The 47,727-nt window shown below is 59.1% G+C and carries 41 protein-coding genes and 2 pseudogenes; 25 read left to right on the top strand and 18 right to left on the bottom strand.

From position 1 onward, the window contains the following. The first annotated feature begins 103 nt into the window (after positions 1–103). The gene (locus tag BUB53_RS20145) at positions 104–1,213 is read left to right on the top strand and encodes a tyrosine-type recombinase/integrase (protein ID WP_175544819.1); all 1,110 of its coding nucleotides are present in this window, start codon (positions 104–106) and stop codon (positions 1,211–1,213) included. Positions 1,214–1,216: 3 nt separating this feature from the next. Here the strand turns inward: BUB53_RS20145 and BUB53_RS20140 are convergent, their stop codons facing one another. Continuing rightward, entirely contained in the window at positions 1,217–1,525 is a 309-nt protein-coding gene (locus tag BUB53_RS20140) for a type II toxin-antitoxin system RelE/ParE family toxin (protein ID WP_073037536.1), read from the bottom strand. Beyond that, entirely contained in the window at positions 1,512–1,757 is a 246-nt protein-coding gene (locus tag BUB53_RS20135; protein ID WP_073037535.1) for a type II toxin-antitoxin system ParD family antitoxin, read from the bottom strand. The genes BUB53_RS20140 and BUB53_RS20135 overlap by 14 nt, the downstream gene beginning before the upstream one ends. Positions 1,758–1,878: 121 nt before the next feature. Between BUB53_RS20135 and BUB53_RS20130 the strand changes: the two genes are divergently transcribed. Continuing rightward, a complete protein-coding gene (locus tag BUB53_RS20130) occupies positions 1,879–2,775 on the top strand; it encodes a recombinase family protein (RefSeq protein WP_073037534.1) in 897 nt (298 codons plus the stop codon). Here BUB53_RS20130 and BUB53_RS20125 read toward each other — a convergent pair. Both BUB53_RS20125 and BUB53_RS20120 read right to left on the bottom strand, forming a co-directional pair. After that, complete coding sequence (locus tag BUB53_RS20125) at positions 2,759–3,154, bottom strand: PIN domain-containing protein (RefSeq protein ID WP_073037533.1); 396 nt, start codon at positions 3,152–3,154, stop codon at positions 2,759–2,761. The two genes, BUB53_RS20130 and BUB53_RS20125, sit on opposite strands and share 17 nt — an antisense overlap. Next, a complete protein-coding gene (locus tag BUB53_RS20120; RefSeq protein ID WP_073037532.1) occupies positions 3,144–3,371 on the bottom strand; it encodes an AbrB/MazE/SpoVT family DNA-binding domain-containing protein in 228 nt (75 codons plus the stop codon). Before BUB53_RS20120 ends, BUB53_RS20125 begins: the two co-directional genes overlap by 11 nt. A gap of 314 nt (positions 3,372–3,685) precedes the next feature. Here BUB53_RS20120 and repA point away from each other — a divergent pair, with 314 nt between their 5' ends. From repA to repC, 3 genes are all read left to right on the top strand, one after another. After that, a complete protein-coding gene (gene repA / locus BUB53_RS20115; RefSeq protein WP_073037531.1) occupies positions 3,686–4,873 on the top strand; it encodes a plasmid partitioning protein RepA in 1,188 nt (395 codons plus the stop codon). Then, positions 4,870–5,886, top strand: coding sequence for a plasmid partitioning protein RepB (gene repB / locus BUB53_RS20110; RefSeq protein WP_073037530.1), 1,017 nt, complete (start codon positions 4,870–4,872; stop codon positions 5,884–5,886). Before repA ends, repB begins: the two co-directional genes overlap by 4 nt. Positions 5,887–6,063: 177 nt before the next feature. Continuing rightward, positions 6,064–7,299: a plasmid replication protein RepC gene (gene repC, locus BUB53_RS20105; protein ID WP_073037529.1), complete on the top strand. Its 1,236-nt coding sequence runs from the start codon at positions 6,064–6,066 to the stop codon at positions 7,297–7,299. Between the two features lie 131 nt (positions 7,300–7,430). Here the strand turns inward: repC and BUB53_RS20100 are convergent. The 3 genes and pseudogenes from BUB53_RS20100 to BUB53_RS20090 all read right to left on the bottom strand — a co-directional run. Then, positions 7,431–8,149, bottom strand: a pseudogene (locus BUB53_RS20100) (Fic family protein); the annotation flags it as partial. Between the two features lie 212 nt (positions 8,150–8,361). Continuing rightward, positions 8,362–8,874: an RES family NAD+ phosphorylase gene (locus BUB53_RS20095; protein WP_073037528.1), complete on the bottom strand. Its 513-nt coding sequence runs from the start codon at positions 8,872–8,874 to the stop codon at positions 8,362–8,364. After that, positions 8,874–9,224 carry an MbcA/ParS/Xre antitoxin family protein gene (locus tag BUB53_RS20090; protein ID WP_073037527.1) on the bottom strand — a complete coding sequence of 117 codons (351 nt, stop codon included), beginning with the start codon at positions 9,222–9,224 and terminating at the stop codon, positions 8,874–8,876. Before BUB53_RS20090 ends, BUB53_RS20095 begins: the two co-directional genes overlap by 1 nt. Positions 9,225–9,670: 446 nt before the next feature. On the opposite strand from BUB53_RS20090, the gene BUB53_RS20085 reads away from it, so the two are divergent. The 8 genes from BUB53_RS20085 (at position 9,671) to BUB53_RS20050 (ending at position 15,970) form a co-directional block, all read left to right on the top strand. Then, positions 9,671–10,156: a hypothetical protein gene (locus BUB53_RS20085; protein ID WP_073037518.1), complete on the top strand. Its 486-nt coding sequence runs from the start codon at positions 9,671–9,673 to the stop codon at positions 10,154–10,156. A gap of 39 nt (positions 10,157–10,195) precedes the next feature. After that, positions 10,196–11,134: an ArdC family protein gene (locus BUB53_RS20080; RefSeq protein ID WP_073037516.1), complete on the top strand. Its 939-nt coding sequence runs from the start codon at positions 10,196–10,198 to the stop codon at positions 11,132–11,134. A gap of 69 nt (positions 11,135–11,203) precedes the next feature. Continuing rightward, positions 11,204–11,593, top strand: coding sequence for a DUF3768 domain-containing protein (locus tag BUB53_RS20075; protein ID WP_073037513.1), 390 nt, complete (start codon positions 11,204–11,206; stop codon positions 11,591–11,593). 155 nt (positions 11,594–11,748) lie between these two features. Next, entirely contained in the window at positions 11,749–13,731 is a 1,983-nt protein-coding gene (locus tag BUB53_RS20070) for a ParB/RepB/Spo0J family partition protein (protein ID WP_073037510.1), read from the top strand. 72 nt (positions 13,732–13,803) lie between these two features. Then, positions 13,804–14,250, top strand: coding sequence for a hypothetical protein (locus BUB53_RS20065; RefSeq protein WP_073037508.1), 447 nt, complete (start codon positions 13,804–13,806; stop codon positions 14,248–14,250). A 1-nt stretch (position 14,251) separates the two neighbouring features. Further along, positions 14,252–14,713, top strand: coding sequence for a DUF6915 family protein (locus BUB53_RS20060; RefSeq protein ID WP_073037502.1), 462 nt, complete (start codon positions 14,252–14,254; stop codon positions 14,711–14,713). Between the two features lie 100 nt (positions 14,714–14,813). Next, on the top strand, positions 14,814–15,116 hold the full coding sequence (locus BUB53_RS20055; protein ID WP_073037500.1) for a hypothetical protein: 303 nt from the start codon (positions 14,814–14,816) through the stop codon (positions 15,114–15,116). Positions 15,117–15,241: 125 nt separating this feature from the next. Beyond that, positions 15,242–15,970: a DUF736 family protein gene (locus BUB53_RS20050; RefSeq protein ID WP_073037498.1), complete on the top strand. Its 729-nt coding sequence runs from the start codon at positions 15,242–15,244 to the stop codon at positions 15,968–15,970. A 119-nt stretch (positions 15,971–16,089) separates the two neighbouring features. Here the strand turns inward: BUB53_RS20050 and qatD are convergent, their stop codons facing one another. The 6 genes from qatD to BUB53_RS20020 all read right to left on the bottom strand — a co-directional run bounded on the left by qatD (position 16,090) and on the right by BUB53_RS20020 (position 23,236). Then, positions 16,090–16,836 carry a Qat anti-phage system TatD family nuclease QatD gene (qatD, locus tag BUB53_RS20045; RefSeq protein ID WP_073037496.1) on the bottom strand — a complete coding sequence of 249 codons (747 nt, stop codon included), beginning with the start codon at positions 16,834–16,836 and terminating at the stop codon, positions 16,090–16,092. Beyond that, positions 16,829–18,169 (bottom strand): Qat anti-phage system QueC-like protein QatC, encoded by a 1,341-nt coding sequence (qatC, locus tag BUB53_RS20040; protein WP_073037494.1) that lies wholly within the window; start codon positions 18,167–18,169, stop codon positions 16,829–16,831. The genes qatD and qatC overlap by 8 nt, the downstream gene beginning before the upstream one ends. Next, on the bottom strand, positions 18,166–19,038 hold the full coding sequence (gene qatB, locus BUB53_RS20035) for a Qat anti-phage system associated protein QatB (protein WP_073037492.1): 873 nt from the start codon (positions 19,036–19,038) through the stop codon (positions 18,166–18,168). The genes qatC and qatB overlap by 4 nt, the downstream gene beginning before the upstream one ends. Further along, positions 19,038–20,966, bottom strand: coding sequence for a Qat anti-phage system ATPase QatA (gene qatA / locus BUB53_RS20030; protein WP_073037538.1), 1,929 nt, complete (start codon positions 20,964–20,966; stop codon positions 19,038–19,040). Before qatA ends, qatB begins: the two co-directional genes overlap by 1 nt. A 141-nt stretch (positions 20,967–21,107) precedes the next feature. Further along, positions 21,108–22,013 (bottom strand): restriction endonuclease, encoded by a 906-nt coding sequence (locus BUB53_RS20025; RefSeq protein ID WP_073037537.1) that lies wholly within the window; start codon positions 22,011–22,013, stop codon positions 21,108–21,110. Next, positions 22,010–23,236, bottom strand: coding sequence for an ATP-binding protein (locus BUB53_RS20020; protein ID WP_073037490.1), 1,227 nt, complete (start codon positions 23,234–23,236; stop codon positions 22,010–22,012). Before BUB53_RS20020 ends, BUB53_RS20025 begins: the two co-directional genes overlap by 4 nt. An 800-nt stretch (positions 23,237–24,036) precedes the next feature. Between BUB53_RS20020 and BUB53_RS20015 the strand changes: the two genes are divergently transcribed. The 5 genes from BUB53_RS20015 to BUB53_RS19990 all read left to right on the top strand — a co-directional run bounded on the left by BUB53_RS20015 (position 24,037) and on the right by BUB53_RS19990 (position 31,152). Further along, the gene (locus BUB53_RS20015) at positions 24,037–24,966 is read left to right on the top strand and encodes a DUF2493 domain-containing protein (protein WP_073037489.1); all 930 of its coding nucleotides are present in this window, start codon (positions 24,037–24,039) and stop codon (positions 24,964–24,966) included. Between the two features lie 538 nt (positions 24,967–25,504). Next, complete coding sequence (locus tag BUB53_RS20005) at positions 25,505–25,711, top strand: hypothetical protein (protein ID WP_007120662.1); 207 nt, start codon at positions 25,505–25,507, stop codon at positions 25,709–25,711. A gap of 518 nt (positions 25,712–26,229) precedes the next feature. Next, positions 26,230–26,823, top strand: coding sequence for a transposase (locus tag BUB53_RS20000; protein WP_073037487.1), 594 nt, complete (start codon positions 26,230–26,232; stop codon positions 26,821–26,823). After that, positions 26,810–29,143, top strand: coding sequence for a relaxase/mobilization nuclease domain-containing protein (locus tag BUB53_RS19995; protein ID WP_073037484.1), 2,334 nt, complete (start codon positions 26,810–26,812; stop codon positions 29,141–29,143). The genes BUB53_RS20000 and BUB53_RS19995 overlap by 14 nt, the downstream gene beginning before the upstream one ends. A gap of 8 nt (positions 29,144–29,151) precedes the next feature. Next, positions 29,152–31,152 carry a type IV secretory system conjugative DNA transfer family protein gene (locus BUB53_RS19990; RefSeq protein WP_073037482.1) on the top strand — a complete coding sequence of 667 codons (2,001 nt, stop codon included), beginning with the start codon at positions 29,152–29,154 and terminating at the stop codon, positions 31,150–31,152. Between the two features lie 3 nt (positions 31,153–31,155). On the opposite strand, the gene BUB53_RS19985 is transcribed toward BUB53_RS19990, so the two are convergent. Next, on the bottom strand, positions 31,156–31,950 hold the full coding sequence (locus BUB53_RS19985; protein WP_057821955.1) for a WYL domain-containing protein: 795 nt from the start codon (positions 31,948–31,950) through the stop codon (positions 31,156–31,158). 77 nt (positions 31,951–32,027) lie between these two features. Between BUB53_RS19985 and BUB53_RS19980 the strand changes: the two genes are divergently transcribed. From BUB53_RS19980 to BUB53_RS19950, 7 genes are all read left to right on the top strand, one after another. Beyond that, positions 32,028–33,170 carry an exonuclease SbcCD subunit D gene (locus tag BUB53_RS19980; RefSeq protein ID WP_057821957.1) on the top strand — a complete coding sequence of 381 codons (1,143 nt, stop codon included), beginning with the start codon at positions 32,028–32,030 and terminating at the stop codon, positions 33,168–33,170. After that, positions 33,167–36,241, top strand: coding sequence for an AAA family ATPase (locus tag BUB53_RS19975; protein ID WP_057821959.1), 3,075 nt, complete (start codon positions 33,167–33,169; stop codon positions 36,239–36,241). The genes BUB53_RS19980 and BUB53_RS19975 overlap by 4 nt, the downstream gene beginning before the upstream one ends. A gap of 415 nt (positions 36,242–36,656) precedes the next feature. Further along, a complete protein-coding gene (locus BUB53_RS19970) occupies positions 36,657–39,185 on the top strand; it encodes a tellurite resistance TerB family protein (RefSeq protein WP_073037480.1) in 2,529 nt (842 codons plus the stop codon). After that, on the top strand, positions 39,178–40,485 hold the full coding sequence (locus BUB53_RS19965; RefSeq protein ID WP_073037478.1) for an ATP-binding protein: 1,308 nt from the start codon (positions 39,178–39,180) through the stop codon (positions 40,483–40,485). The genes BUB53_RS19970 and BUB53_RS19965 overlap by 8 nt, the downstream gene beginning before the upstream one ends. A 5-nt stretch (positions 40,486–40,490) precedes the next feature. Then, positions 40,491–42,662 (top strand): DEAD/DEAH box helicase, encoded by a 2,172-nt coding sequence (locus tag BUB53_RS19960; protein WP_057821921.1) that lies wholly within the window; start codon positions 40,491–40,493, stop codon positions 42,660–42,662. Between the two features lie 95 nt (positions 42,663–42,757). Beyond that, complete coding sequence (locus tag BUB53_RS19955; RefSeq protein WP_057821923.1) at positions 42,758–44,965, top strand: hypothetical protein; 2,208 nt, start codon at positions 42,758–42,760, stop codon at positions 44,963–44,965. A gap of 11 nt (positions 44,966–44,976) precedes the next feature. Beyond that, positions 44,977–45,669, top strand: a complete 693-nt coding sequence (locus BUB53_RS19950) for a competence protein CoiA (protein ID WP_082647578.1) — start codon at positions 44,977–44,979, stop codon at positions 45,667–45,669. Positions 45,670–45,806: 137 nt separating this feature from the next. Here BUB53_RS19950 and BUB53_RS19945 read toward each other — a convergent pair whose 3' ends face one another. The 4 genes and pseudogenes from BUB53_RS19945 to BUB53_RS19930 form a co-directional block, all read right to left on the bottom strand. After that, positions 45,807–46,883, bottom strand: coding sequence for a TrbL/VirB6 family protein (locus BUB53_RS19945; RefSeq protein WP_057821927.1), 1,077 nt, complete (start codon positions 46,881–46,883; stop codon positions 45,807–45,809). A 12-nt stretch (positions 46,884–46,895) separates the two neighbouring features. Then, positions 46,896–47,309, bottom strand: coding sequence for a hypothetical protein (locus BUB53_RS19940; RefSeq protein ID WP_057821929.1), 414 nt, complete (start codon positions 47,307–47,309; stop codon positions 46,896–46,898). Next, positions 47,306–47,500, bottom strand: a complete 195-nt coding sequence (locus BUB53_RS19935; RefSeq protein ID WP_057821931.1) for a hypothetical protein — start codon at positions 47,498–47,500, stop codon at positions 47,306–47,308. Before BUB53_RS19935 ends, BUB53_RS19940 begins: the two co-directional genes overlap by 4 nt. Beyond that, a pseudogene (locus BUB53_RS19930) lies at positions 47,497–47,727 on the bottom strand (type II secretion system protein E); the annotation flags it as partial. The pseudogene BUB53_RS19930 and the gene BUB53_RS19935, both read right to left, overlap by 4 nt.

The raw sequence follows: 47,727 nt of genomic DNA, 5'->3' as shown, positions 1-47,727 counted from the left end.
TACCCCGCCACGGCGCTTTTTACCAGATATTTCCGCACAAACCGCCGCACTTTGCAATTCACAGCTATGTCCAATAAGTTTGCCTTATCGGACATAAAACGATATGCTCAGCGGCATGGCAGAAAACATCGAGAAATCGAGCTCAGAAGCGGCAAACGTGTCTTCTTCCAACGATGACAACGAGAGAGATCGCCAGGACGGAGAGGCCTTGAGCCTCCCTTCGTCTGTGGCCGGATCCGGCGCGCTCGACCGGTTGGTCGAAACCGCTCGCGACTACGCCCGTGCCGCGGCCTCGGAGAACACGCTGAAAGCCTATGCCAAGGACTGGACGCATTTTGCGCGATGGTGCCGGATGAAGGGCGCTGAGCCGCTGCCGCCGTCGCCGGAGATGATCGGCCTGTACCTCGCGGATCTTGCGTCCGGGTCAGGCCCCTCCTCTACCCTTTCGGTCAGCACCATAGACCGCCGCCTCTCGGGTCTCGCCTGGAACTACGCGCAGCGGGGATTCACCCTCGATCGCAAGAACCGGCACATCGCCACGGTGCTGGCGGGGATCAAGCGAAAACACGCGCGACCGCCGGCGCAGAAAGAAGCCATTCTGGCCGAGGACATCCTGGCGATGGTGGCCACCCTGCCCTATGACCTGCGCGGGCTGCGAGATCGGGCGATCCTTTTGATTGGCTACGCTGGCGGCCTCAGACGCTCCGAGATCGTCAGCCTGGATGTCGGCAAGGATAACACGCCCAACAGTGGTGGTTGGATCGAAATCCTCGAGAATGGTGTGATACTGACATTGAATGCCAAAACCGGCTGGCGCGAGGTCGAGATTGGGCGCGGGTCATCCGAGCAAACCTGCCCGGTCCATGCGCTTGAACAATGGCTGCATTTCGCGAAGATCGACTTCGGGCCGGTGTTCGTGCGCACCTCCCGCGACGGCAAGAAAGCGCTCGAAGCCCGCCTTTCCGACAAACATGTGGCCCGCCTGATCAAACGCACGGTCCTGGATGCCGGCATCCGATCCGACCTGCCCGAGAAGGACCGCCTAGCGCTGTTCTCCGGTCACTCGTTGCGCGCCGGCCTCGCCAGTTCAGCGGAAGTTGATGAGCGCTACGTCCAGAAGCAGCTAGGTCACGCATCTGCCGAGATGACCCGTCGCTACCAGCGCCGTCGAGACAGGTTCAGGGTGAACCTAACCAAAGCCGCGGGATTGTGACGATCAGTCGTCAAGCAGATAGGCCGTGAGGTTCTGGTGAGCATGCAATATGCGAATGATCTCGATCCCCTGCCCCTCCGCTCGGTAGATCACCAGGTGCACGCCACTGGGATGAATGCGAACCGGGGGTGAGAACTCGTCGCGTTCCCGGGCCATTTCTGGAAAGTCGGAAAGCAGGTCGAATAACGAAAACAGGCCATCAGCATAGCGATCTGCCTGTTCGATGCCCCAGGTGTCTGCGCCGTAGTGCCAGATGTCGGACAAGTCGGTTTCAGCCGCGGGTCGAATGACCCAACCGTTATTCTCCGGCATATTTGGCGTGCATCCGAGACTTGAACGTGCTGCGATCAAGCGAGGTCGCGGGACCACCGGAGAGGCCTGCGTCGACAGCAGCCTGAATTTCAGCAATGGCCTCGCGACGGGCACGGTCGCGCCGGATCAGATCGCGAACGTAGTCGCTGGAATTCGCATATCGTCCGGTTTTTGCCTGTTCTTCGACCCAGTTTTTCATTTGGTCCGGCAACGAAATATTCATGGTGCCCATGGTGATCTCCTTATTAGTAGCATGTATGACAAAGTTTGCCAAAGTGCAAGAACGGCTCATACAAAACGGAACCAAACGGTCGTTTAGTAGCGATACCTTAAATTGCAAACGGCCCGTTTTCATGCCCCTGATAGGCTATGCGCGCGTATCCACAGAGGATCAGACCCCCCTGCCCCAGTCCGAGGCGCTGCAATCGGCGGGCTGTGCCGAGATCTTTGAAGAGCACGCCTCAGGCGGCACTCGCGCGCGACCGGTGCTTGCACGTGTGCTCGAACGTGTCCAGCGCGGCGACACGCTGGTCGTCGTGCGGATCGACCGCCTTGCGCGGTCTTTGTCGCACCTACTTGAGGTGATCGAAAGACTGGAGGGCAAGGGGGCGTTCTTCCGCTCGCTCCAGGACCCGATCGACACTGCCTCGCCCCAGGGCAAGTTCACGTTGCAGGTTCTGGGCGCTGCGGCTGAGTTCGAACGCGCCCTAATCCGCGAGCGCACCAAGGCCGGGCTTGCCTCGGCGCGCGCCAAAGGGCGCGTAGGCGGCAACCCCGGGCTTCGCACCAAAGACCCCGCCGCGCTGCGCAAGGTGCGGCTTGCGCGACAGGACGGCTACATGGAGCGCTTGAGCGAGACCGCGCAGGATTGGGTGCCCCACGTGCGCCGCTTGCGCCCCGATATGGCATGGGAAGACGTCCTGAGGATTATCAATGGCCCCCTGCCCCCAGATCGCCATTGGACACAAAGCCGACTGCTCCGCGCTGTGAAGGCCTATGTAAGAGACGGTTTCCTGCCTGCCGAGGTGCTCGGCCGCGCCGGACGCCGCGAAACCGATGATCGCCTGCCGGCTATCGTGGCGGCCATCAAAGGTTCGGACCCGGATATCACGCTACAGGCGATCTGCGACCGGTTGGAATCCATGCGTGAGCGGACTCCACGGGGACGTACAAGCTGGCAACCGTCCTCCGTCAGGATGCTGTTGGAACGGGCGCAGCGACTTGGGTTGCTGGTCAGGCAAATGGATTGACGACGCGCAACTGATCTTCGATCAGCAACCCGTCGTGCATGTCCTCAGTCCACAACGTCGTGCATCCAGCGATCAGCGCGGCCGAGACGATCATCGCGTCATAGACCGATAGCTGGTACTTCTCTGCCAGCGCGCGCCCCACTTGATGGGTTTGAACCGTAAGGTCCTCGACAGAGCACAAGGACTTGATGCCCTCGAGAAAAGCTCCGGTATCTTCCCAACTGAGCCCAGCTTTCCGTCGGCAATTTACCAAGGCTTCGTTCAGGACCTGGACGCTGACCCGGGGTCCCTGCCCCAGAATTTCCTCTGCCCTCTCAGCCTTTGCACCATCGTCGAGCAGGTAGAGCACAACATTTGTGTCTGCGAATTCAGCGCTCATGCGCGGCGTCGCGGCTCAGACGCGCGTCCTTGGGCAGTTTTCCGCGAAACCGTCTCAGTCCTTGCAGGACTTCATCGGCGCGAGGGTGGCGCCTGACAAGAATGGTCCCATCGTCCTTTATCAGGTCGATCTGATCGCCTTCCCTGAGGCCTAGTTCCCGCACAAGATCCGCGGGCAGCCGGACGGCAAGGGAGTTTCCCCATTTGGCAACTTGCATCTCGTCCTCTCAGGCATGGATAAACATCGAAGAACGTATATCCAAAACTGCCAAAAGGCAAGCTTTGGTGTGCTCAAAAGCCATGTTGGAGACCTCCGAAAAGAGTTCTGCCCTGTCCCCTTTCGTGAGATGCGGAGCGTTACACCATGCATTAGGAAGCCTAACAGCCTTGTGTTCGGTGAGGACTCGCCCACTAGATGTGGAAAAACCTTGCGCGAATCCGACTCTTGCGCCAATAGTCACGGAAACGAGGCAAAAAACGTCAATTTCCGTGAACACGCCAAAGACGCGATGTCTCGGAAGCGAGAGGGCAGATGGAAAAAACCTTTGTTCATGAGGATCTCAACGCGGTGATCCGCCAGCATTCGGAATGGCTGGCCAACCAGTTGCATTCGCAACGTGAGAGCTTGTTTCCACCCGATGCCGAGAAGACCATGCGCAAATTCACCTCTGGTGAGGCTGCGGCGCTGCTCGGCGTCAACGACTCCTACCTTCGCAAGCTCAACCTAGATGGCAAAGGGCCTTCTCCCGAGCTGACCGCCGGCAACCGTCGTCTTTACTCGGCGCAGGATATCCAAGCGCTGCGTGTGCTCCTTGAAAAAACCGCTCGCAAGCCGGGTGATTACGTTCCCGGAAGACGAAAAGGTGATCATCTTCAGGTCATCGGCGTGATGAATTTCAAGGGCGGGTCCGGAAAAACTACAACCTCTGCCCATCTCGCCCAACGACTTGCCCTGCGCGGATATCGTGTGCTGGGCATTGATCTTGACCCACAAGCTTCCTTCACCGCGCTGCACGGCGTTCAGCCGGAATTGGACCTCGAAGATGGCGGCACTCTCTACGATGCTATTCGCTATGAGGACCCGGAGCCGATCCGGTCGGTCATCCGCAAGACCTACATCCCCAATCTGGACCTGATCCCCGGAAACCTCGAACTGATGGAGTTCGAGCACGATACCCCGCGCGCGCTGGCGCAGGGCAATGCAGGACTCTTCTTCTTCCGCGTCAAGGAGGCGTTGGCCCAGGTCGATGAGGACTACGACGTGGTCGTCATTGATTGCCCACCGCAGCTAGGATTTCTGACCATGTCCGCACTGTCCGCGGCCACGGGTGTCTTGGTGACGATCCACCCGGAAATGCTCGATGTGATGTCAATGTCGCAGTTCCTTCGCATGACAGCCGACCTCATGGACGTGATCGCTGAGAGCGGCGCCGACATGTCTCATGATTGGATGCGGTATGTTTTGACCCGCTACGAGCCGCAGGATGCTCCGCAGAACCGCATCGTGGCTTTCCTGCGGACAATGTACGGCGAAGCCGTGCTGAATTCGCCCATGTTGAAGTCTACAGCCATCTCCGATGCGGGCCTGACCAAGCAGACGCTTTATGAGGTGGAACGCAGCGCGTTCACGCGTTCCACCTATGATCGAGCGATTGAGAGTCTGAATACACTGAATGACGAGATCGCCGAGCTGATCCAGAAAACTTGGGGGCGCACATGACCAGCGGCAAGAAGAAGCGCATGTCAATGCTGGACAGTCTTGCGGCGGCTGGGGCCCCCTCCCCTGCCCCGCAGGCAGGTGCTGCGACTCCGATGATGACCTCGAACCGCGCCCTTCGGTCCGCTCGCGACGCGGTCGATTCCCATCATGTTTGGGAACTGGACCCGGCGAGCATCGAAGACGGGCGCATGGCGGACCGGCTTGATCCGGCGGATGTACTGGATTTGCGCGATGCGATCGAGGCGAACGGCCAGACTGTTCCGATCCTCGTACGTCGTGCGCCGGGTGAAGATGATCGCTACCTTCTGGTCTATGGGCGACGCCGACTAGAGGCGATCCGTCAGTCCGATAAGGTTACAAAGGTTCGCGCGCTAGTCACCAACCTGGATGACAACAGCGCCCTACGTGCACAGATTTCGGAAAACATGGGGCGGCGCGATTTGTCCTTTATTGAAAAGGCCCTTTTCGCAAAGGACCTTGTGTCGTCCGGCTTCGGAAATCAATCTCAGGTTGCAGAAATTCTCACCGTCACGAAATCGTCCATATCTATGGCGATCGCGATCGCGGACATGGTCGGGCCAGATCTGGTACGCGCCATTGGCGCCGCCCATGGCATTGGCCGACCCCGATGGGAATCCCTTGGTCGGGCCATCGACGAGAATGGTCTGGACCGCGAGGACCTTATCGGGATCGCGAAAGAGGCACGTGAAAATGCCGAGACCTCCATGGTGGTGGATGACGTTGCCTCTACCGAAAACCCGTCCATTCAGGCGTTCTTTGCCGTAGAAAAGGCTGTGACCAAGGCGATTAAATCGGCCAAGTCGCCCTCCCCTGCCCCACCCTCCAGCGTCCCGCTGACGATCGGCGGCAAGCGCGGTGGCACGGTCAAACGCACGTCCAAGGGCCTATCGATCGAGTTGGCGGGCGGTGATTTCGCCGATTGGTTAGAGACGCAAGTACATGACATGATTGAAGAACTTCACGAGCGTTGGAAGCAGCGGTCGGAAGACTGAGGAAGAGCAGAAACCAACGAAGGAGGCACGAAAAGGCAAAAGAAAAGGTCCCGCAAAGCGACTACTCTACGAGACCCTAACTTGTTTCTAGCACCTTCAAGGTAGTGTCCGGAGCCATTTTCCGCAAGTCCAAAGTGATTCGCGGGCCGGGAAATTTTTGTCTTCGTGAATGATAAAATGGACTACACGCCCGTAACGCCGTTTCGGCGAACGATAGATGCTGCCATTCTGAAGCACCAGGCAGCAGCTCAAGAAGATCTGCCCCCAGCCGGCACCAACAAGTGGGAGGTTCTGAGGGAGCTCGCTGCCGCTCGAGTCGCGTTCGGCTTGTCAGATCGAGATTTAACGGTGCTTCAGGCACTGGTCAGCTTTCACCAAGCGACGATTCTCGGAGGCAACGACTGCGAGTTGATTGTACATCCGTCCAACAAGGCGATTTGCGAGCGCCTGAACGGGATGCCCTGCTCGACGATGCGGCGCCACCTCTCCAACCTTGTCCAGACTGGCTTTGTCGTCCGGCGCGATAGCCCCAATGGGAAGCGCTATGCCCGCCGCTACGGTGACGAAAAGGTTGCGTTCGGGTTCGACCTCTCTCCGCTTGTTCGACGCTTCCAGGAGGTCTGTGAGGCCGCTGAGGCCGTGCGGGCCGCAGAGGAGCGTTACAAGCGCCTACGTTCCACTGTCAGCCTCATGCGGCGTGACCTCGCGGGGCTGGTGGAGTATGGGCGCGCACTTCGTCCAGATCAGGGCGTCTGGGACCAATTTTCTGATCTTGCGGCCCTGACAGCCCGAGATCTTCGCAGAAAACTAGAAATGGAAGACCTTAGGCGCATCGAAGATGCCTTGGGGTCGGCCTTAGATCACGCTCGAAACCTTCTGGATGGCTATGAAACAGAAAATATGAGCACCAATGATGCTGTTTTTGAGCAGCACTATCATAATTCAAATAAAGACTCTTATGATCTTGAACCTTGCTTGGAAAAAGCACGGGGCGGAGGCGTTGGACGTGAAGACCGAGAAGTCGCCGATGGCCCTCTGTGTTCTGAACATGAGGCTAACTCAGCCTCAAATACTGACGATCAACTGATGCCAAACATACCGCTTGGACTAGTCCTAGCCTCTTGTCAGGAATTCAAAGCATATTCCGAGCATCCTGTGCGCCATTGGCACGATCTGGTCCGGGTGGCTGACACGGTCAGACCGATGATGGGTATTTCGCCTTCGGCCTGGGACGAAGCGAAACGCTATATGGGACCCGAAGAAGCGTCTGTTGTCATTGTTGCAATGCTTGAACGGTTTGCAGATATCCGATCACCTGGAGGCTACCTGAGAACCTTATCTTCAAAGGCGGCAATTGGGGAGTTCTCCTGTGGTCCGATGATCATGGCCTTGATGCGGCGGGATGCTGCATGATGAGTTCACAGCTGTGAACTCGGCAGAAAATTAGGATAGCTCGGGATGGTTCACAGCTGTGAACTTCTATCCAACATGGTCAGAGGGTACGCTCGCGGACATGTCCACAAACCGGATGCTTCCATTGCCACTCACGCGGGCAGGTCACCATCACCAAAAAGGTTTGGAAAGAGCCGTTCTCGATAATCCAATGGAAACGCCAACCGAACAGGCGTCTTCAGCACGATCTGCGCATCGCCTCGGTCCAGTGCGCAATGCCGAAGAACCGCCAAGATCAGGTCCGGCGCACGTTTGTCATCGATGGTATCTGCAACAAGACGACGATATCGCTGGTCCAATCCGCCGAGCTTGAACAGTCTTTTTGAGAAGGTGATCTGGTCGAGCGTTACCTTAAGAAACCATTCACTGAACGTCTTCAGTGCCGCTTCTGACAGGTTCCCCCGTTCCTCGCGGTCTCCGCGGCGAGGACTGTTGGCCAGATCCATCATCCGTTTGTACTCGCCCCGACCCGTCAACCCGCGGGCCAGTCCACGCGATACCGACCAAAGCCATGGGCGCTGATCCCGGCTGTGAGGGCCATGGCATGAGACATCAGTCTGCTGACGCGCCCGTTGCCGTCCGGGAAAGGGTGGATGTAGTTCAGCCGGTGATGTGCGGACGCGATCGCGACTTCTCGATCTTCGTCCTGGCGCTGACCTGTCCCGGAACAATGGGCTCCTGTGTGCCGTCGGGATGTTCGATGACCCGAAACTCGTCAGGCATCTCGTCGTAGAAGCTCTTATGGACCCAAGTCAGGAATTCGACGGATGTGGGGCAGGGTGCCCTTGCGATGCATCTCATCGATAGCCCTTCAGGCGCGGCATGGATGATGAGATCAGCATGCGGGACCTCTACCGGCCTCGGCAAACGCAAACAACTTGGCAATGCTCGAGCGGTCTCTCCAGATGCTTCATAACCACCGAGCCAAAGAAACGACTTGGGCGAATCCTTTTGGTCATTCCGGTTTTCTCAGACCGACCGATGTCCACCGTTTTGGACAGATCCGGCACCAAGTCTCACAACTCACATTCGTGACAGCCGCTCTTCGTCATCCACAACTTCTAAAGAACCTAAATTGTCAGTCCAGGCCCACAGGACGATGTTGAAGTCCGATGACGACGCGCCCTTCGCAAAACTCTGGATCAGAAGCCCTGCAAACCCATCCGCAATGAGGGCGCTTGCTAAATCCTGTGTCGGCACAGGTTGGCCATCGAGCATCTTCATGCGCCATGCAGGGTCGGCAAGCATCGTCGTTGAGGTGCCATACCGTTCAAGCCCGCCCTGATCGCGCGTGTCGAAAATAGGCCCAAGGTCGGCCGTGTAGGACACCAGGATCGTGGGTTGCAGGCTGCCGACCTGGTTGGCTTCACGAAGCGCGGTCGTGGGATCGAGCGAGGTGTAGAGGGCAGGGGTACCCTTAGCGTTAAGGCGCCCTCCATAGAGTTCAGCGCCTCGTCCGGAAAGAGGTTCACGCGCATAGACCGGGTTCAGGGCCCGATAGAGTGGCCCTGTGTAACGTCCATCTTTCAGAGGCATCAGGCAAACACGCCCGCATCGACCGCATCGATGTATTCCAGAACTTGCTGCGCTTTGCCTTCCTGCACCAGCTGCATGGCTGTCCGGCCATCAAAGCCGGGCAGGGGCTCTGACCGGTACCATGCATAGGCCATCAGTTCCGAGCCGAAGCGGGGTTCGACTTTGTTCAGCACCTCTACCAGTTCGCGCAAGCGGCGCTGCGTCTTGTCAGAGCCGATGCGGGCTCGCCTCTGTAACGCGTCCTTGCCCAAACCGACTGTCAATGCGATTTCCTCAGCCGAAGTGCGCAAGGCTGCGGCGATCTTGCGCGGTTCGAACTGACCAGCTTCAGCGAAGTTCGTAATGTGCATGACTTGTATTCCTACAGTGATACTGACGTTATATAGCGGCAATATCGCTGAAATTCAAGTTGTCAGGGGGTGCTGCGCCTTCGTTTCCCAAGCTAATCCGTAACGCTGTATTGCTCTGAACGTCGGATATCCGGATTTTTGGGCCTGAAAGGTCGCAGTGGGCGCGTATTGTTGCCGATCGAGAATATCAGATAAGTTATTGATAATATGCCAAAGACTGCCGCGGCCGGGCCAGAGTTGCCGATATGGCTTGCCGATCTTGGACCCCAACCGGCACTTACTGCATGAGGTCACTGGGACCCGCGGTGGTGTCGGACCCTTGGCAGTTGCCTAGGTGCAGTTGGCGGTTGGAAAGTTAAAGTGTCCTTCGGGTTTTGTGACTGACGGATGAGGGCCTTTGGGGTCCCTCAGATGGGTCCGGGCCGGGTTCCGGTCTGCCGTTCCGGATGAAGGGCATTCCCATGCAATCAGGTGTCTTGCGCGTGCTCCGCGCAACCGCAGCCTCATGGTGGCGGCATAGAGAACTGCGCCGAACTGGCCAGATGGGGCTGGCGAAGCGGCTCGAAAGCGAGACCGTCATGCGTGATCTCGGCCATCTGAAGCAGGCGGCGTTATTGCCAAACGCGCATGTGATCTGCGGGGAGGGTGGGACGTTCCTCCATCTCGGCTGGACCACAGTGTCGACTTTCGCGCCGATCGAACGATTTCCCTTGGCCGCTCTTGCGGTCGCACGAGGGACCCCGTTCATCGATATCCGACCCGTCACCGATGTCATCGCTTTCGCGAACCTGCCGCGGGTGGCGCGGGGCGGTTCGGTCGACCCTGACCTTTCAGGTGCCGGTAGGTCCGTTTCACTGACCACCTACATCGACATGGTCGAAGAGCTTGGCGCGAAGATCGCCAATGATCCGCGGCCCCGTCAGTCAACCTGACCCCCAATCTTCTCACCAACACAAGAAAGGACGCCAACCATGGCACGATCCCGCACGCCCAAATTCGATGCCTCCGAGGTCATCACCAACGAAATCATCCGCATCATCGAGCGCGGCGTCCTGCCGTGGCGCAAGCCATGGACGGCAGGCGGCAGCTCGCGCCCCCTGCGCGTGGGGGGTGAGCCCTACCAGGGGGTCAACAACTTCCTGCTGACGATGCGTACCGTGATGGCGGGCCACAGCTCGCCCTTCTGGATGACGCTGCCACAGGCCAATGCCCTGGATGCAAAGGTGCGCAAGGGCGAAAAATCCTCTGTCGTCGTTTATTACGGCCAAAGCCGGAAAGACGCCGGCGGCGAGGATGACCACGAGGAGAGCGATGATCGCCCCGAGGAGGCCCGCGTCTTCCGCTTCCAGAAGTCCTACCGCGTCTTCAATGCCTGCCAGATCGAGGGCCTGCCAGAGAGCTTCTATCCGGACCCCGAGCCAGCGCCCGAACATCCGCCGGCCGAGCCCATCCCGCATATGCAGGCGTTTTTCGAGGCCATCGACATCACGACGGTCTTCACGGGAACGGAAGCCTACTACCTGCCACCCGTGGACAAGGTCTTCATGCCCTCCATCACGCGGTTTGAGAACCCGCGGAACTTCTACGGGGTCTGGGCCCATGAGTTGGCCCATGCCACGAAAGCCCGGCATCGGCTGAACCGCGATTTCGGGCTCTCGAAGTTTGGCAACACGTCATATGCGCGCGAGGAGATCGTCGCGGAACTGACCTCGGTGTTTCTGGGTCAGACGCTCGGCTTCACGGCGCATACGCTCGAGATGAACGCGGCCTACCTCTACAACTGGCTACGGGTCCTGCGCTCGGACAAGAATGCAATCTTCAAGCACGCCGCCGATGCGCAGCGCGCTTGTGATTACCTGATCGCGCGGTCGGAGGCGGGCAGGGCAGGGGAGGGCGCTCAGGCCGCATGAGGGATTTGTGTCGGCAAAAGGGAAAGAGGGCTTTGAGAAGGGTGTTTCAACTTCTCAAAGGAGATCCCCATGTCCATGACCGTTCAACCCCAGCCAGACCGTCCGGATCCGAGTGTGATCGCGGCGCAAAACGACGCGTTCCGCAAGCTCGCCTGCCTCGGGGTGCCGCCCGCGCAGCCCATCCAGGGCCGCATGCATGTGACCCGCTCGCTCATGGAGGCCGGCGATGGCTTCATGGCCGAGGCGGTGAAGGCCACTGGTGAGTTCGACACCTTCGAGCCTGAAAATGACCCTGAGGGATGGCACGATTTCGGCGCGGTCGAGATCCGGGGCGAAACCGTGTTCTGGAAAATCGATCTCTATGAGGCGGATTCCGATTTCCGCTACGGGGCCGAGACCCCGGACAATCCCGTCACCACCATGCGTGTGCTGACCATCATGCTGGCGCGCGATTGGTAGAAGGGCAGGGGATGCCTCCCCCTGACATCTCAGACGATGAAGGCCCGCTGCCCCAAAAAGGCAAAGCGGGTCTTCTGTCGTTGTGATCCCCGAAGCCGGGGATTGGTCACGCGCGGGCGCGCGGACCACACTTCACCCACCTGGAAGGATATCCCATGACCACAAGTTTTGCCCCTCTCACCGTCGCGATCGGCGATCTGGTCCCGCATACCGCCAATGTGCGCAGCAATTCCCCGGAAACCTATGACCCCGAGAACATCGCCCATCTGAAGGCCAGCATCGCTGTGCTGGGCCTGCTCCAACCGCTCCTCGTGCAGAAGCTCGACGGCAAATACGCCGTACTCGCCGGTGGCCGCCGCCATGCGGCGCTGAAGGAGCTGGCCGCGGACAAGGCCGCCAAGGGTTTCACGGCGAAGACCAAGGTCGAGTGCCGCATCGTGCCCGAGGATTGCGACGTCACCACGGCCCTGTCGCTCGCCGAGAACATCACGCAAGCGCCGATGAATGCCATCGACGAGTTCGAGGCCTTCGCCCGGATGATGGAGGTCGACGGCCAGACGCCTGAGACCATCGCCAAGACATTCGGCACCACAGTTTCGGCCGTGAAAGGTCGGTTGCGCTACGGGCTGATCCACCCCGACATCCGCGCAGCGGCCCGGGCGAAGGTGATCACGCTCGAAACGATGAAGGCCTTTGCCCAGCACCCGAGCCAGGAGGTGCAGCGCGAGGTCTACGAGGCGCTCACCAAGGAAGACAGCTACCTGCAGGCCTATACGGTCCGCCAGGCGCTCAAGTCCCGCGGCGTGCAGGTCAGCGACGATATCGGGGCCTTCGTGCGCGAGGACTATGAGGCCCGCGGCGGAGCGATCGCGGCCGATCTGCTGGAAGAGCATTCGGTGCTGGAAGACGCCGCGCTGGTCGAGACCATCCTGCTCGAGAAGCTCGGGGCCGCTGCCGAAGAGGTCCGCGCAAAACTGGGCTTTGCCTGGGCGGATGCGATGGTCCGCTATGATTATGCGACCATGGCGGACTATGGCCGCGTCTATCCCGGCCCGATCGAGCCCGACGAGGCCGCCCAGAAGCGCATCGATGAGATCACCGCCGAGCTTGAGCAACTGCAGCTCGAGATGGAAGATGAGGAGCTCGATGACGACGCCTACAACGCTCTCTACGACTGCGTGGACGCACTGGAAGAGGAATCCCGCGACCTGCAGGAGGCCTATAGCGGCGAGGACCTCGCCCGTGCAGGCGTGATCGCATCCTGGTCGAACGGGCAAGTGTCGCTCCATGTGGGCCTCGTGCGCCCGGAGGACACTGTGAAAGAGGAGGGCGCGCGCGGCGCCTCGGCTAGCCCGACCGGGGAGGAGGCCCCGGACGCTGGCGAAATCACCTACCCGGCCTCGCTGGCTGAAGACCTCAAAACCGAGCGAGCGATGGCGCTCGGCGCGGCGATGGCGCTGCATCCCGAGGCCACGCTTGATCTGACGCTCTTCAAGCTGGTGAGCGACGTCCTGGGCACCGGCATGAGCGTCACGCAGGCGATCAAGATCGATGCCCGCAAGGAATATCGCAGCCATGCCAAGATGGACGATATCGACGCAACCTCGCTCGAGCAGGTGGCGGCGGCGCATGATGCGCTGGACCTCTCGTGGCTCGATGACACCCGGTCCCCAGCCGATCAGTTCACGGCGTTCCGCGCGCTGGAGGCAGGCAAAAAGGCCAAGCTCGTCGCCTATGCGACGGCAAGCACGACGCAGTCCTGCTTCGCGCGGGACCGGCAGCGCGACAGCCTGATGCATGCGTTCGAGATCGAGATCATGCCCGATATTCGCGCCCATTGGACGCCGAACGCGGCGCTCTTCAACCGCTTCAAGAAGGCCTGGCTCCTGAAAATCCTCGGCGAGGAACTGGGTCTGGCCCAGGAGGCGGTGACGCTGGCCTCGTCGAGTAAGAAGGAGATCGTCGCCTTCTGCGACAAGCTCTTCGCCGAGCCTTTCGCCACGCTCACGGACGCGCAGCGGGCTGCTGTCGCCGCCTGGTGCCCCCCGATGATGCAGACCGCCGGTCTCGCCTTTGATGAGGCGGAACCCACTGCGGGCACCCCGGAGCCTGACAGCGAGGTCGCGCAAGCGGCCTGAGCCATCACGCGACCCGCGCGAGGCATTTCCCGCGCGGGTCGACCCTTCCAAACTGAACAGAAAGACACCCCCATGGCTATTCTCAAGTTCTCTGCGACCGCTGTTGCGGCGCAAATCGCCCATGCGCGCGCTTGCAAAACCTTCCTGCCCAACTGGAACGGTCCGGTGGACAGGCCCGCCCTGATTCTCATCGTCGGCAATGGCGTGCATCTGCGCTCCAATGGCATCGATGGCACGACCACCCGTATCGTCACCACCGAACAGGCCGATCCCTCCTTCGCCTTCGCCGACGGCATGAACCCGTTTCGCGACACCGACTGGATGGCGCAGCGCCGTATGGCATTCCGCGATCTGACCGGCCAGTTCTACACCGACATCCTCGACGATGTGCAGGTGCTCATCGACCGGGGGCAGGGCGGCTATGGAACGCTGACCTGGGACTTGCGCAACGACAGCATCATCCTCGATCATGCGGACCGCTACGTTGAATGCGCGCACAGCTATGACGAGGGGCTTTGAGATGGCTCATCCGCTTCATCATGCTGAAAGCTCTGCCCGGAAATTCGGCGGCGTGCCGTCTGACTATCAGTCCATACACGATTGGTTCGATGCCTCTAAAGAGCACCTCGCGCTCTTTACGCACCGAGCTTTGCGCCATCACGCCCTTGGCCTGTTTGAGGCCGAACGTGTCTTCGGCCTGACCCTGACCAATAGCGCTGGTCGAGAAATCCCCGTGCGCTGGATCGGCGAGCAGCATGTGCGCGAAGACTGTCAGGGCCGTATCCCGAGCATGGCGGACTGGCTTCGACGGATACAGCCTGAGCCATGGATGGCCAATGGCCACATCGACCGGCATTCCGGCGATGAGCCCTGCGGCGACCCAAGGGTCGCCTGGGCATCTGAAGTCGCCGCCGGAAGAACGGTTCTTGGTCTGAAGGATTGGATGGCGGCGCGTGCTACGCAAGCCATGCAAGGTGCCTGACAGCTCTTGGCCGTTTGCCAAACGAATAGTGCATGGAAGCCCGGTTGGACGACCGGGCTTCCTGCGTCGTTTCCCCACCATTCTTCGTAAGGAGGTTCGCATGACACTCGATGAAATCAAGGCCGCCGTCGATGCCGGCCAGACCGTGCATTGGGCCAATACCGGCTACGTTGTCCACAAGGACCGGCTCGGTCAGTACCTCATCACCTATGTGCTTAATGATAGCTGCATCGGTCTGACCGACCGGGGCGAGCACCGGTTGAACGGAAAAGAGGCGGAGTTCTTCATCGCGCGATCGGAGGACGCCGCAGAAAATCCGGGCAGCCAATCAAGACCAGACGGGCAGGGGAGGGGCGTAGCTCCCGGAGGCGCGGGGGCATTCCCACTCGGACGGCAGCTCTGACGCTTGGGCGGGGCTGAAAGGAAAGCAAGCTTTCTGGTTTGTGATCCCAGGAGGGGTCGAGAAAGCAATCCCGGATGCGCTGGCAAGAACGTCAGGCACCGGCCAATCCAAGAAGGAACTATCCCATGTTCGCAGGAACCCTCACCCGCAACGTCGAGACCACAGCCGCCGAATACACCGGCATGATCCATTCGACGCGCTTTGACATCGCCATCCAGCTCGAGGCACGGGCCAAGATGTCCGAACGCAGCCCGGATTTTGACGTGACGGCGATCAACAAGTCGGGCCGCAAGGTCCGCATCGGCACGGCCTGGAACGAAACCGGCAATACCAGCGGCAACCCCTACATCTCGATGCAGATCGATGTCGGCCTGGGCCCGTTCCGGGTCAACGCGGTGCAAACGAAAGAGGCGCGCGCGGCCCAGAGCGGCGAATTCGAAATCATCCCGTTGGTCTCGAACGGTCTGATGAAATCCGGCTCGATCTCGGGCGAGCTGACCGCCATGGACGCCGACAACGCCTTCACCGGTTACATCGCCAACATGATGTTCGATCTGGAGTTCATGCTGATCGAGAACAGCTACAAGACCGAGGAGACCCACCCTGACTACCGGATCGAGGTCAGCTCGCCCCGGGGCACGCCGATCCGCGTTGGCTCGGCGTGGATGGCCAAAAGCAGCCGCACGGGCAATGACTACCTGTCGCTGCTGATCAACACGCCCGATGGCGACCTGCGTGTCAACGCCGTGCAGAACGAAGAACAGCGCGGCGGTCAGACCTTCTCTATCATCCCGTTCATCGACAGCGGTGAGCAGCCGCAGGACGCAGGCGCGGGGTTGTCGCTGGTCGCCTGACTACTGCAAGAGACCTGAACAACGGAGCAGCAAGGGGGAGCCGTGGTTACACGGTTCCCCTTTTTCTTCGTCGGTATGTTTGTGGGCAGCCCGACACATGACCGTCGTGAGATGTGAGCCTATTCCGCCAACAGTTCCGTGGCCGTCCGCCTAATTCTGGCCTCGACCGCTGAATCGTCCAAGTTATGCTCTTTGGCAATCAACCGAATGGCCCCGTGCACGTCGCCTGGAGCCTTATCAGACTGAAACGGGGCATCCGTTTCGGTGAGAAGTTGTTCTATAGGGATCGTTTCAAGCAAGTTGCGCCCCCGTGGAGCCAGCAGCATCTGTTCGTTGACCGAAAAATAGCAGCCTAGTTCCAACGCGTGTCTGATCTCCGCCCCCGAAGCGTTGAACCAGTGCAGAACAGGAACACATGTGCGATGCGCCCCCGTTTTCTCGATGACATCAAGCACCTGTTTAGCGGTTCGAATACTGTGAATGCTGATTACCTTCTCGCCGAGCCTTGCACAGAGCGCCATCACGCGTTCGAACACCAATTTTTGGCGTTCGAATGAAGGATAGAACCGGCGACCTGCATCCAGGCCGACTTCGCCGATATACCTGGTCGAGGGCGCGAGTTCTTCGAACAGAGAAAGCTCCGATGCTCGTTGCGCGACAAGCTGCGGGTGCATTCCAAGGGCTGCATGCACAAAGCGCCTGTTACGGGCCATCTCAGCGTTTCGGGCAAAAGCCTTGGGTGTCGTCGTCACTGCCAGAGTCAGGCATCGCGCGGCCTCGCAACGAGTATACTCCGCCTCCATGTTCTGATACAGGTCGAGGTGACAATGAAAGTCGACAGGACCGGGTCGGCTCTCATCACACATGCTTCGCCCTTACGCCCTTTAGGATCTCCGACACCTCGTCCATCCCACGCCGATAGACGTCCACGTAAGCGTCCAGATCGTCATGGTTAAGAGGGCCAGGTTTTTGCACGAGAAACCGCGCGCGGCCGGGGTTTTGTCGCAAATTTTCGGCGGCAAACATGAAGGACCTGATATTCTTCCCATCGGCCGACTTCGAGTCCAGAACACTTCCCTTCAGGTCGTCCAGGAAATACGGGGTGGTGTCCGCTTCATCCAGCCCTGCAGCGAGTGATGCGCGACGGATCAGGCAAGGAACACAACGCCCGCAATGCTGGGGCGGCGCGCTCTCGAAACGGACCTGTGCAGGGTGCGAACAAGACATCGAGGCCGGGGCCAACTCGGCCAGAAGGTCGCGATCTTTGCATTCTCTGGCCATCTCTCCCTTCGTCTTGAATCGATAGGGGTTTTCCAGCGTCACGTCGATGCCCAGAACTTTGACCAGTTCTGACATTAGTCGGATGAAATGCGGATGGGCCGTCCGTGTGCTAAGTGATCCGAGCCTATGGGCGTCCATGGGTACATTCAGCGCGATTAATCCGTTTTCGGGGATGAGCACCTTGTCTGTGGAGGCGACGGCATCGGCCGCAACCACTGCGAGGCTGTAGAAGAGGAAGGAGCGGGCCCTCTGGTTGTTGTCGCTCCCAGCTTCGGCAAAGTCCGACTTTCGGAAGCCGATATAGGCCCGGACGGATTCGAACGCGTCCGCATGGCGTTCCTTCAATACCTCGAGCAGCTGGCGCTGCGCGCTGGACGCCTCACCGTCCCAATAATGGCTGACCAGGAGCGGTCGTTGCCCCGAGGCGAGGAGATCGATCGCGCCGATGAGACTGTCCAATCCGCCCGAGAACAGGCTCACTTGCGTGAAGTCTGTGAGGTCCATCTCTTCGGGCTGCTTCGTGAAGGACTGAAATTCGTCCGGCCGGTGACGGAACGTGAAACTCCAATGATCGCCCGTCAAGAATTGCAGCATTCGGGACAGATGGTCGTGCTGGCGTCGCCAGAGCTCGGGCTTTGCCACGGGAACGCTGAGATCGATCATGCGAGTCCATCCGTCATCGGCGTACCGCTCCCGCGAGACGCCGGTGTCGGCGGCGTACACCGCGGTCGCCATGATCATGAGGTCGACTGCGGCCTCGCTCGGTGTCGCGCCCAGCTTGAAGAGCCGGTCCAGCAGCTGACCCAGTCCCCTGTCGAGATCCCCAAAATTGTCGACCATATCGATAGTGATGTCAGTTGCACCCTCTGGAGGTACGATGTCGGCGCGCCCCAAACGAACGAAGATGTTTCGTTTCATTGCATGGTCTCCAGGACGGCTCCGAGCATGTCGAAAGTATTGGCATAAACCTCGGAAATGCTTCTATCGATTTCGGATTGTGTCGGTTGGGATCCGACATCGAACCGGTTACCAAGCGCGTCCCTGACCCGTCCCTGCGTAAAATCGCGTGTGATCCGCTCGGCCTCCCGGAAGTCGGCGTCGGATGCGGATCCGTGCAACGCGTTCGTGCCGATCTCGTTCAGGACCTTGGTAACCACGCTCCGGGTGATCACATCACACAGGAATTCATCGAGTTGGTCGCGAGAAAGCTCATCGAATGCGCCTGGATCATCTTCCGCGACCTCTGCGATCGCTTCGAGCATCGCGTCACGGGCGATCGATTCATCGATCGTCCCACCATCGGGACAGATTACCTCCGCGACGGCTTCGAGGACCTCCGCGGCCGGCCGACCCGCAAGGTCTTGAAGATCAAATCGGGCGAGCGCCGCCTCGGCACCTTCGTTCGCGACGGCGCTTGCGAGCCCGGCGACACCTGACGCCACCCGAGTGGAGTGAGGCATTCGGCGTGCTGCTCCGGCACCGCCCCCCGCAGCGCTGACGTAGCCTTTCAGTGCCCGTCCGAGCGACTTGCTACCGCCACCGTTTGTAAAACGGGTGAATTGGCCGCGTGGATAGGTGAAATTGCCGTCGGGAGTTTCCACGTCGGGCGGCGTCTGCGCTGCGCTCAGCCCGTCGGCCTCACCAGGGGTCGGTTTTTCGGTCTCAGAACTATCGCTTCCGGCCTGATCAGACCCTTCATCGCCACTGCCCATGCCCGAATCGACGTCGTCGACCCAATCCGGAACGAGGCCGGACGCGGGTCCACCGTATGAGTTCGAAGTCCCCATTACCCTTTTTCCTTCCCACGGCGATTTCGTCCACCGCCCGCAGCGAGCTGGAGCGGCTTGTTCTCATCAAGTTTGGCCCAGCCCTCTTTGAGTTTGGCAAACTCTCGTTTGGCTTCCGCTCCGGTGAAGATATTGTCCCAGCCCGTGGCTGCCCATGGCCCTAGCTGACCGCTTGGCAGGTCCGCGAGAAGACGAACCGTAGGGGTCTGGAGATTGGCGGATATTTTGCACAGCTCCGCAAGGCCTTCGATGCCACCAGGCCGCTTCTTCAGATCTGTTGCAGCCCTGATCCTTGCGGCCACCACGTCAAAGATCTGCTCGATTTCTCCGGGAGTGAGCTTGACGATTTCTACTGCCGCTGCGCGCGCGCCTAGGGTACTGCCGCAAAGCTTCTCGATCCAGTCCTCTTTCAAAGCGAGATTGGATCCTGCGGTGAATAGCGCCTTGCGATCTCGGGACACGAACAAATAAGGACGCAGATCCTCGTTCGTGAGCGCGGGGGCCACCAGAGCCCATCGTCTGACCCATTCGCTCGCAAGAAGGTCGTCCTCCGGGAGTCTCTCCGTTTGACCCCGGCCCTTGGCGGTGGCCGGTTTCTTGGATTTTTCGGGCTCTTCATCATCTTCGCGCAGCGTTTGCTCGAGTGTCGCAACGGTTATGGAGGAACCGCTGACGGCGGCCTCGGCCTCGAGGCGTTCGAAGAAATCGGTCTTGAAACGTTCGGCGAGCATCAGCTTGGCGAGGACCGCGGGGTTCACGTCGTCACTGATCCCGCGCGCGTCCGCGATCGCGAGACGGAGATTGAGCGTGTTCAAGAATCTCTTGATCTGCCTCGGGTTGCCTTGAGCGCCTTCAGCGAGCGGCAGCGCGAGTTGATCGGCGAGAATGAGCGCATTCTCCAGCTCCGCCGAGACCGCACCGAGACGCTCTTCGATCACACCGCGGCTCAGTCCGTTCCCGTCCCAGGGACGTCTTAGCGCTTCGCGACCCAGATCAAGCAATGTGTCGAAGGGGGCCGAACCGGTGTCGAGCGAACTACCGGCGACGAGAAGCGTGAGATAGATTTTGGTCTCGACGTATCCCAGTGGCGGTAGTCGGAACGGCACCTGAATAAGCTTTTCGAGGTAGTTCCGGGCATAGGTCGACGGGCCCGATGATAGCGGCAAGTCCGGAAAATGGGACCTCACGGCATATTCGATCATTCCCTCGTCGGCGGCGATGACAAAGGACGCGCCGGGAACGAACAGGAAGAGCCGTATCGCCTCAAGTGTCTCGATCGCCGTGGCGGGAAGGCATCTGTCCAGATCGTCAACAACAACGACTAGGCGATCAATGCCCGCTGCCGCGAGCAGTTCCTCGAATTCCACCCTGAAGGCGTGAATATGGGCAGGCAAGGTTTCGGCTTCAGGGTCGTTAAGACAATCTGTGACATTCTTGACGTACCCCGTCATATCGCCAACCGTCAGCTCTTCGCCACCGGCCAAGAGCTTCTTCCCCTGATCCATGAGCCCGCCGAGCATGTCCGGGGATGGGATACCGGTAAGCCCGGTCAGGGCGAGGCCACCCGCCTTGGACGCGACTTTCATAAGATCGACGCGCTTAAGCAGTTTTTTGGATGCGTCTTTCAGCTTGGTGGTGAACGCTCGATCCCGCAGCAATTGCTCTACGATCGTTTCGATGATGACGGTCTTTGCGTCTTCGAGGCCCTGGAACAGCCAGCCGTTGAACCGGACGACGGATGTGCGATCGTCCTCCGAAAACGCGTCCTCCAGCATGAGCAACACGCTCGATTTTCCAGCACCCCAGTCCCCATGGACACCGATCGTGAGAGGTTCGTTCCCAGATTCTCTGATCACCTTCGCGACCGTCGCGGAGACGGCTTCTGAGTAGATCATGTCGATGGCGGTCTCGTTATCTGGAATAATCATGAAAGCCATTTCCGTAGGATTTCGAGGTTTCAATAATTGTCGATTGCGCGCAGCTTTGCCGCCTCGTCGCTCGCCGAGTGATTAGTCGTAAACCGGCAGGCTTGCCCGATCTATTGGTCTTCTTTGCTCGCTCGGTTCTCGTCATAACAAGTCTCGAACCGGAACAAATGCTTGGTTGGTTTCAGCGGCGCGTCGCAGCTTTTCGTCAAGCACGTCGATCAAAGAGAGGCGGTTGTGGACGACCTGATGCAGATCCAACCCATCAGCACAGATTATATTTGTGCGTCTACCCGTCCCGAAGGCCTTGAGGCCGTCTTCAGAGAAGCCCGAATTACTGATGAAAAGCCCACGCGCCCACGTCGCCTTGCCTGAGACCTTTCCCGAAAAGGTTAGCAGATCGGATTGTCCCGTGCGGCGAGCCTGCCATTTGGCTTCCACGAGGTATGTTTCGCCGTGCAACTTGAAGCTTCCGTCAATCTGCTCGCCTGTCAGTTTGAAAGGCGCTCGCGGCGTCAGACCATACGCGGCGAAAAGTTCGGTTAGAAAGCGCTCATATTCAAAGCCGCGTCGCTGAGGAGGGTGTTCAAACAGGCTGATCAGACGCGCCGATAGCGTGCGCGCTAACTCGTCCGAAAGCGTGGCCTTCTTTGGTTCCGTAGTCGCCTCCGGCTCGGTTTGGGCTTCCGCCAGTGATTCAAGAAACTTGGGATCGTTTAGCTCGGGCACCTTTATCGACAGACGCAAAAGGAGCGCGTTCAAACCATCTACTTCCGCGCGGGTTAGCGGTTCGCCTTTACCTCTGCGCCAAGTCATCGATTGCCGGACGATCGCCAACATCAACGCGCTGAGCTTGTGTCGCCGTTGACTGAGGGTTGACGACAACATTTGAACAATGGCTGGACGCTTGCTTCCTCCGGTCCACAAGTCCTCGCATTGGACTTGTGCTGCTGCCAATGGGAATGCGGTCCGTGAGTTTCCGCTCCCAGGCAAGAAATTGTAGAGAAGGTCCGCGAGATCCTCGACGCATTGTTCCTCGACGAGATTCATGAGTGACCCCATAGGCATGAGAGCGGAGCAGCGAACATGTTTTCGCCGAACGGCACGACCCGGTCATGGTCGTAGAGTATCATGCCTTGGACGAATTTCTTGCCGCAGGCGTCCGCTAGTTTTCGCATTCCCGAAAAATCACTTGCCGAAACGGTGGCGGACGACTTCACCTCGATCCCGACGACCTCACCTCGTCGGTTCTCCAATACGATGTCGACCTCGTTCTTGTCCTTGTCTCGAAAATGCGAGAATGTGCACCGCTGTTCGCTCCACGTCGCGATCTTCCGCAACTCGCCGAACACGAACGTCTCTAGGATCGCGCCAAAGCTCGTTTTGTCTTTTCGGACTACATCTGGCGAAATATCCCGCATTGCTGCCAAGAGGCCCGCATCGAAAAAATGGAGCTTGGGCGACTTGGTCAGGCGTTTTAGACGGTTCGTGAACCAGGGCTGCAGGGTGTGAACGAGATAGAGGCTCTCGAAAACACTTACATACTTTTGTGTGGTGACATGATTGAGGTCGATGCTGGCACCGATGCCAGTATAATTGACCAACTGTCCTGAGTGCTCGGCAAGCACCGACATCAGTTTCGGCATGATGGCAAGTTGTTCGATCTGGGCCACGTCTCGGACGTCGCGCTGGACGATCGCATCAAGATACCCGTGATACCAATCCTGCTTCCGCGCCCAACGCACTCGGCCGAGCGCTTCTGGATACCCTCCGGAGAGGACGTTTTCAACGAGGTCGTGACCGACAATCATGTGGTCAGCCGTCGGCATCTCCCGCGCAAAGGCCCGATCGATGAACCCTGATTTCGTCCCAAGGATTTCTGCTTGCGAGAGTGGCAACAATCGAACGACCTCCATTCGGCCAGCAAGTGAATCTGCCACTTTGGGAATGGTCATGAGATTGGCCGAACCTGTTAGGAGGAACCTCCCCGGTGTCTTGTCGTCATCGACCAAGTTCTTAATGGCGAGTAGAAGGTCGGGTGCGCGTTGGATTTCATCGATTACTGCGCGGTCCAATCCGCGGACGAAACCGACCGGATCATTGATCGCCGACCGCAATACGTTGGCATCGTCCAGTGTCAGAAAGGGTGTCTTGTCCGACGCGATTTCGGTTGCAAGTGTCGTTTTGCCGGATTGACGCGGCCCCGAGATGAGGACCACGCGGGTGTCGGACAGCGCCTCTTCCACTCTAGCCTTGGCAAATCTTGGGTACATCGCCGTGCGACTCCTTTTGACCGATTGAAAGTACGCCTCCGACCAATTGAAAGTCAACTGCCGACTAATTGAAAGTTGAGGCCCGACTGAATGAAAGCCCAAAACCTCAAGCTCGCGAGCCTAACGTGTTGGCGACAATCCTGCCTTCTTTGGCAACGCTGTTCGCCGGTTCTGCGAGATTTCGAGTACATCACCTCCGTCGTGCCGTGCGATCTCTAGTAGGAAGCGCGAGCTCCTGATCCTCTGCTTAGCAACCAGCCTCACGGCCTCCCCAGCTCGGCTTCGCGTGTCGCAGGGGAGAACGGCCCTTCGGTCCGTCGCGCATTCGGCCATGCGGCCTCACCGCGGCGTTGCACCCAGGCCCCCGGTTTGCCCGCCTCGCGAGCACGTCCCTCCCCGGCCGCTCCGCCGGATTGCTCTCTGGTCTGTTTTGGCCTGAGGCCAAAACGATCCCGCCGCTTCATCCGTCTCCCGCGTCCGGTCGGGCCGTTTGCCTGCTCGGGTCGGGCAAACCTACCGTCTAAACACACACACATGAGCGTGGAAGCATATCCTCCGGATGGCCCCCAAATCAGCCCGCGTCAAGGATCGCAAAACTTTTCGGCGAGGGCGGTACATATGGCTTGGGGCGGTCCCGTGCGTGAGCGCGGGCCTGTGTCGGGTGCTGCGCTCGGAAAACTTTTGCGCCCGGCAAGCCGGCGGCTGCGCCGTCCCTGACCCGGGCAGATTCGGAAACCAGGCATTCGGCCATGCCCCCACACTCACGTGGTGGCCTTGGAACCGAACACTGGAGACCAGACATGGCTTACGACACCGCAAACACCTACGAGACCATCGAGCTTTTCGGGCTGACCGAGAAGGACGCGCAGCTGCCGATCCCGGAGGATCACGTCCTGACCGACCGCATCATTCGCGAGAGCTTCGAGGCTCTGCTTGGTCAATTGCGCAATACCGGCCTTGAGGCAGAAATCGAACCGCTGGCGCATGGGCTCGCCACGATCCTGCAGCGCCGCAAGGTGGCGCTCGGCAAGGAGGTCGACCGCACTGCGGACAAGATCGGCGCGCTGGCAAAATCCCACGACGGGTCGGAGATCGCCGAGACCGCACTCGAAGAGGCGCAGGCGCGCTTTCTGCACCTGCGCGAGATTGTCAGCGCCATCGAGGTGATGAGCGAGGCGGCGGCGGAATGCTACGAGATCGAGACGGGTCACGCCTTCATCCCGGCGGCAGGCTCGCGCGCAAGCGTCCGGGCGCAAGAGACCGGGGCGGTCTTCGAGGCCCGGCAGCTCCTCGAGCAGCATGATCGTGAAACCGCGGAGAAGTCGAAAGTCGAGGGGGTGCCCCTGATCGTCTCGGGCGCCACCGACTGGACTGATGTTGATGTGATCTTCAACACGCTCGACAAGGTTCGCGAGCGGATCAAGCAGAACCGCAATCAGGAAATCTTCCTCTGCCACAAGGGTGGCAAGCACGGGGCGGAGATGATCGCGGCTCGGTGGGCTCGCGCACGGGGTGTTGCGCAGGCGCGTTTCGATCCGCGCTGGTCCGCGCATGGGCGGGCGGCGCCGTTCAAGTGCAACGACGAGATGCTGGACGACAAGTTCGCGGCGACCGGGGTTGTTCTCTTCGGTGGCAACGGGGTCGCGCTGAACCTCGGGCAGAAAGCGGAAGCGAAAGGCCTGACGGTCATGCGGGTTGCGGACCCGGCGAAGAATACTGCGCAAGATTGAAGAGATAGGGTCGCGCTTGGCGCGGCCCTTTCGTCATGTCTCATGGCGCGTGCGGTCAGTCACGCGTGATCGGCAGCTCGCGGCGGCCAGCACTGTCGTCGCTCCGCCCGGTCCGTCTGAGTGCGGCCCATCTAAATCGGTACGGGCTGGGGATGGGGCGCACCTCACGCACATCGTCAGCGATGCAAGACGCGAGGGGTCGAGACGTCCCACTTGAGGCTGAAGACTTGCGCGTCCCGAGGGTGGTGTTTCGGAACATCGCGCCCACGCGGGCGGGCTCCGTCAGCACCCCGGCCATGATCTGCGAGACGCGGACGCGGATGGTGGCGACTGCGTGATGGCAAGGATCATCCGGATCACTCCTTTTTGCTCATGGATGTGGATCGCACGGGGTCGGCCCGTTCGTGCCCTCAGCTCACGCTTCGGCAAGCACAAATACGGCTTCCACGGCTGGCCGCGGACCCTCCGCATTTGCGCTTGCGACCGGGCCTCTTGCCCCCGTGCCGGGTGATCCCCATCGCAACAAGGAGTAACCCAAATGACCAACCACTACGTCGCCACCGTCCCCGTCAAGTTCACCGATACCGATGGCCAGGAGCGCACCCGTTTTCAGCGCGTGGGTGCGATGTTCCGCAACACCCGCAACGGGGACGGCTCGGAGTTCTTCAGCCTCAAGCTCGACTTCCCGGTCGCGGTCTCGGAGCTGGTGATGTTCCCACCGAGCGCGAAAGATCCCCAGGACTGAATCCTCTGACGAGGATGGGCCGCCCCGGGACGATCTTGGGGCGGCCCTGTCCCTGTTCCAGGGATGCCGGTCCCTGCGCGTTCAACGGACGCACTCCCCCCGGAATGATCAGGTCGCGACAGACCGGCCAGTCAGCCTCAAGGGGGCCATCCACAAAAACCTATCGGCCAGGGCCTCCCGGTTTTTGCGGCAGAGATTTGGGGACCCAAATCTGGCCCTCCTTGACCCTGCCTGTCCGCCCTGTCGGTGGGGTTTGCGCCCGCCCGCGGTTCCGTCCGAACACGTGGCGTTCGGCCAGGCCGTCGGGCGGGGCTGGCGGACGGGACCCCAAGGACAGGTGGGTTGCCCGGTGGTGAGGGCGGCAGAGCCGCGTCCCTGCGGGCCGCGGCGTGAAGCGGACACCAAGGCTGCCTGAGCCTGAATGCGACGTAAGTATATAATTGACAGCTAGGTGTATTATCGTAAGGTGGGGGCAGCCTTGGTGGAAGGTGGCAGGAAATAGGGGGTCTTTCTTCCGCATGTCCCGAACAAAACGCCTGACAGAGATCGAGAAGATGCAAATCGTCCGCGAAGCCGCGGAGGGTGTGTCGACGTCTGAGCTGGCTGAGCGTTTCGAGGTCACATCGCGGGCCGTGCGCTACGTCCTGAAAGCCGATGCAGAGCGCCAGACGGATGCCGCGAGCCCGGTCTCAGCGGTCAGTGTGAAGGTCACCGCTGCGGAGCTTGAGGCGCTCGACGCGGTGTTGGCGAAGGCGGGGATCGAGAGCCGGGCCGAGGGGCTGCGGCGGCTCATACAGGTGGCGGGTGGGGTGTTCGTTCCGGACGCGCAGATGGCAGCAGAGATGGCACGCTACAGGGCCTCTCTGCACGAGGTTGGCAATGGTGTCGCGCAGATCGCAAAGCAGATGACGAAGGCCAACCGGATGGGGCAGGGAGCCGTGGTCGGCACGGGTGCCGAGTTCTCCGAATTGCGCCTTGCGCAGATGCGCGGGTTGGCGCGGTTCATCCTCGATTCCGCCGACGAGATCGATCTGCTCCTGCGGCGTCGGCGCGACGCGATGCAGCTCGAGGCCACGGCCGCGCTAAGGGAGTTTGCCCATGCGGCTGAATGATGCGGTTGACGCTGTCACAGGCGAGGTCTTCCGGGACGGCTGGAGCCGGATCCGGGGCTCGATGCAGGGGCTGCATGTCGCCAAGCACAAACAGCTCATGCGCGCGGCGACAGGGCATCGGCCAGCGGTCTTCAAGGCGATCCGGGGCGGGGGGACGCACAACAAATCACAGCTTGCAAACCAACTCGATTACCTCACCACCAAGTCCACCCATATCGTCGACAGTAGCGGGTTCCTCGATGGCAAGGCGAAGCTCGAAGCGGGTGACATCAAGGACCTGACCGAGCGCTTTGCCAAGCGGTGGGATGCGGGCTTCAAGCCCAAGCTGGGCCAGACCACCCACATGCTCATGTCCTTCCCCATCGGCACGCGCGGCGAGGATGTGCGCGACATCGCGACGGATGTGGCCGAGCGGTTCTTCCAGACTGATGAGGGGCATTTCGATTACATCATCGCGGTGCATGAGGACCGCGATCACCCGCATGCGCATCTGGTGCTGAACCGCCGCTCGCAGGAAGGCGAGTTCTTTTTCCTCGGGCGCAACCACCGCTTCAACTATGACGATTTCCGCCTCGCCATGGTCGAGGAGGCGGAGAAGTACGGCGTGCGGCTGGAAGCGACGCGCCGGGTGGATCGCGGGGTTGTGCATTACCCCGCCCCTACCCGCGAAGTTTATGCCGCGAAGGAAGAGGGGCGCGCACCCCGCGAGCGCGAACGGGTGGGCGCCGACCTGACCCGGACGCTGGCGGAAATCGCCAATACGAAAACCATCTACCACTCGCTTGCCGCTGAGGCTTCGCGCGAGGCCCGCGAGGATATTGCCGCGGCCCTCTTCCGCGCGGGCGAGGTGCTGGCGCGCGGCGGGCAGGTGGACCGAACAGGAGATGTGTATATGGCCGAGGATCAAAGTTTCGAGGACCTGAGAAGCCTCTATGCGGAGAAGCTCGCGCGGGTGCAGGGCATGATTGCCGAGAAGTCCGACGCGGAACGTCCCGTGCTGGAAAAACGCCTCATCGAGATCCAGACGCAGGTCCAGCACATGCAGCCTCTCGGTTTGCGATCATCCACGCTATCAGACGCCCCCTCGGAGGGTGGGATCTATTCCGAGCCGAACATCGACACCAGTCAGCTGGACCGTCTGGCCGAGACGGACTTGCGGTCGCGCATAGACACCGCCCTGCGCGGCACCGGGATCAGCACAGCGGAAGTGGTCGCCCGGATCGAAACCAGGGCCTCGAGTGCCGCGCTCGAACATCAATGGATCGCCGATGATCTCTCCAAGGTGGCCGAGGCGCGTGACCTGAACCTCGAACGTCGCGCTGATCTGGAACAGGCGCGCGACATTCTCAACGATGTGCACGTCGAACTCGGTACGCTGCTGGAACGGGAGAACGTGCTGCGCCGGGATGGTGTCGTGGAAGCAGAACCGGTCAGCGAGCGGTTCCACTATCACCAGGGTGCGGTGCGGGAGATGGAAGGGACAATCCGTCAGGAGATGCGCGCAGACGGCCTGAGCGCGCAGCAGATCGAGGACCGGGTCTGGGAGGTTGTCTCGCGGGCGGAGCGCCGGATCGAGACCGAGCAGCGCGCGTATCTCGAGGCACACCCGGACCTGCTCGCACGGCCGGGCGATGTGATCGACCGGTCCGAGCCCTACAGGGAGACCATCACCGATGCGGCCCGCGCCAGCGAGATCACCCGCGAGGTCGACCGGATCATGGAGGGACGCGACCTCCGCACGCCTGTCGCAGATGCGGTCGCGGATGACTTGCGCGCGCGCTATCCGGACATGCCGTCCCACCTCGCCCGTGGTCTCGGCGCGACCTATGCCGCCGTTGTGGATATCCGGGACACGGAGGCCATCAATCAGGTCCGTCGCGAAACCGAGATGCGCGAGGGGCTCGGGTTGGGCACGCGTGACGAACGTCTAGCAACCCGAGATGAAACGGCGCCGCAGACTGACCGTATCGACCGTCTCGCAGACGAGATTGCGCGCGTCGTGGACCATGAGCGGGCAGGGGAGTTGTCTGCGCCCTTCGAGACCGAGGCGGAGCGGGACGCTTTCCGCGGCGAGATCGCGCGGGTGCTGGACGTTCGCCAACTCGACCGGCTCACATCCGGGGATGCCGATGCGCTGGACAAGGTTCTCGAGGACCGCCTCGACCGGCTCTATGTCGCCAAGGTTTATCTTCAATCCGATGCCTCGACGGCCAATACTGAGGCCTTGCGCCAGGTGGTCGATGATCTTGCCGACGCCGAGTATGAAAAACACCGCACTGGCGATGTGGATGGCGAGACCGAGCGGGGCCAGGTCCATTGAGCGCCTCCATGGGAAAAGCGCGGATCGCCACAGGGGTCTTTCTGGTAACGTTGGTGACCGGGGCCATGGGCTACACCATCGCCTCGGCGGTGCTGACCTATCAGGATCTCGGCTTCGGGGCCGAGATCGACTTTGCCTATATCGCGCAGAACTATCTGGCGATCCTCGATCGCCGCCCGGAGGACGCGCAACTTATTCACCTGATCATCGGCAGCTTTACCGCCGCCGGCCTTATGCTGGGCCTCGCCCTCTCAGGGTCCGCCCTCACACGCTTTGGCCAGACTCATTGGCAGTCTGCGCGCGAGATGAAGGCCAATGGCTTCTTTGGGGCGCCCGGGACCGGGTTCATCCTCGGCAAACTCGGCTCTCCTAAATCCCGCGCGAAGTACATCTGCTCGAAAGTCTTCCCGCACGCGCTGATCGTCGCGCCCACGGGCCGCGGCAAGACCACTGGCTTCGTCATTCCGAACCTGCTGACCTGGCAGGGCTCCGCCGTGACGCTCGATGTGAAGGGCGAGTGTTTCGAAGCCACGGCCCGCCACCGCGCCGCCCAGGGCGACAAAGTCTATCGCTTTGCCCCCACCGATTGGGAGGGCAAGCGCACACATCGCTACAACCCGCTCTTGCGCATCTCCGAGCTGAAAGATCCCGCGCGCCAGCAGATGGAACTGCAGCTTCTGGCGACGCTCTTCCTGCAGAGCGACAACGACCGGGTGCAGGGCCTCCTCAAGGGCGGGATCGATCTCTTTGTGGCGGCGGGCCTCTTGGCCTTCCAGCGCAAGCGCCCCACCTTGGGAGAAATCTACCGCATCGCCGCCTCGGGAGGGAACAAGCAGAAGGAGTATTTCGCGCGGGGCCATGAGGTCGACAACAGGGCCGCTAAGCTGATCTTCACGCGGCTCGCCTCGACCAACAACGACACGCTGACATCCTACGTTTCGCTCCTGATGACCTCGGGACTCGACCAATGGCAGAACCCGGCGATCGACGAGGCGACGGCGGTGTCGGACTTTGATTTCCGGACGATCCGGAGAAAGCCCTTTTCGGTCTACCTCGTGGTCCAGCCGCTGATGGTGAAGCCGCTCGCGCCGCTGATCCGGCTCTTCTTCTCCGACCTGCTCTCCGCCATGCAGGAAAGAGACCCCGGCCCCGACGAGCCCTGGCCCGTGATGATCATGCTCGACGAGTTCAATCGCCTAGGAAAAATGCCCATTGTGGTCGAAAGCATCGAGACCTTGCGGACCTATCGTGGTCATCTGGCCGTGGTCACCCAAACCATCCCCGCTCTTGATGAAATCTATGGCGAAAACACCCGCCGCGCCCTACAGGGCAACGCGGGGGTGAAGCTCTACCTGACGCCCTCTGATGAGAAGACCGTCGAGGAGCTGAGCAAGGCTGTCGGCAAGACCACGAAGACCGTGGTCACGCGGTCTCAGTCCATCGGCAAGAACCCCTTCGAAGGACGCAGCCAGTCCACACGGACCGAAGAAAGTTCTTTGCTGCCCGAAGATGAGGCGCGCCGCCTGCCGCTCGACGAGATCGTCATGGTGATCGATGCCCAAATGCCGGTCCGGGCAAAGCGGATCCAGTATTTTGACGATCGGCTGTTTAAGGCGATCCACGCGGCACAGACGGGCGAATTGCCGTTCCCGGAGCTGGGGGGAGGGGGGCCGCAAGGCAATCTGCCGTTGAGTATGCGCGCCATGCCGATGACGCCGCCGCCGGACGGGTCAGGCGGATCCGAAGCCGATGTGGTGGCCGCACGCCAGGCTGCGGATGGCCAATCGTCAGAGCAAACCGATGTCGTCCCAAAGAAGACCGCGCCCGCCGTTCAAGCCGTCGTCGCCGAGGAACAACGACAGATGGAGATGGATTTTGGGGGCCAGGTTGCGAATTGCGAGACAGTGGGCGTGGATGATGAGGCGCAGATGCGTTCTGCCGTCGATGGTCTCGATATGTTAGAGGCAACTATGGAGCGGAGCAAGAACGGCGTACGAGAAGGGATCTAGTTATCATATTGGTTCGTAGTCCGTTTTCGCGCGCTCAAGCCGTGCGCCCACGGTATCCAACCCCCATCGACGATCAAAAAAGAATTCCAGCGCTTTTCTGGTTTCGACTCGAAGCCATTCGCCTTCAAAGCCGAATTCACGTCTGACGACCTTTGCTTGCTCATCTGAAAGTCCTGTCTTTGGTCGCAGCCAGATGATTGCTCGAGTATTCCAATCCACGTCCTCCGGCAGAGGCTTGTCTATGGGTTTCTCCTCGAAGGAGCTGTCAGGATCGATGCGGATCGGGAGGTAGTTCCGATATTCACCGTGCTTGAAACTGTGGGCACGCAAGTGCACGCTTTCACCATCGGACGTGAAGCGGGTCGGCGCAATCCACTGCCCTTCGTCGGTACCGGACGACATCGACGTGTACCGTACGTGGAGGGCTTTCCCCGACCTGATTGCCTGGTGAAGCAGCGCGATAGTCCTCCGATCTGCCTTGCGTTCCGGTCGTGGCAACGCGGAAGGCGGCGTATCTTCATCATCGCTCGTCAGGATATCGAGGGCTTCGGTCAGCCCGGATGGTGCTAAAGGCTCGTGTTCGATCGAAGCAATATAGGTCTTTCGCACCGGATCATAGGTCGGCGGTGTACTGTGCGCTAGACTGAGATAGACACGAAAGTCCAGCGCTGCCTGCGCGGTCGAAATACCGAAGTGGTCGATCAGATCCTTGCGGTTTGCCATACCCCGCCAAGTCAGGCAGCGGTCCAGAAAGATCAGGCGCTCTCTCTGCGCATGTTTGAGGTCGTCGAGCTTCATGTGCGCATCCCTACCTTGACTCTCGCCTGTATGTCCATCTAGAAATTATACGATTAAAAAATATACGGACTATTGCCATGAGGATTCTTCACACCGCCGACCTCCATCTCGGGCGTCAGTTCAACGGGATTCCTCTCGATTCCGATCACGCAGCAATACTCGACCAGATCGTTTCGGCGATCACCTCCCGCGACGTTGATGTTCTTGTAATTGCAGGAGATATTTTTGACCGGGCTGCCCCGCCGACGTCAGCCGTGCGGCAGTTCAATGGGTTCTTGGCGCGCGTTGCCTCGGAGACTGACGCGGCTGTGGTGATGATCGCCGGCAATCACGACTCTGGTGATCGAATCGCATCTATGGCGATCATGACAGACACACGACGCGCTTTAATACGTGGGGCGATCAGTGCGGACGAGAAACCGCTGGTCCTCACGGACGCCCACGGACCTGTGGCGTTCACAGGGTTGCCCTTCGCCTACGAGTATGCCGCCCGTGAATGTTTTTCCGACGAAGCTCTCCACACGCCCGAGGACGTTCTCGCGGCTCAGGTGGCTTGCGGTCGGCGTAACATTCCCGATGGTACGCGTTGGGTCGTCGTTTCGCATGCTTTCGTAGCCGGGGCTTCGAGCAGCGAAAGTGAACGACCTCTCACCAGGGTCGGGGGCATCGAGACAGTCAGTTCGGCCGTGTTCGAGGGTGCCCACTATGTGGCTCTTGGCCATCTGCACAGGCCGCAATCGGTTGGTGCCCCTCATATCCGGTACTCGGGATCGCCATTAGCTTTCGGGTTTGATGAATCTGACTGCCAGAAGTCGATGAGCCTCGTCGAGATCGATGCAGTCGGGCAAACCACGATTGAGAGCATTCCCTTCACACCCATTCGCCATGTGCGCGTCTTGAAGGGACGTCACGCAGAACTTCTCCTCGCAGACCGATCTGACGATTTTATCAAAGCCGTGCTTACCGATGATGCGCCTGTGATCGATGGAATGAAGCGCATCCGCGACGTGTTCCCGAACGCCTGTGAACTTATCTACGAGCGGGATGAACAGGCGCCAGAAGTAAAGTCCTTAACGGGACGTGCCCTGGCGGTCGCGAACCCTGTCGAAGTCATTGGCGACTTCGTTGAACACGTGCGGGACGAAGGGTTCTCAGAGAAGGAACTGGAGGTCGTAGCGTCGGCACTCGGTCGCCTGCGGGAGACGGAGGATGTGAAATGAGACCTGTTCGGTTAACACTTCAGGCGTTCGGTCCCTATCCGGGTCGGGTGGTTATCGACTTTCGGGATGCCGTCGAGGCGGGTCTTTTCGGCATCTACGGACAGACAGGGTCGGGCAAGTCGACCATCTTCAGCGCGATGACCTTTGCGCTCTTCGGAGAAGCGGCGAAGGCGGAGCAAGAGGCTCCGTCGCTGCGCTCGGATCACGCCGATCCGGATGTAATGACCGAGGCGGAGTTCGTGTTCGACATTGGTGAGCGGCGATATGTTGTGCTTCGCCGACCCGACCAGATGCGACCCAAGGCACGCGGTGAAGGCGAGACGCGGAGCGCACACGAAGCTTACCTGTTCGATGCGACCGGTATGTCGTTAGACGACATTACAGACGCGGCGCGGGGCAAGATCGTGGCCGAGAAGAAGGTGCGCGACGTCGACGCGGCTGTCATCGAGATGCTCGGATATGGCTCAGAGCAATTTCGCCAGATCGTTCTTCTGCCGCAAGGGCGCTTCGAGAAGTTCCTTTCGGCCAAGACAAAAGAGCGTCTCGAAATCCTGCGAGAACTCTTCGATGTCTCGCTTTACGAAAAGCTCATGGCCGATCTCAAGTCCGCAGCCGATGAGGCTGAACGGCAGGTGCGGGAGGAACGTGCACTCTGCATCAAACAACTCATGGCAGAAGGGTTCGAAAGCACCGATGCACTGATTTCGGGCATCGAAGCCGCAACCGGGAAATGTGCAGAGCTACGCGCGAACGAAGAAACCGGGAAGGCGACGGCGGAAGCTGCCGAGAAAGCAGTGCGTCAGGCGGAGGCGATCGAAGAAAAATTCGCGACGGCCGAAAAGATGAACGAACGGCTTCGCGCACTTGAGGCGCGGAAGGACGATATCGAGGCGCTTGCCGAGCAGGTCCGACAAGCCGAGCGCGCGCGCGGTCTGATCGATGTCGAGGAGCGAGTGAGGGATGCCGAACGCGAGGTTGGTGAAGCCGAGGGCGGGCGCAAAAAGGCTGACGAGGCCAGCGAGCTTGCTGCCAGAGAAGCAGAAAAGGCGGCAGAGGCGCTCCGGCACGAGGAAGACCGTGCCGATGAGGTCGAAACCCTGCGCCGGAGAAGCGACGAACTGGAGAGATATGGTCGAATCCTCGAGGCAGCAGCCGATAGCAATCAGGCAGTCGAAACCGCGCTGAAAGAGCAGCAGAACGCCGACAACACTTTTCAGGCGGCAAAGGCACAACTGACCAAACTCCAGGAGAAGCGCATCTCGAAAAACGCCGAGCTGAAAGTCGCGCGTGAGACCGAGACGAAGCGCGCCGAGATCGTGGGTCGACGCGCAGAACTCGACCAACGGCATCTGGCAGCCAAGTCCTACGAGGGCGCCTTGCAGGATGTTACGACGGCTCAGGCCGCTGTCGAAGAACAGCTTCGGAAGTCGAAAGCTGCGTCAGGAAGGGCCGAGAAGGCACGAGATAATCTTGAGACAGCCGAAAGAAATCTCGCGGCTGCACAGGCGCTGCACCTTGCGACGAAACTGGAAGCAGGGTCGGCATGTCCGGTCTGCGGCGCGACCGAGCATCCCGCTCCTGCGACGGGCGACATCGGCAGTGCTGGCCTGGACAAGGCGTTCCGAGAGACGCGAGACGCATGGCTGGCGGCCGATCGCGAAGCGCGGCAAGCCGGCGAAGCACTGATCGGGGTACAAGCGACGCTCGAGGAGCGAAAGAAACGCTTGTCCACCCTGCAGCAGTCAGAGGAGCTTGCGGACGTCATCGCGGCGCAGATCGGTCGTGAGGACGCCGCACTCGCAGCTCTTGGGCCCCGCGTCGACATTCTTGCCGCGGAGGCAGGGATTGACGAACTGGAATTGCAGGTCGAGGAACTGGAGCGGAAACGCGATGAGTTGCGTGATCGCTTTGATGAGCGGCGGAACAAGGCAACCGAGGCCAAGGCGGCCCGCGATGGCAAGCTTGCCGAGGTGCCGGAGAACCTGCGCGATGTGACGGTGCTCGCGGCCACACTTAAGAATGTGACCGGGTCGCTGGAGTCACTTCAGGCGGCGCGGACCGCGGCAGAAAAAGCGCTGAACTCCGCGCGCGAAAAGGCACTCGGCGCAGTCAAGGATCTCGAAAGCGCGGACAAGGCGCTCGCGGACTGCAAGACGCGCCATCAGAAGGCGGCGGAGGTTTTCCGAACAAGACTGGCTGGAGTTGGCCTCACAGCAGAGGCGTTTCAGTCTCTCAAGCCAGCCATCGAAACTCTCGATGAAGATAGAGAAACGGTCGAGACCTACCGGCGTGAGCACAAGAGTGCGTCTGATGCAGTCACAGATGCTGCCTCTGCGATTGAAGGCATGTCCCGGCCTGACATCGAAGCGCTGCGGGAAACGCACCAGATCCATGCTGAGGCACTCGGCAGGGCGACCGAAGAACGCGTTGCCGCCCAGACCCGTGTCGATCATTTGGATCGGCTTAGAAAGGGGATGGAAGAGACGCTGCGCAAGCTTGACGAAGCCGAAGCGGCATCAGGCCCGCTGCGCGGACTAGCTGCGCTGGTGAACGGGCAGAACTCGCAAAGATTGACCTTGGAGACATTCGCGATAGGCGCGATGTTCGACCAGATTCTGGAAGCGGCAAACTTACGCTTCGGCCCAATGACAAACTATCAGTATAGTCTTGAGCGCGAGGTGGAGAATGGAGGGCGAGGTAAACGAGGCCTTGGCACACAGGTGTTTGACGCGCACACCGGGAAATCTCGCGCTACAAGCACACTCTCAGGCGGCGAGACGTTCATTGCGGCACTCGCTCTCGCACTTGGTCTTGCCGACGTGGTCGAAGCGGCGAGCGGCAAGGTCCGGCTCGACACGATTTTCATCGACGAAGGGTTTGGAAGCCTCGACACCGAAAATGGGTCCGGCACGCTCGACCAGGTCCTACAGGTCCTCAACTCCATCGTCCGACAGAACCGTGCCGTGGGTCTGATTTCGCATGTACCGCTCGTCCAGGAGGCGATCCCAAACGGCTTCTATGTCAGAAAAGGGATGTCTGGGAGTAGTATAGAGGAAAGGGGGGTGGTCTGATGGATCCTCGTTGGTTTCGACGGCGAGCTCATTCGCGGCACTTGCCAAATGGTGGCACTACCGACGTTCGAGAAAGCTGGGTCTTACAGTCTTCTTCGAAGGCAAAGCGCCAGCGCAGTTTCCGGCATCAGTGCCCCATATGCGGTGCAGACGTGGTCACGGTCCATATGCCCAATGGTGGCAGCGCTCATTTTGAGGGCGCGAAGGGATTGTATAGGATAAAGCACCCATGTTTGCATGTTGGCGAAGGTTTGAGCCGAGTTCGTGACACGAACACGCCTGACCTCTTCGAAAACTGCTGAAATGTGCACCCCCACTGGGGATTCGATTGTTCGAGCAGAGAAAAATCGCCTAGAGGTTGAGATGTGGGCGCCGTTCTCTAGAGATCGAACTGGCCAGTTTGGAGATTTTATTGATGAGTTTTGTATGGAAGGTTTTTCGAGTTACATTTTTTCTAGCGATTTATTTCTTTGCTGCTTTGGTAATTGTTACACTTGGATTGCAGTCTTGGTCGGACGGCAGCCAAGTTCTTTTTGCATTGGGAGCGCCCATCGTTTTGGTTTGGTGGCAAGAAAGGCGGCGATCTAGAAAAATTGCCGCTACAAATGGCGGCGCAAAGAGTTCGGAAACACCAAAATCGAATTCAGCGCCGGTAGTGCCTCCAAATGCGTATAATAAACGTGTCGGGCGTGAACGCGAACGAACTCGCGAAGCTAGTGTTTCCAAGGCATCGGCTGCGACTCATGCCTTTTCTCCACCGAAGCAGGACTACGCCGAGATCGTTCGGGCCGGAAAGTCTGCGGCACCAGCTCTTGCGGCAGCCGCTGAAAGAAAACAATCTGGGCGAGTTGCATCGAGCAGGTTGTCCCGAACAAAGAAAAGCGGGTGGGTCCCTTCTAGCGAAACAGCTAGCGTCGCGGGCCGCAGCATCGGCGGCATGGTCTATGTTGGCACGCCTCCCTTGCTGAACTCCTACGGGTATCGTGACAAATGCCGAGCCTATATCGATCCATCCCTGTCGGTCGCGCGCTCGGGCAGGGACAAGGCTGGCGATGGCATGCCGTATTGGCCCGGATACTCGGATATCTCACCCCAGTGTCGGGCAACCTACTTGGAGTGGTTGGCAAGTGGGCGAAGCGACGCCTCCTATAACCCCGGCTACATGTTCCTGTACTTCTACGGGCTGGAGCGTCGCTTCTTCGTCGATCAGTCCGACGAAGATGCCAAGGATATCGTCCAAGAAGTTCGGCGGCTGCAGTCACTTTACCCTGACAACCACTCGGTCAGACGCTATCTGGGTGAGTTCCTCGACATTGCGATGCTTGCCGAAACCGACCTCGACGCTATCGAACCGATTTTCGAGAAGCAGGGCTGGGAACTTCCGTTCTCACTCAAATACGCAATTGGAGTTCGGATCGACAAAGGCGAGCACCTGACTGCGGACTGGTTGCTGAGTTGGTTCATCTGCCATCCCGAAGGCAATCTTAGAACTCCTGCGACGCGGTGCCGTGACGAGTTCATCGCCCTCTTCCGCATGCGATTTGATGAACGATTTCCGGACGGACTAAAAGTTACCAAGCCTAGGAAGAAGCTCACGGCGTCCTATCGGGCCGCTTCCAGCGAGTTTCAGGGGTCCGCCAACCCAACCTTGGATGGCAAGCCTGTCCCGGATATTTCCGGCCTGCGCAAACCGATCGAGATTGCTCAGGAGCTGGCTGATGAGGTGATGAACGATCTCGACAAGCTCAGTCGCTTCCTGGGCCGAAATCCTGAAGGTCGCGGAAGCGTTGAAGCGCATGCTTTGATGCCCACTGAACTTTGGGAAGCCTTCCCATCTGAGGAAATGGACCGCTTGAAATTCTGGGCAAGCGATGTCGTCGATCGAGGGGGATTGGTGCCGCTCAAGGAGGTCATCGGACGGCTGGAGGGAGAAACGAACGAGAAGATCGCGAAAAGGCAGATGACAGGAGCGGCCGACGCGCTCGCGCGCCTGGGTTTTGGTCTCGCACCTGACCCTCGGTTTGCACTCCGATCACCCAAGGCAGAGGAACCTGTTGTGCTGTTTAGCTTGGGTGAACCCATCGAAAGACTGGAGGAAGTTTCCGAAAGCTATCGAAACGCTCTTATGGAACTAGCGCTCGGGTCCTTCGTCGCCCATGCGGATGGTCGCATCGCGGAGCCCGAGCGCAGGGCGCTGGAGGATCAGGTTTCCGCCGCGGCCCTCAGCGATCAGGAACGCCGCAGGCTGCGTGCAAACCTTGAATGGTTCTTGGCCGTGCCGCCGGACATGACGCTTCTGCGGCGCAAATTGAAGGATGTGGGCCAAGACAGCCAGGCCGCTATGCGGGCAGCACTGGTTGGTGCAGCACATGCCGATGGCATTATTCACTCCGACGAAGTCGCAAGCATCGAGAAAATCTACAAGGCTTTGGGCCTCGATCCTGCGCTTGCCTACTCGGATCTGCATGCTGGCGAAGTCGCGGATGGTCCTCGCGCTGTTCGTGCCTCGCAACCGGGTCGCCCGGGCGAAGCGATACCCGATCTTGAAAAAGCCAGCGGACCCAAACTCGACGCGTCGCGGATCGCAGCAATCCGTTCGGACACTGAGCGCGTGTCGTCCGTCCTCGGTCAGATTTTCGATGTCGAAGAGGAAGAAAGTGGTGCGTCTGGGCCCGCCAGCCAAAGCCAGCTGGCGGGGCTTGACCCGAAACACGGCGCCCTTGTCCTCGAACTAGTTACTCGGGAGCATTGGTCTGACACAGAGTTCGAGACGATCTGCGCCTCGCATGGCTTGATGGCGTCCGGGGCACTGGAAGTTGTGAATGAATGGGCTTTTGAGACCTACGATGAAGCGCTTCTCGACGAGTATGATGGATATGACATGTCCCCGGAGATTGCGGAGGCGGTAAAAGAAAAGATGAGTGCGGAGGGCAGGGATGTCTAAGTTGAAACCACGTGAACGCGATGCAATCGTACAGGCGCTTCGGGCCGGGGTCGTGCCCAAGCTAGGTTTGCGCCATATTCAGGTCGGCCGCGTCCGGGAGATTGAAGAGCTCGTTAAGGACATGGACCGGATATCCGATGGCGGATCGGCAATCAGGTTCATCATCGGGGAATACGGATCGGGCAAGACGTTCTTCATGAACCTGATCCGCCTCGTCGCCTTGGAGAAAGGCCTGGTCGTGATGTTCGCGGATCTGGCGCCGGATCGCCGCATTCACGCGACCGGCGGACAAGCTCGGGGGCTGTATGCGGAGATGGCCCGAAACCTCTCGACGCGGACAAAGCCCGATGGCGGGGCATTGGCCAGCGTGGTGGAACGGTTTGTCAGCCAGGCTCACCGAGATGCTGAAGAACGGGATTTGCCTACGGGGACCGTCATTCGTGAACGCCTTGGCCACTTTGAAGAACTTACCGGAGGGTTTGAGTTCGCGGAAGTCATCCGCCGATATTGGGAAGGCCATGAAACCGGTGACGACGAGTTGAAATCCGCAGCCCTGAGGTGGCTGCGCGGTGAATTCGCGACACGCACCGACGCGCGCAAAGTACTTGGCGTACGAACAATCATCGACGACTCCAGTGTCTATGACCATCTGAAGCTGATGTCGGCATTCGTGTGCGAGGCCGGATATAAAGGATTGCTGGTCGGCCTTGACGAGATGGTGAACCTCTACAAGCTCACATCGTCGCAGGCCCGCAATGCAAACTACGAACAGATACTCCGGATCCTGAATGATGTGCTGCAGGGCAGTGCCGAGAACCTCGGATTTCTCATGGGCGGGACCCCGGAGTTTCTGATGAACACCCGTCGAGGGCTCTACAGCTACGAAGCCCTTCAATCACGTTTGGCCGAGAACACCTTCGCGCGAGACGGATTGGTCGATCTTTCAGGACCGGTTGTCCGGCTCGCCAGCCTGACCCCTGAAGACCTTTTCGTACTTCTGGCCAATGTCCGGCGGATCATGCAGGACGACGCCGTTGCTCTGCCGGACGACGCGCTCGAGGCCTTCATGGCGCATTGCTCGGACCGGATCGGTGAAGCTTACTTCCGCACGCCGCGCAATACGGTGACCGCATTCGTGAACTTGCTTTCCGTGCTCGAGCAAAACCCCGGTGTCGAATGGAGTGATCTGATCGAAAAGATCGAAGTCTCCGAAGACCTTGGCGAAGACATGACCGAGGTAGACGAGTCGACTGGTGCCCAAGACCCCGGTGACGATGACCTGATCAGCTTCAAGCTCTGACGTCGATGAGCAGTGCGTTCGACAGACTGGCGAGGCCTGTGCAGAAATGGATACGCCAGAAAGGATGGCGCGAACTTCGCGACATCCAGGCGCGATCCATCCGGACGATCTGCGAAACTAATGCCGATTTGATCGTTGCGGCTTCAACGGCGGGCGGAAAGACGGAGGCGGCGTTCCTGCCGTTGATTTCACAGGTGCTTGACGAGCCGTGCGACGGCACCGGCTTCGATCTACTCTACATCGGTCCGCTGAAAGCCTTGATCACGGATCAGGCCATACGGCTGGAGGGCATCTGCCAGGAAGCAGAGCTTCCGGTTGTTCCCTGGCACGGGGATGTCTCGCAATCGATCAAGACGCGCGCGTTGAAATCTCCAAAAGGGATCCTGCTGATAACCCCAGAGTCCCTTGAGGCACTTTTCATTCGTCGTGGTTTGGAAATCGCTCGCCTGTTTGGGGCCACGCGGGCAGTCGTGATCGACGAATTGCACACGGTTTTAGATAGCGAACGTGGTGTCCAGCTTCGTTCACTGCTCACAAGGCTCGAGCTCGCGACAAAGCGCCCAATCCGTCGGATAGGTCTGTCAGCCACTCTCGGCGACATGGACCTCGCCAAGGCCTATCTTCGCCCTGACGCAGCAAGCTCTGTCCAACTGATCGAAGCAGATGGCGGCGAGGCTGAATTGAGGCTTCAGCTTCGCGGCTACCTCTCAGGCGATGAAGATGGAAACAGTCCATCCGCAACGGATGCCATAGCAGCCCATCTTTTCAAACACCTTCGAGGCAGCGACAACCTGGTCTTCGCCGGAGCGCGCCAGCGGGTGGAGATCTACGCAGATCGGTTGCGGGAGCTTTGCGAGCGAGAACACCTGCCGCAGGAATTTTACCCCCACCACGCGAGCCTCTCCCGAGATCACCGTGACTTCGTGGAGCGGCGGCTCAAGGATCCTGCGAAGCCGACGACTGCGATTTGCACGTCGACCCTCGAGCTTGGAATCGACATCGGTGATGTGACCTGTGTGGCTCAAATAGGGGCACCGTTTAGCGTAGCAGCGTTGCGGCAACGGCTCGGGCGATCAGGCCGGCGTGAAGGACAACCTGCTATACTCCGACAGTACGCCGTCGAAGCCAAATTGTCGCCGGAGAGCAGTTTCGTCGATCGACTTCGCTTGGGCCTGATCAGGTCTATCGCGATGATAGATCTGTTGCTGGAAGGCTGGTGCGAACCGCCAAAACCGCAAGCGCTTCATCTTTCGACGCTCGTTCATCAGATACTGTCGGTTATCGCGCAGCGCGGCGGTGCGTCCGCAAGCGTGGTCTACAATGTACTGTGCCGCGAGGGTCCTTTTCGAAGGGTCACGACTGAGGTGTTCGCCGATGTGTTGCGTGCGATTGGCCATCCTGAAACCGGTTTGATCGAACAGGCCGGAAGTGGGCTGTTACTCTTGGGCCCGACAGGCGAGAAGCTGGTCGAGCATTACAGCTTCTATGCGGTGTTCCAGACACCTGAGGAATTCCGTTTGGTTGCAGAGGGGCGGGATCTTGGAACCTTGCCGATCGACAATGTTCTTGCTCCGGGGATGCTGTTGATTTTTTCCGGGCGGCGTTGGGTTGTTCAAGAAATTCATGATCGTGAAAAGGTCATAATCGTCAAACCCGCGAAGGCTGGTGTGCCTCCAGTCTTCGGCGGCGATGCAGGCGACATTTATGACAAGGTGATAGACCGAATGTTCAGTGTGCTCGAGCGGGGTATCAGTCCACCCTACATGGAGGCCGTTTCGCTAGAGATGCTAGACGAAGCGCGCGCCCACTATGAGCAACTCGGGTTCCGGACCAAGAATATCTACAGTTTTGGCGAACGTACATCGATCATCGCAACGCGGGTCGGAACGGTGAAGACGTCAACTCTCGCGCTCGCACTAAGAAGTAAGGGGTTCTTGGTTGAACAGCATGACGGGTTTCTGCTGGTGGAGGCAGGGGACGAAACCCCCGATCTTCAAACGGCACTAACGCATATTCGATCTGGCGAACCTGTCGATCTGTTCGCGGGAGCAGGGAACTTCGTGTCGGAGAAGTTTCATCCGTACCTGTCGAAGCCGCTCTTGGAGTTGGATGCAGCCAGTTCGAAGCTTGTTCCTCAAATTCTTCCAACGTTGGTTGAAAGGATCATTCAGGCATGAGCGGTGGGAAGCAGAGGTTGTTTCCTTGCACGTTCTGAACCGCTAGGGCCAAATGCAATGGCCTTTGGGGGCGCAGAGATCATTTGGAGAATGTCGTGGCCGATAAGCTGAACATAAATCTAAGATATTGTTATGGAATTGGAAAACTTGAGTCAGAGCTGGAGTTTAAGCACAAAGGCTACGCGATCTACGCTCCGAACGGTGTTATGAAAACATCGTTTGCGAAGACAATGATGGACCTTTCGGAAGGCAATTCGCCGAAGGACCTGCACTTCCCGGATCGCGAACCTACTTGTGAGATCACCCTGAATGGCGAAGCCATTAAGAAAGAGGAAATTTTCGTCGTTAAATCCTACGATGACAAATTCTCTTCAAGTCAGGTGTCCACTCTTCTTGCGAACGCCGAACTCAGAACGAAGTACGAAAAAATCCATCAGTCGATTGGCGAAGCAAAAAAGGCTTTGGACAAAGCTCTCAGGAACGCTGCGGGGTTTGGAGAGAGATCACGGGAGAACTTAGACCCGATTATCGAGGATGTGTTCGGCGGCAGCTATTATGAGGCACTTTCTGCGATTGAGGACGAGCTCAACGAACTTCATCAATCGGACCTCGGCAAAGCCGACTACAGAATCCTGTACGACCCAAAAGTTCAGCAATTCCTTGCCAGCGAAGATGTGGCGGCTGCGGTCGAGGACTTTGCGCAAAAGTATGACGAGATAACCGAACAATCGCCAATCCTTCGAAGGGATTTTCAGTATCACAATGTCGCCCAGGTTCAGCAGCAACTCGAAGCGAACAACTTTTTTAACGCTGGACATAGCATCAGCTTGGCGGATGAAAACACGGATCAGAAGGAAGAGGTTTCATCGGACCAATCTCTTCGCGAGCGCATCGAAGAGGAGAAGCTTCGCGTCTTGAACGATGAGGCGGTGGCGAAGAAATTCGACACATTCAATTCAAAGCTCAAAAATAAGGAGCTGCAGGCTTTCCGAGACTATATCACAGATAATAAACACCTTCTGCCTATGCTAAACGAACCGAAAGGCCTGAAACGTGACCTTTGGATGCAATATCTTCGGGCTGCACTTGATGAGTACAAAGCGCTGGTATCCGAGTATCGAACTGGTCAAAGTGCTCTCGCTGAAATCATCGCAGACGCGGACAGCAGCAGAGGTGATTGGGATGCTGTAGTGGCAGATTTCAATCGTCGCTTTCTCTACCTGCCATTTGAACTTTCCGTTGAGAATAAGGCCGATGCGATCCTCAAAGGAAGTGCTCCTTCGATTGCTTTTATCATCAAAGATGCAGGTGATGAGAGGCGTTATGCTTCATCCGAAAAGCAAGAACTGCTCCGAGCGCTAAGCACAGGTGAAAGCCGCGCGCTGTACATACTTGATATTATGTATGAGGTATTCGTGCGATGGAAGAACCGCACCAAGACCCTCTTTGTCTTTGACGACATTTCTGACTCGTTTGACTACAAGAACAAGTTCGCGATCATCGACTTCTTGGAGGATGTAACCAAGGTCGAAGACACCAATTTCCTTGCCATCGTCCTGACTCACAACTTTGATTTCCTTCGAACAGTTTCAAACAGAGATATCTGTCCAGCACATCAGTGTCGGCTGGCGTTTCGATCTGATGATGGGATCAAGTTTGAGCCATTCGAGCGGACGGATATCCAGAGTCCGTTTCGTAAGTGGCAGGGCAGATTGGCGGAACCGTCCGTTCTAATTGCCTATATCCCGTTCTTACGTAATTTGATCGAGTACACGCTTGGCCCAAAAGATGCCGATGGGAATCCTAATGCTGACTACCTTCAGCTTACCAGGATGCTCCACTACAAAGATGAAACTGAAGCCCTCACCATTGAGGACTACAAGGCTGTATTCGAACGCCATTTGAGCGGGTGTACTTTCCCTGATGTTGATCTGACGCAGCCAATTATTGAGCATCTTTTCGCCACGGCCGATGAGTGTGAAAAAGTTGCCGATGGCATCAATCTTGAGCACAAGATCGCTCTGTCAATCGCGATCAGAATGCGAGCCGAGCGATACATGGTCGCGAAGATCCGTTCTGCGCAGGAAGAATTTGATGTTTCGAATAAGCAGACGGGGAAGATTTTTCAAAAATTCAAAGACTTGTTCAATAATGAAGCCGAAAAAATAGGCCTTCTACGCCGCGTTAATCTAATCACGCCAGCGAATATACATCTCAATTCCTTTATGTATGAGCCAATCTTAGACATGGGCATGGCCGAGTTGGTGACGTTGTACCAGAACGTAAAGTCAGATTTGAACTAGGCGTGATCGGAATGCGTTTTGCACTTTTGAATGGTCAACGAGTTGAGGCGACGCCTGGTGCCTTGGGCAACTGCCCAGGCTGCAATGCCGCCATGCTAGCTCGATGCGGGACCAAGAAGGTCTGGCATTGGGCGCACAAAGGCCGCCGCCATTGTGATCATTGGTGGGAAAACGAAACCGAGTGGCATCGCGACTGGAAGAACCGGTTTCTCACCGACTGGCAAGAGGTGCCAGCTCGCGATGAAACTGGCGAGCTTCATATTGCGGATATCAAAACACCCTATGGCCTTGTGATCGAGTTCCAGCACTCTGCTATCAAGTCGGCTGAGGTAAGAAAGCGCACAGATTTCTACGGTCAAGTAATTTGGATTATCGATGGAACCCGCCGCCCAACTGATCTGATCCAATATGAACGTATGTTGTCAGAAAACTATCCGGAACGGTTCGACGGCGTTGATATCTACACCGTTTATTGCGAGGAAACACGGCTTCTCAAAGAATGGGGATCATTGGGCAAGATCGTCGGATTTGACTTTGGCGGCGAAAATCTATGCTTGCTGACAGCCGCACAAGGCAGAAGCCGTTATCTCTTCGACTTCCCAAAGGTGGAGTTCGCTAGGTTGATTAGTGAAGGGAGGCCGCTACCAGTGGTTCAGTTCGCAGAACCCACCCAGCGTGGCTATCGAAGGCGTAGAAGATTCTAATAAACTTCAGGTCGCAAACAGTCGTTTTTGGCGGCTATCCTGGTCTACTAAAATCAACGCTTTGGATATGAAAACCGCCCGTAGAAGTTCACCAGCAGTACCTTTGCGGTTTTTGGAGGGTTGTTTTCATTAGCCCGTCACCGTCGCCCCAACCTTCCAAGCCTAGCCAGTTGCGTCAGCATCTGGGACCCGACCCCCGATGATCCTGCGCCGCTTGCCTGACCCGTCTGTCCCATGCCTTGTCGCACAGGCATCTGCTGTACCCCAAAAAACTGCCGAGCCCTGAGGGCTGCGTATTCCGCACCACTGGCGCCACCGATCAGGTAGCGGTTGTAGGCCTGCTGGCTGCCCATTGCGGCACGGGTGAAGCTGTAGCCGCCACCGAGACCGCCGGAGAGGGCGGGCATCATGATGTTGCCGGAGATTGCGCGGACGATGAAGGGTGTTGCGATGATGAATCCCTTGGCCATGAGCACCATCATGAAGAAGGGGATGAGCGCACCGATGTTTGAGGCCCCTTCGGGGTCGCCTAGTTCGCCGATGAGGGCTGAGGAGACCCCTGTGATCGTTGCGAACACGCCTGCGACGACAATGGGGTAGAGCGCAAAGGAAATCAGCGCCGACAGCCAGCGCGCGAAATAGTCCTTGGTCACCTCGAACAGCGTCAGGAAAATCATCACCGGGGCGATCCCGATCAGGAGCGCGATCATCAGCCGAGAGGCTACCAAGATGAAGGCGGCCAGCCCGCCGAGGATCGAGAGCAGAAGCACACCGACGATGTCCAGCATGGCACCGGCCATCCAGTTCAGCTCGGAACCGGCGGCGTTCAGGTAATCGCCGAGTTCCGAGATCAGCCGATCGAACTCTTCCGCGAAAGTACCGGAGGGCCCGGGGCTGCCGCCCCCGACCGAAGCGACAAGTGCGCCGGCGATGCTGTCGATCCCGGCAAGGATGGCGGAAGACAGCGCGTTGAACTGAACCCAATTGGTCGCAAATATCCCGATGAGCCCGATCTTGACTGCAAGCCAAAAAGCCGTGCGCCCGTCCATCGCCTTGTACTGGTAGATCATGTTCAGGAAGACGAGGATCACCACCAGCGTTGTTCCCAGCACCAGCAGCGTGCCAACCGTCGCCGCGACAGATCCGAACTGGGTTTCGGCGGCGGTATCGAGGTAGCCCTGTGAGGTTTCAACGAAATAGGTGACGACGCTCATCGGGGTTGTGCCTCACCAGTTGCCCGCGGCTTCGCAGATCGCTTTGGCCTCGAGACGGGCGTCGTTGGCGCGGCGGTTGTAGACATCCGAGGCTTGCAGCATTTCCCACCGTTCGGCGGTGGGGTGGTGATCGCGGAAGGTGGCCTCGGCCTCGTCCCAAGCTGGGAAGCGGATTTCACAGGCGCAGCTTCCGGTCTCGACGATCCGCTCAAGGTTCTGGGCGCGGTAGATGTCCTGGACCAATACGCGCTGATAGGCCTGGCGCAGGGGGATTTCTTGCATCCAGGTAGGTTCCGCCGGGCGGTCCGGACAGACGTTGAAACTGGGCTCAAGTGTCGGCACCAGGTTGCGCTCGGCGAAGGCGGGCGCGGCCGTCAGGCTCAGGGCCATCGCGATCAGGGCAATGAGACACCGCGCCTGCTTCATGCCGTTGCTCCGATGGCCGTGGTTTCGCGCTTCAAGAAGACCGTGTGTCCCACGTTGGCGAATTCCGAGGAGCTGATCGACACGACCTCCCAGCCTTCGGCCCCCTTCACATTTAGGCTGGCCTGCATGTCGGCAAGACTGGTTTTGCGGGTCATGGGAAAGGACAGGATATCGTATTCAAAGGTTTTCATTGGGAAGCTCCGATCTCATTGTTGCCGGGGAGGTAGAATTCGGTGATCCCGCGTTTGCCATCATGGCGACCGGCCTGGATGATTACGTCGATGGAGTTCTCGATGTACTGGATCATGTCGGCATAGGTCATCGGGATCTCGGTCTTGAGTGCGGCGATGGCCAGACGCTGCACGGCAAGTTGCGGGGTTTCTGCGTGCAGCGTGGTCATTGAGCCGCCATGGCCAGT

The organism is Roseovarius pacificus (assembly GCF_900142665.1).
Lineage (GTDB): Bacteria > Pseudomonadota > Alphaproteobacteria > Rhodobacterales > Rhodobacteraceae > Roseovarius > Roseovarius pacificus.
The sequence above is the reverse complement of the archived record's forward strand: the minus strand, read 5'-3'. Positions and strand labels throughout refer to the sequence as shown.

Bases quoted from the DNA above. Each gene is read 5' to 3' on its own strand.
- BUB53_RS20070 (WP_073037510.1), top strand. From the start codon at position 11,749: ATGACCACAAGTTTTGCCCCTCTCACCGTCGCGATCGGCGATCTGGTC.
- BUB53_RS19950 (WP_082647578.1), top strand. From the start codon at position 44,977: ATGCGTTTTGCACTTTTGAATGGTCAACGAGTTGAGGCGACGCCTGGT.
- BUB53_RS20005 (WP_007120662.1), top strand. From the start codon at position 25,505: ATGACCAACCACTACGTCGCCACCGTCCCCGTCAAGTTCACCGATACC.
- BUB53_RS20095 (WP_073037528.1), bottom strand. From the start codon at position 8,874: ATGCCTCTGAAAGATGGACGTTACACAGGGCCACTCTATCGGGCCCTG.
- BUB53_RS19940 (WP_057821929.1), bottom strand. From the start codon at position 47,309: ATGAAGCAGGCGCGGTGTCTCATTGCCCTGATCGCGATGGCCCTGAGC.
- repC (WP_073037529.1), top strand. From the start codon at position 6,064: ATGGACTACACGCCCGTAACGCCGTTTCGGCGAACGATAGATGCTGCC.
- BUB53_RS20025 (WP_073037537.1), bottom strand. From the start codon at position 22,013: ATGAATCTCGTCGAGGAACAATGCGTCGAGGATCTCGCGGACCTTCTC.
- BUB53_RS20085 (WP_073037518.1), top strand. From the start codon at position 9,671: ATGAAGGGCATTCCCATGCAATCAGGTGTCTTGCGCGTGCTCCGCGCA.
- BUB53_RS20050 (WP_073037498.1), top strand. From the start codon at position 15,242: ATGTTCGCAGGAACCCTCACCCGCAACGTCGAGACCACAGCCGCCGAA.
- BUB53_RS19975 (WP_057821959.1), top strand. From the start codon at position 33,167: ATGAGACCTGTTCGGTTAACACTTCAGGCGTTCGGTCCCTATCCGGGT.
- BUB53_RS19945 (WP_057821927.1), bottom strand. From the start codon at position 46,883: ATGAGCGTCGTCACCTATTTCGTTGAAACCTCACAGGGCTACCTCGAT.
- BUB53_RS20075 (WP_073037513.1), top strand. From the start codon at position 11,204: ATGTCCATGACCGTTCAACCCCAGCCAGACCGTCCGGATCCGAGTGTG.
- BUB53_RS19985 (WP_057821955.1), bottom strand. From the start codon at position 31,950: ATGAAGCTCGACGACCTCAAACATGCGCAGAGAGAGCGCCTGATCTTT.
- BUB53_RS19990 (WP_073037482.1), top strand. From the start codon at position 29,152: ATGGGAAAAGCGCGGATCGCCACAGGGGTCTTTCTGGTAACGTTGGTG.
- qatB (WP_073037492.1), bottom strand. From the start codon at position 19,038: ATGGGGACTTCGAACTCATACGGTGGACCCGCGTCCGGCCTCGTTCCG.
- BUB53_RS20020 (WP_073037490.1), bottom strand. From the start codon at position 23,236: ATGTACCCAAGATTTGCCAAGGCTAGAGTGGAAGAGGCGCTGTCCGAC.
- BUB53_RS20080 (WP_073037516.1), top strand. From the start codon at position 10,196: ATGGCACGATCCCGCACGCCCAAATTCGATGCCTCCGAGGTCATCACC.
- BUB53_RS20125 (WP_073037533.1), bottom strand. From the start codon at position 3,154: ATGAGCGCTGAATTCGCAGACACAAATGTTGTGCTCTACCTGCTCGAC.
- BUB53_RS20000 (WP_073037487.1), top strand. From the start codon at position 26,230: ATGTCCCGAACAAAACGCCTGACAGAGATCGAGAAGATGCAAATCGTC.
- BUB53_RS19965 (WP_073037478.1), top strand. From the start codon at position 39,178: ATGTCTAAGTTGAAACCACGTGAACGCGATGCAATCGTACAGGCGCTT.
- BUB53_RS20140 (WP_073037536.1), bottom strand. From the start codon at position 1,525: ATGCCGGAGAATAACGGTTGGGTCATTCGACCCGCGGCTGAAACCGAC.
- BUB53_RS20090 (WP_073037527.1), bottom strand. From the start codon at position 9,224: ATGCACATTACGAACTTCGCTGAAGCTGGTCAGTTCGAACCGCGCAAG.
- BUB53_RS20015 (WP_073037489.1), top strand. From the start codon at position 24,037: ATGGCTTACGACACCGCAAACACCTACGAGACCATCGAGCTTTTCGGG.
- BUB53_RS20135 (WP_073037535.1), bottom strand. From the start codon at position 1,757: ATGGGCACCATGAATATTTCGTTGCCGGACCAAATGAAAAACTGGGTC.
- repA (WP_073037531.1), top strand. From the start codon at position 3,686: ATGGAAAAAACCTTTGTTCATGAGGATCTCAACGCGGTGATCCGCCAG.
- BUB53_RS20120 (WP_073037532.1), bottom strand. From the start codon at position 3,371: ATGCAAGTTGCCAAATGGGGAAACTCCCTTGCCGTCCGGCTGCCCGCG.
- qatD (WP_073037496.1), bottom strand. From the start codon at position 16,836: ATGTGTGATGAGAGCCGACCCGGTCCTGTCGACTTTCATTGTCACCTC.
- BUB53_RS20145 (WP_175544819.1), top strand. From the start codon at position 104: ATGCTCAGCGGCATGGCAGAAAACATCGAGAAATCGAGCTCAGAAGCG.
- BUB53_RS19995 (WP_073037484.1), top strand. From the start codon at position 26,810: ATGCGGCTGAATGATGCGGTTGACGCTGTCACAGGCGAGGTCTTCCGG.
- BUB53_RS19960 (WP_057821921.1), top strand. From the start codon at position 40,491: ATGAGCAGTGCGTTCGACAGACTGGCGAGGCCTGTGCAGAAATGGATA.
- repB (WP_073037530.1), top strand. From the start codon at position 4,870: ATGACCAGCGGCAAGAAGAAGCGCATGTCAATGCTGGACAGTCTTGCG.
- BUB53_RS19970 (WP_073037480.1), top strand. From the start codon at position 36,657: ATGAGTTTTGTATGGAAGGTTTTTCGAGTTACATTTTTTCTAGCGATT.
- BUB53_RS20065 (WP_073037508.1), top strand. From the start codon at position 13,804: ATGGCTATTCTCAAGTTCTCTGCGACCGCTGTTGCGGCGCAAATCGCC.
- BUB53_RS20055 (WP_073037500.1), top strand. From the start codon at position 14,814: ATGACACTCGATGAAATCAAGGCCGCCGTCGATGCCGGCCAGACCGTG.
- BUB53_RS19980 (WP_057821957.1), top strand. From the start codon at position 32,028: ATGAGGATTCTTCACACCGCCGACCTCCATCTCGGGCGTCAGTTCAAC.
- qatC (WP_073037494.1), bottom strand. From the start codon at position 18,169: ATGAAACGAAACATCTTCGTTCGTTTGGGGCGCGCCGACATCGTACCT.
- BUB53_RS19935 (WP_057821931.1), bottom strand. From the start codon at position 47,500: ATGAAAACCTTTGAATACGATATCCTGTCCTTTCCCATGACCCGCAAA.
- qatA (WP_073037538.1), bottom strand. From the start codon at position 20,966: ATGATTATTCCAGATAACGAGACCGCCATCGACATGATCTACTCAGAA.
- BUB53_RS20130 (WP_073037534.1), top strand. From the start codon at position 1,879: ATGCCCCTGATAGGCTATGCGCGCGTATCCACAGAGGATCAGACCCCC.
- BUB53_RS20060 (WP_073037502.1), top strand. From the start codon at position 14,252: ATGGCTCATCCGCTTCATCATGCTGAAAGCTCTGCCCGGAAATTCGGC.